At 31.5% G+C, this 56019-nt stretch carries 65 protein-coding genes and 2 tRNA genes (1 of these 67 only partly in view); 23 read left to right on the top strand and 44 right to left on the bottom strand.

Going from position 1 to position 56019, the window contains the following annotated elements; all coding sequences use genetic code 11:
• Together CQA57_RS02395 and CQA57_RS02400 are read right to left on the bottom strand one after the other, a co-directional pair.
• Positions 1–1332, bottom strand: a complete 1332-nt coding sequence (locus tag CQA57_RS02395; RefSeq protein WP_115578646.1) for a sodium-dependent transporter — start codon at positions 1330–1332, stop codon at positions 1–3.
• A 3-nt stretch (positions 1333–1335) separates the two neighbouring features.
• The gene (locus CQA57_RS02400) at positions 1336–2667 is read right to left on the bottom strand and encodes a sodium-dependent transporter (protein ID WP_115578647.1); all 1332 of its coding nucleotides are present in this window, start codon (positions 2665–2667) and stop codon (positions 1336–1338) included.
• Positions 2668–2838: 171 nt separating this feature from the next.
• On the opposite strand from CQA57_RS02400, the gene CQA57_RS02405 reads away from it, so the two are divergent.
• The 3 genes from CQA57_RS02405 to CQA57_RS02415 all read left to right on the top strand — a co-directional run bounded on the left by CQA57_RS02405 (position 2839) and on the right by CQA57_RS02415 (position 5044).
• A complete protein-coding gene (locus CQA57_RS02405; RefSeq protein ID WP_115578648.1) occupies positions 2839–3240 on the top strand; it encodes a YbgC/FadM family acyl-CoA thioesterase in 402 nt (133 codons plus the stop codon).
• Positions 3224–3466 (top strand): HP0495 family protein, encoded by a 243-nt coding sequence (locus tag CQA57_RS02410; RefSeq protein WP_115578649.1) that lies wholly within the window; start codon positions 3224–3226, stop codon positions 3464–3466. Before CQA57_RS02405 ends, CQA57_RS02410 begins: the two co-directional genes overlap by 17 nt.
• A 135-nt stretch (positions 3467–3601) precedes the next feature.
• Positions 3602–5044: an alanine/glycine:cation symporter family protein gene (locus tag CQA57_RS02415; RefSeq protein ID WP_115578650.1), complete on the top strand. Its 1443-nt coding sequence runs from the start codon at positions 3602–3604 to the stop codon at positions 5042–5044.
• 65 nt (positions 5045–5109) lie between these two features.
• On the opposite strand, the gene gatB is transcribed toward CQA57_RS02415, so the two are convergent.
• The 9 genes from gatB to CQA57_RS02460 form a co-directional block, all read right to left on the bottom strand.
• Entirely contained in the window at positions 5110–6540 is a 1431-nt protein-coding gene (gene gatB / locus CQA57_RS02420) for an Asp-tRNA(Asn)/Glu-tRNA(Gln) amidotransferase subunit GatB (RefSeq protein ID WP_115578651.1), read from the bottom strand.
• Complete coding sequence (locus CQA57_RS02425; protein ID WP_407918729.1) at positions 6533–7831, bottom strand: M16 family metallopeptidase; 1299 nt, start codon at positions 7829–7831, stop codon at positions 6533–6535. Before CQA57_RS02425 ends, gatB begins: the two co-directional genes overlap by 8 nt.
• A complete protein-coding gene (locus tag CQA57_RS02430) occupies positions 7828–8874 on the bottom strand; it encodes a dehypoxanthine futalosine cyclase (RefSeq protein WP_115578653.1) in 1047 nt (348 codons plus the stop codon). Before CQA57_RS02430 ends, CQA57_RS02425 begins: the two co-directional genes overlap by 4 nt.
• Before the next feature lies 1 nt (position 8875).
• A complete protein-coding gene (bamA, locus tag CQA57_RS02435; protein WP_245941839.1) occupies positions 8876–11281 on the bottom strand; it encodes an outer membrane protein assembly factor BamA in 2406 nt (801 codons plus the stop codon).
• A gap of 121 nt (positions 11282–11402) precedes the next feature.
• Positions 11403–12545: a glycosyltransferase gene (locus tag CQA57_RS02440; protein ID WP_170126806.1), complete on the bottom strand. Its 1143-nt coding sequence runs from the start codon at positions 12543–12545 to the stop codon at positions 11403–11405.
• Positions 12530–13234 carry a pilus assembly FimT family protein gene (locus tag CQA57_RS02445; protein WP_115578655.1) on the bottom strand — a complete coding sequence of 235 codons (705 nt, stop codon included), beginning with the start codon at positions 13232–13234 and terminating at the stop codon, positions 12530–12532. Before CQA57_RS02445 ends, CQA57_RS02440 begins: the two co-directional genes overlap by 16 nt.
• Entirely contained in the window at positions 13231–14472 is a 1242-nt protein-coding gene (locus CQA57_RS02450) for a hypothetical protein (protein ID WP_115578656.1), read from the bottom strand. Before CQA57_RS02450 ends, CQA57_RS02445 begins: the two co-directional genes overlap by 4 nt.
• Positions 14472–14876 (bottom strand): CoA-binding protein, encoded by a 405-nt coding sequence (locus CQA57_RS02455; RefSeq protein WP_115578657.1) that lies wholly within the window; start codon positions 14874–14876, stop codon positions 14472–14474. Before CQA57_RS02455 ends, CQA57_RS02450 begins: the two co-directional genes overlap by 1 nt.
• Entirely contained in the window at positions 14866–15768 is a 903-nt protein-coding gene (locus CQA57_RS02460) for a DMT family transporter (RefSeq protein WP_115578658.1), read from the bottom strand. The genes CQA57_RS02455 and CQA57_RS02460 overlap by 11 nt, the downstream gene beginning before the upstream one ends.
• A gap of 73 nt (positions 15769–15841) precedes the next feature.
• On the opposite strand from CQA57_RS02460, the gene hisH reads away from it, so the two are divergent.
• Positions 15842–16453, top strand: a complete 612-nt coding sequence (gene hisH / locus CQA57_RS02465; RefSeq protein WP_115578659.1) for an imidazole glycerol phosphate synthase subunit HisH — start codon at positions 15842–15844, stop codon at positions 16451–16453.
• Between the two features lie 34 nt (positions 16454–16487).
• On the opposite strand, the gene rplS is transcribed toward hisH, so the two are convergent.
• From rplS to ffh, 6 genes are all read right to left on the bottom strand, one after another.
• On the bottom strand, positions 16488–16844 hold the full coding sequence (gene rplS / locus CQA57_RS02470; RefSeq protein WP_115578660.1) for a 50S ribosomal protein L19: 357 nt from the start codon (positions 16842–16844) through the stop codon (positions 16488–16490).
• Positions 16841–17548, bottom strand: a complete 708-nt coding sequence (trmD, locus tag CQA57_RS02475) for a tRNA (guanosine(37)-N1)-methyltransferase TrmD (RefSeq protein ID WP_115578661.1) — start codon at positions 17546–17548, stop codon at positions 16841–16843. The genes rplS and trmD overlap by 4 nt, the downstream gene beginning before the upstream one ends.
• Positions 17548–18096, bottom strand: a complete 549-nt coding sequence (rimM, locus tag CQA57_RS02480; protein WP_115578662.1) for a ribosome maturation factor RimM — start codon at positions 18094–18096, stop codon at positions 17548–17550. Before rimM ends, trmD begins: the two co-directional genes overlap by 1 nt.
• Positions 18089–18331, bottom strand: a complete 243-nt coding sequence (locus CQA57_RS02485) for a KH domain-containing protein (protein ID WP_115578663.1) — start codon at positions 18329–18331, stop codon at positions 18089–18091. Before CQA57_RS02485 ends, rimM begins: the two co-directional genes overlap by 8 nt.
• Positions 18332–18345: 14 nt before the next feature.
• Positions 18346–18576, bottom strand: a complete 231-nt coding sequence (gene rpsP, locus CQA57_RS02490; protein ID WP_115578664.1) for a 30S ribosomal protein S16 — start codon at positions 18574–18576, stop codon at positions 18346–18348.
• A gap of 94 nt (positions 18577–18670) precedes the next feature.
• A complete protein-coding gene (ffh, locus tag CQA57_RS02495) occupies positions 18671–20005 on the bottom strand; it encodes a signal recognition particle protein (protein WP_115578665.1) in 1335 nt (444 codons plus the stop codon).
• Between the two features lie 144 nt (positions 20006–20149).
• Between ffh and CQA57_RS02500 the strand changes: the two genes are divergently transcribed.
• Positions 20150–20548: a Fur family transcriptional regulator gene (locus CQA57_RS02500; RefSeq protein ID WP_211305533.1), complete on the top strand. Its 399-nt coding sequence runs from the start codon at positions 20150–20152 to the stop codon at positions 20546–20548.
• A 6-nt stretch (positions 20549–20554) separates the two neighbouring features.
• On the opposite strand, the gene CQA57_RS02505 is transcribed toward CQA57_RS02500, so the two are convergent.
• From CQA57_RS02505 to accB, 11 genes are all read right to left on the bottom strand, one after another.
• On the bottom strand, positions 20555–21136 hold the full coding sequence (locus tag CQA57_RS02505; protein ID WP_115578667.1) for a phosphatase PAP2 family protein: 582 nt from the start codon (positions 21134–21136) through the stop codon (positions 20555–20557).
• A 35-nt stretch (positions 21137–21171) separates the two neighbouring features.
• Complete coding sequence (locus CQA57_RS02510) at positions 21172–22035, bottom strand: damage-control phosphatase ARMT1 family protein (protein ID WP_115578668.1); 864 nt, start codon at positions 22033–22035, stop codon at positions 21172–21174.
• The gene (locus CQA57_RS02515; RefSeq protein WP_115578669.1) at positions 22036–22497 is read right to left on the bottom strand and encodes a DUF3972 domain-containing protein; all 462 of its coding nucleotides are present in this window, start codon (positions 22495–22497) and stop codon (positions 22036–22038) included.
• Complete coding sequence (motB, locus tag CQA57_RS02520; protein ID WP_115578670.1) at positions 22497–23270, bottom strand: flagellar motor protein MotB; 774 nt, start codon at positions 23268–23270, stop codon at positions 22497–22499. The genes CQA57_RS02515 and motB overlap by 1 nt, the downstream gene beginning before the upstream one ends.
• Positions 23271–23278: 8 nt before the next feature.
• The gene (motA, locus tag CQA57_RS02525; RefSeq protein WP_115578671.1) at positions 23279–24049 is read right to left on the bottom strand and encodes a flagellar motor stator protein MotA; all 771 of its coding nucleotides are present in this window, start codon (positions 24047–24049) and stop codon (positions 23279–23281) included.
• A gap of 101 nt (positions 24050–24150) precedes the next feature.
• Positions 24151–24227 (bottom strand) — tRNA-Met (locus CQA57_RS02530).
• A 54-nt stretch (positions 24228–24281) separates the two neighbouring features.
• On the bottom strand, positions 24282–24686 hold the full coding sequence (locus CQA57_RS08325; protein WP_115578672.1) for a hypothetical protein: 405 nt from the start codon (positions 24684–24686) through the stop codon (positions 24282–24284).
• Positions 24687–24749: 63 nt separating this feature from the next.
• On the bottom strand, positions 24750–25853 hold the full coding sequence (gene pseC, locus CQA57_RS02540) for a UDP-4-amino-4,6-dideoxy-N-acetyl-beta-L-altrosamine transaminase (RefSeq protein WP_115578673.1): 1104 nt from the start codon (positions 25851–25853) through the stop codon (positions 24750–24752).
• Entirely contained in the window at positions 25853–26461 is a 609-nt protein-coding gene (locus tag CQA57_RS02545) for a hypothetical protein (RefSeq protein WP_115578674.1), read from the bottom strand. The genes pseC and CQA57_RS02545 overlap by 1 nt, the downstream gene beginning before the upstream one ends.
• Positions 26462–26506: 45 nt before the next feature.
• Positions 26507–27862 carry an acetyl-CoA carboxylase biotin carboxylase subunit gene (locus CQA57_RS02550; RefSeq protein WP_115578675.1) on the bottom strand — a complete coding sequence of 452 codons (1356 nt, stop codon included), beginning with the start codon at positions 27860–27862 and terminating at the stop codon, positions 26507–26509.
• A complete protein-coding gene (gene accB, locus CQA57_RS02555; RefSeq protein WP_115578676.1) occupies positions 27862–28317 on the bottom strand; it encodes an acetyl-CoA carboxylase biotin carboxyl carrier protein in 456 nt (151 codons plus the stop codon). Before accB ends, CQA57_RS02550 begins: the two co-directional genes overlap by 1 nt.
• Positions 28318–28416: 99 nt before the next feature.
• Here accB and dcd point away from each other — a divergent pair, with 99 nt between their 5' ends.
• Positions 28417–28986 carry a dCTP deaminase gene (gene dcd, locus CQA57_RS02560; RefSeq protein WP_115578677.1) on the top strand — a complete coding sequence of 190 codons (570 nt, stop codon included), beginning with the start codon at positions 28417–28419 and terminating at the stop codon, positions 28984–28986.
• 26 nt (positions 28987–29012) lie between these two features.
• On the opposite strand, the gene CQA57_RS02565 is transcribed toward dcd, so the two are convergent.
• Positions 29013–29612: a phosphatase PAP2 family protein gene (locus tag CQA57_RS02565; protein ID WP_115578678.1), complete on the bottom strand. Its 600-nt coding sequence runs from the start codon at positions 29610–29612 to the stop codon at positions 29013–29015.
• 61 nt (positions 29613–29673) lie between these two features.
• A tRNA-Arg gene (locus CQA57_RS02570) sits at positions 29674–29750 on the bottom strand.
• A 148-nt stretch (positions 29751–29898) separates the two neighbouring features.
• On the opposite strand from CQA57_RS02570, the gene rpsU reads away from it, so the two are divergent.
• Positions 29899–30111 (top strand): 30S ribosomal protein S21, encoded by a 213-nt coding sequence (gene rpsU / locus CQA57_RS02575; protein ID WP_104697766.1) that lies wholly within the window; start codon positions 29899–29901, stop codon positions 30109–30111.
• A gap of 127 nt (positions 30112–30238) precedes the next feature.
• Positions 30239–30982, top strand: coding sequence for a 3-oxoacyl-ACP reductase FabG (gene fabG / locus CQA57_RS02580; RefSeq protein WP_115578679.1), 744 nt, complete (start codon positions 30239–30241; stop codon positions 30980–30982).
• A 33-nt stretch (positions 30983–31015) separates the two neighbouring features.
• On the opposite strand, the gene CQA57_RS02585 is transcribed toward fabG, so the two are convergent.
• The 13 genes from CQA57_RS02585 to CQA57_RS02645 form a co-directional block, all read right to left on the bottom strand.
• Positions 31016–31726: a YebC/PmpR family DNA-binding transcriptional regulator gene (locus CQA57_RS02585; RefSeq protein WP_115578680.1), complete on the bottom strand. Its 711-nt coding sequence runs from the start codon at positions 31724–31726 to the stop codon at positions 31016–31018.
• 13 nt (positions 31727–31739) lie between these two features.
• Positions 31740–32711: a porphobilinogen synthase gene (gene hemB, locus CQA57_RS02590; protein ID WP_115578681.1), complete on the bottom strand. Its 972-nt coding sequence runs from the start codon at positions 32709–32711 to the stop codon at positions 31740–31742.
• A gap of 8 nt (positions 32712–32719) precedes the next feature.
• The gene (locus CQA57_RS02595) at positions 32720–33682 is read right to left on the bottom strand and encodes a TIGR01212 family radical SAM protein (protein WP_115578682.1); all 963 of its coding nucleotides are present in this window, start codon (positions 33680–33682) and stop codon (positions 32720–32722) included.
• Complete coding sequence (purF, locus tag CQA57_RS02600; protein WP_115578683.1) at positions 33679–35076, bottom strand: amidophosphoribosyltransferase; 1398 nt, start codon at positions 35074–35076, stop codon at positions 33679–33681. The genes CQA57_RS02595 and purF overlap by 4 nt, the downstream gene beginning before the upstream one ends.
• Positions 35060–36346 (bottom strand): ArsS family sensor histidine kinase, encoded by a 1287-nt coding sequence (locus CQA57_RS02605; RefSeq protein WP_115578684.1) that lies wholly within the window; start codon positions 36344–36346, stop codon positions 35060–35062. The genes purF and CQA57_RS02605 overlap by 17 nt, the downstream gene beginning before the upstream one ends.
• A 4-nt stretch (positions 36347–36350) precedes the next feature.
• Complete coding sequence (arsR, locus tag CQA57_RS02610; RefSeq protein WP_115578685.1) at positions 36351–37031, bottom strand: acid response regulator transcription factor ArsR; 681 nt, start codon at positions 37029–37031, stop codon at positions 36351–36353.
• A gap of 85 nt (positions 37032–37116) precedes the next feature.
• Entirely contained in the window at positions 37117–37407 is a 291-nt protein-coding gene (locus tag CQA57_RS02615) for a CiaD-like domain-containing protein (RefSeq protein ID WP_115578686.1), read from the bottom strand.
• Entirely contained in the window at positions 37398–37646 is a 249-nt protein-coding gene (locus tag CQA57_RS02620; protein ID WP_115578687.1) for a tetratricopeptide repeat protein, read from the bottom strand. The genes CQA57_RS02615 and CQA57_RS02620 overlap by 10 nt, the downstream gene beginning before the upstream one ends.
• A gap of 39 nt (positions 37647–37685) precedes the next feature.
• Positions 37686–39056, bottom strand: a complete 1371-nt coding sequence (locus CQA57_RS02625; protein ID WP_115578688.1) for an aldehyde dehydrogenase family protein — start codon at positions 39054–39056, stop codon at positions 37686–37688.
• Positions 39057–39063: 7 nt separating this feature from the next.
• Positions 39064–39975 (bottom strand): hypothetical protein, encoded by a 912-nt coding sequence (locus tag CQA57_RS02630; protein ID WP_147288341.1) that lies wholly within the window; start codon positions 39973–39975, stop codon positions 39064–39066.
• A gap of 2 nt (positions 39976–39977) precedes the next feature.
• Complete coding sequence (locus CQA57_RS02635) at positions 39978–41156, bottom strand: replication-associated recombination protein A (RefSeq protein ID WP_115578690.1); 1179 nt, start codon at positions 41154–41156, stop codon at positions 39978–39980.
• Positions 41153–41518, bottom strand: a complete 366-nt coding sequence (locus tag CQA57_RS02640) for a heat shock protein transcriptional repressor HspR (protein ID WP_115578691.1) — start codon at positions 41516–41518, stop codon at positions 41153–41155. Before CQA57_RS02640 ends, CQA57_RS02635 begins: the two co-directional genes overlap by 4 nt.
• Before the next feature lie 16 nt (positions 41519–41534).
• Positions 41535–42413 carry a DnaJ C-terminal domain-containing protein gene (locus CQA57_RS02645; protein ID WP_115578692.1) on the bottom strand — a complete coding sequence of 293 codons (879 nt, stop codon included), beginning with the start codon at positions 42411–42413 and terminating at the stop codon, positions 41535–41537.
• Positions 42414–42617: 204 nt separating this feature from the next.
• Between CQA57_RS02645 and CQA57_RS02650 the strand changes: the two genes are divergently transcribed.
• The 3 genes from CQA57_RS02650 (at position 42618) to CQA57_RS02660 (ending at position 46394) form a co-directional block, all read left to right on the top strand.
• The gene (locus CQA57_RS02650) at positions 42618–43757 is read left to right on the top strand and encodes an outer membrane family protein (RefSeq protein WP_170126807.1); all 1140 of its coding nucleotides are present in this window, start codon (positions 42618–42620) and stop codon (positions 43755–43757) included.
• A 103-nt stretch (positions 43758–43860) separates the two neighbouring features.
• Positions 43861–45075 (top strand): hypothetical protein, encoded by a 1215-nt coding sequence (locus CQA57_RS02655; RefSeq protein WP_115578694.1) that lies wholly within the window; start codon positions 43861–43863, stop codon positions 45073–45075.
• 107 nt (positions 45076–45182) lie between these two features.
• A complete protein-coding gene (locus CQA57_RS02660; protein ID WP_115578695.1) occupies positions 45183–46394 on the top strand; it encodes a hypothetical protein in 1212 nt (403 codons plus the stop codon).
• 16 nt (positions 46395–46410) lie between these two features.
• Here the strand turns inward: CQA57_RS02660 and ispG are convergent, their stop codons facing one another.
• On the bottom strand, positions 46411–47478 hold the full coding sequence (ispG, locus tag CQA57_RS02665) for a flavodoxin-dependent (E)-4-hydroxy-3-methylbut-2-enyl-diphosphate synthase (protein WP_115578696.1): 1068 nt from the start codon (positions 47476–47478) through the stop codon (positions 46411–46413).
• Positions 47479–47569: 91 nt separating this feature from the next.
• On the opposite strand from ispG, the gene CQA57_RS02670 reads away from it, so the two are divergent.
• The 12 genes in view from CQA57_RS02670 to CQA57_RS02725 are tightly spaced (at most 49 nt apart) and all read left to right on the top strand, a layout consistent with a single transcriptional unit that may run on beyond the window.
• Entirely contained in the window at positions 47570–49702 is a 2133-nt protein-coding gene (locus CQA57_RS02670; RefSeq protein WP_115578697.1) for a WD40 repeat domain-containing protein, read from the top strand.
• The gene (gene hypA, locus CQA57_RS02675; RefSeq protein ID WP_115578698.1) at positions 49695–50057 is read left to right on the top strand and encodes a hydrogenase/urease nickel incorporation protein HypA; all 363 of its coding nucleotides are present in this window, start codon (positions 49695–49697) and stop codon (positions 50055–50057) included. The genes CQA57_RS02670 and hypA overlap by 8 nt, the downstream gene beginning before the upstream one ends.
• Positions 50054–50635: a nickel-binding protein Mua gene (mua, locus tag CQA57_RS02680; RefSeq protein ID WP_115578699.1), complete on the top strand. Its 582-nt coding sequence runs from the start codon at positions 50054–50056 to the stop codon at positions 50633–50635. The genes hypA and mua overlap by 4 nt, the downstream gene beginning before the upstream one ends.
• Positions 50619–51683, top strand: a complete 1065-nt coding sequence (lpxB, locus tag CQA57_RS02685) for a lipid-A-disaccharide synthase (protein ID WP_115578700.1) — start codon at positions 50619–50621, stop codon at positions 51681–51683. The genes mua and lpxB overlap by 17 nt, the downstream gene beginning before the upstream one ends.
• 49 nt (positions 51684–51732) lie before the next feature.
• On the top strand, positions 51733–52218 hold the full coding sequence (gene greA, locus CQA57_RS02690; protein ID WP_115578701.1) for a transcription elongation factor GreA: 486 nt from the start codon (positions 51733–51735) through the stop codon (positions 52216–52218).
• A gap of 3 nt (positions 52219–52221) precedes the next feature.
• Positions 52222–52650 (top strand): dUTP diphosphatase, encoded by a 429-nt coding sequence (dut, locus tag CQA57_RS02695; protein ID WP_115578702.1) that lies wholly within the window; start codon positions 52222–52224, stop codon positions 52648–52650.
• A 16-nt stretch (positions 52651–52666) separates the two neighbouring features.
• The gene (locus tag CQA57_RS02700) at positions 52667–53260 is read left to right on the top strand and encodes a hypothetical protein (RefSeq protein WP_115578703.1); all 594 of its coding nucleotides are present in this window, start codon (positions 52667–52669) and stop codon (positions 53258–53260) included.
• Position 53261: 1 nt separating this feature from the next.
• Complete coding sequence (locus tag CQA57_RS02705; protein WP_147288342.1) at positions 53262–54293, top strand: hypothetical protein; 1032 nt, start codon at positions 53262–53264, stop codon at positions 54291–54293.
• Positions 54290–54925 (top strand): type III pantothenate kinase, encoded by a 636-nt coding sequence (locus CQA57_RS02710; RefSeq protein WP_115578705.1) that lies wholly within the window; start codon positions 54290–54292, stop codon positions 54923–54925. The genes CQA57_RS02705 and CQA57_RS02710 overlap by 4 nt, the downstream gene beginning before the upstream one ends.
• Positions 54922–55527, top strand: a complete 606-nt coding sequence (gene hisG, locus CQA57_RS02715) for an ATP phosphoribosyltransferase (protein ID WP_115578706.1) — start codon at positions 54922–54924, stop codon at positions 55525–55527. Before CQA57_RS02710 ends, hisG begins: the two co-directional genes overlap by 4 nt.
• Entirely contained in the window at positions 55524–55835 is a 312-nt protein-coding gene (locus tag CQA57_RS02720; protein WP_115578707.1) for a hypothetical protein, read from the top strand. Before hisG ends, CQA57_RS02720 begins: the two co-directional genes overlap by 4 nt.
• A gap of 1 nt (position 55836) precedes the next feature.
• On the top strand, positions 55837–56019 hold the 5' portion of the coding sequence (locus CQA57_RS02725) for a sulfite exporter TauE/SafE family protein (RefSeq protein ID WP_115578708.1). 606 nt of this gene lie beyond the right edge of the window; the window shows 183 of its 789 coding nt (coding positions 1–183); the start codon lies at positions 55837–55839; the stop codon falls past the right edge of the window.

Consider the following 56019-nt stretch of genomic DNA (forward strand, 5'->3'; position numbering starts at 1 on the left):
TTATCCCTTAATAAACAAATTATAAATTAGTATTGTAAGAATAGTAGCTGGTGCTAAATAACGCAATGAAAATAACCAAAGCTCAAATGCAGCATTATTGAAATAATGTTGAGTAAAGCTTCTTAATTTTTCTTTACCAATTACCCATCCTACAAATATGCAAGATGTTAAACCACCAAGTGTAAGTAAAATATTTGCACTTAACCAATCTGCACAATCAAATAAATTTTTGCCCATAATTTCTAGTTTGTTATTAGGATTGAGTGAAAAAATCAAAGCAACACCTACAACAAAAATTAAAAAGGATAAAAACCAAGTTGCACTAAAACGATTGAGTTTTGTTTTTTCTTCTAGCCACTTTACAGAAGGCTCTAATAATGAAACTGTGCTTGAGATTCCAGCAAATGCTAAGCCTATCATAAATAATAAACAAATGATATTGCCTGTTAATCCCATTTCTTTAAAAATCAATGGCAGTGTAATAAAAATAAGACCAGGACCACTTGCAGGTTCTGCATTATGTTCAAAAACAAAAGTAAAAATCATCACTCCAGCAATCAAAGAAATTAAAATCCCAGGAATCACAACCCACATTGCACTAGAAAAAAGATTCTGTTTTTCTTCAGTTGTAGCAGCATAGGTGATGATTGTCCCAGCACCTATGGATAAAGAGAAAAACACTTGCCCTAAAGCATCTATTAAGACCTTAGAGGTAATTTTACTAAAATCAAAATCAAACATAAAATGCACACCTTGTGAAAAAGAAGGTAGTGTCATTGAATAAATTAAAAGCCCAATAAAAATAATAAACAATAGAGGCATAAGAATAAAATTTAAAACCTCAATTCCAGCTTTTACTCCACGAGCAACAAAATATCCTGTAATAAAAACAATCGCAAAAAAACAAATAATTTGTGCCATAACACCTTCATTTAATAAATTTACAAAGATATCTTGAGATGTTTTTACATCAGAAGGTAGATTAAAACTTAGCATTACAAGATAATAAATCACCCAACCTAAAACTACACAATAAAAAGTTAAAACAAGAGGCCCGCCAATTAAAAAGATACCTCCCCATTTCCATTTTTTAGCTTTGGTAGTATCAAGAGCATTAAAAGAATCTTGCGTATTAGCTCTTCCCTTATTGCCAATAATCATTTCAGCCACGAGCATGGATACGCCTACTACTAGCGTTATGGTTAGGAATAATAAAACAAAAGCTCCACCACCATTGCTTCCAGCCATATAGGGGAAACGCCAAATATGTCCTAAACCTATAGAGCTACCTAATGTAGCCATTATAAAACCAAGTTTAGAAAAGTTGTTCATTCCTTATCCCTTAATAAACAAATTATAAATTAGTATTGTAAGAATAGTAGCTGGTGCTAAATAACGCAATGAAAATAACCAAAGCTCAAATGCAGCATTATTGAAATAATGTTGAGTAAAGCTTCTTAATTTTTCTTTACCAATTACCCATCCTACAAATATGCAAGATGTTAAACCACCAAGTGTAAGTAAAATATTTGCACTTAACCAATCTGCACAATCAAATAAATTTTTGCCCATAATTTCTAGTTTGTTATTAGGATTGAGTGAAAAAATCAAAGCAACACCTACAACAAAAATTAAAAAGGATAAAAACCAAGTTGCACTAAAACGATTGAGTTTTGTTTTTTCTTCTAGCCACTTTACAGAAGGCTCTAATAATGAAACTGTGCTTGAGATTCCAGCAAATGCTAAGCCTATCATAAATAATAAACAAATGATATTGCCTGTTAATCCCATTTCTTTAAAAATCAATGGCAGTGTAATAAAAATAAGACCAGGACCACTTGCAGGTTCTGCATTATGTTCAAAAACAAAAGTAAAAATCATCACTCCAGCAATCAAAGAAATTAAAATCCCAGGAATCACAACCCACATTGCACTAGAAAAAAGATTCTGTTTTTCTTCAGTTGTAGCAGCATAGGTGATAATAATACAAATACCTATAGATAGGGAGTAAAACACTTGCCCTAAAGCATCTATTAAGACCTTAGAGGTAATTTTACTAAAATCAAAATCAAACATAAAATGCACACCTTGTGAAAAAGAAGGTAGTGTCATTGAATAAATTAAAAGCCCAATAAAAATAATAAACAATAGAGGCATAAGAATAAAATTTAAAACCTCAATTCCAGCTTTTACTCCACGAGCAACAAAATATCCTGTAATAAAAACAATTGCAAAAAAACAAATAATTTGTGCCATAACACCTTCATTTAATAAATTTACAAAGATATCTTGAGATGTTTTTACATCAGAAGGTAGATTAAAACTTAGCATTACAAGATAATAAATCACCCAACCTAAAACTACACAATAGTAAGTGAGGATTATTGGCCCACCAATTAAAAAGATACCTCCCCATTTCCATTTTTTAGCTTTGGTAGTATCAAGAGCATTAAAAGAATCTTGTGCATTAGCTCTTCCCTTATTACCAATAATCATTTCAGCCACAAGCAAAGAAATTCCAATGATAAAAATAATTGCTAAATAAAGCAAAACAAAAGCTCCACCACCACTGCTTCCAGCCATATAGGGGAAACGCCAAATATGTCCTAAACCTATAGAGCTACCTAATGTAGCCATTATAAAACCAAGTTTAGAAAAGTTGTTCATAATAAAAAATCCTTGTTTCAAAGTATATAACATAGCTTAATCAAACTCTAGAAATTTGACTAAGCTATGAGCCTATCAAAAAAAAAATTAAAATTTTATTAAAAAAATCAATTTTATATTTTTGCAAGGTTTTGCTATTATTTCTAAGAAATATAGATATAGGGGATATAAGTGTATTTTAGGGTATATTATGAAGATACAGACTGCGGAGGAATTGTATATCATAGTAATTATTTAAAATTTTGTGAGCGTGCAAGGAGTGAACTCTTTTTTAAAAATAATAGCTTACCAGAAACAAAAGAAGGATTTTTTGTTGTTGCAAGCATAGAAGCAAAATTTTTGAGTAGTGCAAAGCTAGGAGATTTAATTAGAATCAAGACAGAAACTTTAGAGATAAAAAATACTTCTTTGGTTTTGCGACAAAGGATTTTTCTGCATGATGATTGTAATGGCATTGATGGGCAGGAGATTTTTTCAATGGATGTAAAATTAGCTTTTTTGGATCGTGCAATAAAAAAGCCAAGGAGAATACCACAATATATTTTGGAGATTATCAATGGAAGCAAAGATTGAATATCCCTGTAAATGGGAATATAGAATTATAGGAGAGGATGAAGATAAAATAAGGGAGTTTGTTTTTGAGCTTTTGGATAAGCAATACGAACTAGAAAGAAAAAATGCATCAAGTAATGGAAAGTATATTTCCTTGCATCTAATTGTAGAAGTTGATAATGAAGAAGAGCGAAATTTGATTTTTCAGAAGCTGTTGAATTTTGAGGCTATTAAAATGGTTATCTAGTGTTACAAAAAGTAATAGTGTATTTGTTGCTTAGAGATTCTATTTTGTTTCGCTTTAATGCGGTTGTTATAATTTTTTAGCATTGCAAATTTTTTGTATCTAAGTTAGCAATAAAGAAAATCGGAGGTGTTATAAATGAATATAGATTTTTTTGTAAATTTTTTAGGAGGGGTAAATAATTGGCTTTATACCTATTATTTAGTAGGCTTATTAGTGTTTGTGGGTATTTTTTATAGTTTGAGGCTTGGATTTGTTCAAATAGGACTTCTTGCTGAGAGTATCAAGGTTGTGACAGAAAAGCCAGAGACACAAAAGAAACATGCAGAGCACATTAGCCCTTTTCAGGCTTTAATGATTTCTACTGCTTCAAGAGTTGGTATTGGTAATATTGCTGGAATTGCTTTTGCTATTGTGGCGGGAGGTTCTGGAGCAATATTTTGGATGTGGGTTATGGCTTTTTTTGGTGGAGCGAGTGCTTTTGCTGAAAGCACATTGGCACAAATCTATAAGACAAAAGATGGTAAAGGCTTTAAAGGGGGACCAGCATATTATATGCAAAGAGCATTAAATATGAAATGGATGGGATCTTTATTTGCTATAGTGCTAATTTTAACTTATGCTTATGGATTTAATGGATTGCAATCTTATACGATGACTTCGGCTTTTGAGGTGTATTATAATAAAACTGCTAATGCAAATATTTTAAGTTTTGCAGATAGTAATTGGACACTTTATATTGGTTGTATTTTGGCTGGTTTTTCTGCGATAATGTTTTTTAGTAAAAGTCATTTTATTGGAAAGGTAAGTTCTGTAATTGTGCCTTATATGGCTTTGGCTTATATTTGTCTTGCTTTGATTGTTATGATATTAAATTTTGAAAAAATACCTGATGTTATGAAAGATATTTTGACAAATGCGTTTGATTTTAAGGCAATTTTTGGAGGTTTTGCAGGTAGTGCAATTGTTATAGGTATTAAAAGGGGGTTATTTTCTAATGAAGCAGGTATGGGTTCTGCGCCAAATGCCGCAGCAGCAGCTCATACAACTCACCCTGTTAAGCAAGGACTCGTGCAGTCTTTGAGTGTGTTTATTGATGTATTGGTTTGCTCTAGTTCTGCGTTTTTGGTACTTTTTTCTTCTTCCTTTGTTGCAAAGGGGCAAGAGCTTACGGCAATGCCTTTGGTGCAAAGTGCTATGACAGAGCATTTTGGTTCTTGGGGACTTTATTTTGTGACAATAGCAATTGTGCTTTTTGCAATTACTTCTTTGATAGGAAATTATTATTATGCTCAAGCTAATATCAAATATTTAACAAAATCTAAAATAATAATGGTGTTGTTTCAGATAAGTGCTGTTGCAATGGTGTTTATAGGTTCTCAAATGGATTTAAAATTAGCATGGGAGTTAGCTGATATTTTTATGGGGTTAATGGCAACTCTAAATATTATTGCTATTTTATTTTTATCAGATATTGTATTAAAAGCATTAAAGGATTATAAAAATCAAAGAAAACAAGGTTTAAATCCAAAATTTAGCGCAAAAAAGCTTGGAATTAAGAACACAGAATGTTGGGATTAAGTCCCTTTTCTTAGAAAAAAAGGGTGTAATATAAGATAAAAATAACCCTTGTGGAATTATAAGGGTTATTTTAATTTTTCTTTTAAAAGTTCATTTACTCTTGCTGGATTTGCACCTTTTATATTTTTCATAACTTGGCCAACAAAGAAACCAAATAGCTTTTCTTTCCCGCTTTTAAATTCTTCTACTTTGTCTTGATTGGCATTCAATACCGCTTCAATTGTGCTTAATAGTGCCCCATCGTCGTTTATTTGTGCTAACCCCATAGAATCTATCAACAAATCAATGTCTCCACCCTTTTCTTTTACAAGAACTTTTAAAACATCTTTAGCATCTCTACCGCTTACTTTATTATCTTCTATGCGTTTGATTAGAGTAGAGAGCAATTCTGGGGTGATACCACAAGTTTGCAATGTGTTTCCATCCTTTAGTAATCCTTGAAGCTCAACAATCAGCCAAGTTACACATGCTTTGGGATTGATGTTTTGAGCAAGCATTTTTTCAAAAAAAGTTGCGAGTTCTAGGCTTGAGGTAAGTGTTTGAGCATCCTCTTCTTTAATGCCTAAAGTGCTTACATATCTTGCACGTTTTTCATCAGGCATTTCTGGAATCTTCCTTCCTTCTTCCATAAGCTCTTCATCAATATATACAGGAAGTAAGTCTGGATCTGGAAAATATCTATAATCCGCAGCTTCTTCTTTTCCTCTCATAGATCTTGTAATGCCTTTTGAGGTATCAAATAATCTTGTTTCTTGAATAATCTCTAAATCATATTTTCCACTTTCCCAAGCATCAATTTGTCTTTGTGTTTCATATTCAATTGCTTTTTGGATAAATTTAAATGAGTTGAGATTTTTGATTTCTACTCTCGTATAAAGTTTTGTATCGCCTTTTGGTCGTATAGAAACATTGGCATCACATCGAAAACTACCCTCTTGCATATTTGCATCAGAAATTTCTAAAAATCTTACAATTGAATGTAATTTTTTCAGATAAGCAACAGCCTCATCACTACTTCTCATATCTGGTTCGCTTACAATTTCAAGCAATGGAGTGCAAGCACGATTTAAATCTACTTTTGAAACATTAGCATCGTGGATATTTTTTCCAGCGTCTTCTTCCATATGAGCACGAGTGATTCCGATAGTTTTTTTCTCACCATTGAGACTGATTTCAATATATCCTTTTCCAACTATAGGAATCTCAAATTGACTAATCTGATAAGCCTTAGGTAAGTCCGGATAAAAATAATTTTTTCTTGCAAAGATGGAGTTTTGATTGATTGTTGCGTTGATAGCAGTTCCAAAGGCAATTGCTTTTTTTACAACTTCTTTATTTAAAACAGGTAACGCACCAGGCAGACCTAAGCAAGTGGGGCACACATTTTTATTTGGTTCATCTCCAAAACTTGTCGCACAAGAGCAGAAAATTTTTGTATTAGTATTGAGTTGTACATGTACTTCAAGTCCTATGATAGTTTCAAATGCATTATTCATTATCTTTTTCCTCCATTGTTAAAATGCTAAAGGTTAAGTCATTTAATTCAACATGAGATTTAATATAACTATTGATTGTATCAAGGGAGATATCTTGGATTTGTTCAAGTTGTATTTGATCAAAATCAATAGGCAATCCTAAATAGAAATTTTGAAATTTTGTATTTAGCCTTTGAGAGAGTGTTTCTTTTTTTAGGGGTTCATTTCCCAATAAAAATTGTTTGGCACTATCCAATTCTTCTTGCGTGATTCCATTTTGGATAAATTCTTTTACAATTTCTTTAACAAGACTAATGGCTTCTTGTTGATTATCAAGCTTTGTTTGTAAATATCCTGATGCATAACTTATGATTTTGCCAGTATTTACTCTTAAATATGCAGAATAGGCAAGACCTCTTTTTACGCGAATTTCTTCCATTAATCTAGAGCCAAAACCACTTGCACCAAGCACAAAGGATAGAATTTTAGCCTTATAGGAATCTTCTTTAAGATTTGATATATAAAATGGTGCTCCAAAATAGATATAAGCTTGCTGAGTTTCTTTATATGTAGTAATTTCTTCCTTGTTTGGATTGGCTTCATATTTATGAGTTTGAGCTTTAATGCCTGTATTTAAATTTGATAAGATATTTTTTATTTCTTGAAGAGTTTGTTTTTCATCTATGTCTCCACCCATTGTAACAATCACTCTTGCAAGAGTAAGATTTTCTTGAATAAAATTTTTAATATCTTCAAGCGTGATATTTTCTAAACTTTCTTTTGTAGGGTTTTTGGCCAATGGAGTATCTTTAAAAAGAAGGGTTGAGAGGTTTTTATTTGCAATATAATCAAAATCATTCTCTTTTGCCAAAAGGGTATTGATGGCATTTTGTTTGATTTTTTCAAGGGTATTTTGAGTGTAATTAGGATCTAATAAAAGCTCTTGTAATAGTTTTAGTGCTTCTTTTTGCTGTTCTTTAAGGAAACCTAGTTCTATATTTAGAGTTTCAATACCAGCAGTGCTATGAAGAGATATTGCACGCTTGTCAAGTTCCTCAGAAAATTTAATAACTCCTAAAGATTTACTTCCTTCATTCAATAATTTTGCACTAAGTGATGAAAGTCCTGAAAGTTTTCCATCATTAATACTACCCCCTCCTAGAAAACTAAGACGTATAAAACCAGCAGGAATTACTTGAGAATACTCAAAAATTACAGGAATTTCTTGATGATTGATTTTGATATATTCAATTGCTTTTGTTTGCATGAAAACTCCTAGAAATAAAATTGCTGTAAAAAGAAATTTCATCAAAAATACTCCAAAATTTCATATGCTGTATTTCGTTTTGCAGGCTTATCCCCAATATCTTTAATAAGCTTTATCATCTCTTGTTGATTCATAGAATTGCTTGCACCAGCAGCAGAAACGACATTTTCTTCCATCATAGTGCTTCCCAAATCATTAGCCCCAAAAAGTAGGGCAAGTTGCCCAATATGAGAACCTTGAGTAACCCAAGAGCTTTGAATATTTTTAAAATTATCTAGATAAATTCTACTGCATGCAAGGAGTCTTAGATAGCGATTTGATGAGGCTTTTGTGAGATTAGGGAATCTTGCTTGTAGTGGAGTATTTTGTGGTTGAAAGCTCCAGAGTATAAAAGCCCTAAATCCATTTGTTTCATCTTGAAGTGATCGAATTCTATCCCAATGCTCTATAATATCTTCATCATTATCCACGCTACCAAACATCATAGTAGCAGTGCTTTTAATATCAAGTTTATGTGCCTGTCTATGCACATCAATCCATTCATCAGAATCTAGCTTTTTTGGAGCAATCATATCTCTTACTCTATCGCTTAGTATTTCTGCACCTGCACCAGGAATTGAGGATAAGCCAGCATCTTTAAGACACTGCAAAACTTCTGTTATGCTTAGGTTTGATACTTTTGCAATGTAGTGAATTTCTATAGCAGAAAATCCATGAATGGTGATTTCAGGGTATTTTTGATGGATATGAGCAACGAGGTTTTGATAGTAATCTATTTTGAGTTTTGGATGGACACCACCTTGAAAAAGTATTTGAGTTCCCCCAATTTCAAGTAATTCTTCTATTTTTTTATCAATTTCTTCAAAACTTAAGATATATCCATCTTCCTCACCAATTTTTCTTTTAAAAGCACAAAAATCACAATCTACCCAACATATATTTGTGTAATTGATATTGCGATCAACAATAAAAGTAGTAATTTTCTGTGGATGCAGTTGCGTTTTGATTTTATTTGCCATTACTCCCAAATCTTTTAATGATGCATTTTGCATGAGATCTAATATTTCTTTATTTGTAATTCGTGACATTTTAAAACCTTGTTCCAAGTGTGAATTCAAAACTTGAGGTGTAATCTCCAGCTTGTTCATTAAATACTTTGATAGGGAAGACTAGCACAATTGGTCCCATAGGTGATACCCATTCTAACGCTACGCCTGTAGCAGCTCTCCAAGTGATCATATTGTTTCCTGACCCTACAATACCAAAGTCTTTAAAGTTTGCAATATTTTTATCTGCAACTCCTGAGTAAGTGCGGTAATGCAACAACCCATAATCAAAATATGCGGATATGCGCATTTTTGCAGATTCTAAAAGACCATAGCTTAATTCAACAGAGTTTGTAAACATTCCATCACCACCAACCCAAAGTCCTAGTTCATCTCTTGGAGAAATAGAACCACTTCTAAAGCCACGGATAGTGGTTACACCACCCATATAAAAAGTATTATTGATGGGCAAAAAGCTTTCCTTATCATATCTAAAGAAATATCCTCCTTGTGCCTTATATCTACCAATAAGATCTAAACCAATATAATCTTTAAAATATGTATATGCTGCAAATTTTGCATATACTTTTGTGTTATACACATCTCCACCAATTCCATTAAACTGAGCATATGCAGATGCAATAAAACCTCTTTTAGGAAAGTAATAATCATCTGTATTATCAAAGCTAAGGCTAGGGGTAATGGAGCTTGTAATTGGGAGTGCATATTCTTTGTCCCAAAGTCCTGTAATTGAATAGTTTCCATATGTGCCCACAACTCTATCTTTTGAGGCATAGTAGCGTTCATATAGTGGTGAAGTAAAATTACTCGTCTTTAAAACATTGAAATCATAACCAATATTAGCTCTTAGAGTATTGGTCAGAAGTTTGCCCACAGAGATACCAAAACCACCACTTTGTTGTATATAGTTATAGCTTACGGAGTAGGTGGCATATAAATTTATAGAGGAGCTATAATAACTATCAAATAATCTAGGATTTGTTAAGGAAATGCTTCCAGAATAAGATTTACCTGCATTTTTTATCCCATAGTAGGTAAGTCCAGAACCAGTGGATATATTCGCATAGATGCTTCCACTTTGACCAGTTCCAAATAAATTTCTCTCACTAATTGTTCCATTGATCATTAAGCCACCATAGCTTCCATACCCCATTCCAAATTGTAGCTCACCAGTTCTCCCCTCAGAGACATTTACGACCAAATCCATAGTATTTTCAGAGAGTCTTTTTTGGTCAATTTTGACATTTTCAAAAAATCCTAATCTTCTTAGGGCATTTTCAGAAGCCATAATTTTTGTAAGCGAATAGGTATCATTTGGTGCAAGTAAGATTTCGCGGCGTATAATTCTATCTGCAGTTCTTGTATTCCCTGTAACAATAACATCATTGATTTTTACTTTTTGCCCTACTTGGATATGATAGATAATTTTCACGCTACCATTAGCCTCATCTTTGTCTAAATCCGGATTTACCATAGCAAAGGCATAGCCATAATCCGCAACAGCTTGTTTTAGAAGTTGCATATCCATTCGCAATTCTTCAATATTGATATACTTATTTTTTTTACTTTTTAGCAATTTTTTTAGTTTTGCTATAGATTCTACCTCGTTGTCAATTTGAATATCAATATCAGAGATTTTATATTGTATTCCCTCATCAATTTTAAAATAAAGATTTGCTGTGTAATTTGAAAAATTTGTATCTAGGTAGGGAGAGGATACATTGGCATCTAAGAAACCATGTCTCATATATACATCCTGGATTCTTTTGTTATCAAATTCAAGTTCTTGTAGTCTTAATTTACCATCATTTCTACCCCATAACCATCCCATAAATTGTTTTTCTTTATTGGCTGATAGAGATTCTACTTGTTTAACGCTTAGGCTTTTTCTACCATCATAAAATGCGCGTGTAATGTAGATATTATCTCCTCTATTTACATCAAGAGTGATTGCATAAACATTATCTCCAATTTCATCTTGGGTAGTTTGTATGGTTGTCCCATAATATCCTTGAATTTCTAGGATAGTTTGCAATGTTTCTTTTGCTTTTTGTAGTTTTTGTTCATCAAAAACATCACCCTTTTTGATAGCAAGTTGCTTATAGATAGTTTCTCTTTCTTGCTCTGTCCCATATCCTTTGATTTCTAAACTTGCTACACGAGGTTTTTCTATAAAATGGAAAACAAGATTCCCCTTGTCAAAAGTGGCATATACATCTTTAAAGTAGCCTTGATTATAAAGGGCAAGGATTGCGGAATCTATTTTTTTTTCTTCTAGGTTATCGCCTTTTTTAATGCCTGTTACTTCTTGTGCTAGAAGGTCTGACATATACACAAGACCATCATATTTAATAGATTTAATTTCTTCTGCATTAATGTTATAGCAAACAATAAAACCGATGGGAAAAATAAAACGCTTTAAAAACAAATATAGCCCTAATCTTAAGAATATTAAAATAATTTTTTATTCTACCTTAAACAAAACTTCTTTTGGTAAATACCTTGGGTTTATTGTGATGAGGTTTGAAGTGTCAATGATAAAAAGAAGATTATGTGAGTAGTTGATCAACCCAATGAAGTATTTTTTTTTGATTAGAAAGGAGATTTAATGTTTGTGATGCATAGTGTGCAGAGATTTTAAAGTTTTTTATCTCTTTGGTATCAAGAGTATTGATAGTATGCACCAGACTTTCTTTTGAAAAATCTTGACTCATCTTTCCAATATGATATTTTGAAATAAAAGAGCTTAATGAAGGCAATGGTGTGGTGATAATCCCTAATCTTGCTTGAATATATTCAAAAAATTTATTTGGCATTGCATTGGCATTATTAAAATTGTTTGGGGTTAAAGTAAGGATTCCTAGATCAAATTGTTGAGTAAAAGGTATGATGTCTTGCATTGCAACAGGAGGTAGAAAGCTTACATTGCTTGGGGCTTTTTGCTGTAGAGATTGCAGGAAATTTGCTTGGTTGCTTAATCCTAAGATGTAAATATGGAATCTTTGATCCAATTCTTGTGCAATATCAAGAAGCATGTGTGAATTTCTATCAGGACTTAAAAAACCATGATAGACAATTTTTATTTTTTGTTCTATTGGGCTTGGTGAGATATCAAAATAAGGAGGAAGGGAATAAAAAATCTCACATTTTAGCTGAAAGGTTTCTAGATATTTTTTTGCGATACCTTCTCCTACTGTTATTGCAAAATCAACTTGAGGCAAGTAGCGTTCGCAAATAAAATAAAAAAACATACCAAAACTTTCTAGCCATCTTTTATCATTTTCATATTCAAGAGGATAAAATTCTCTAAGATCTATTAAAATTTTTGTTTTTTTATTTTTTTGTTTATATTCAACTGCAAAAGGCAATAGGGTGATATCTTCGACTATGATAAGATCCAAGATTGGCAGAGAGCGTAAAATTGTTTTAATATAAAGTCTATTTTTGGTAAATATCAATGGGATAAAGTCTTTTTTGATACATTTTTGATAAATGGCATCATTTTCTTCCTGTGAGCGTTCTTTTGAAGTTTTATCTGCTGGATAACTAAAAGTTTTTATTCCATCTAAAATAGAGCAATTTTTTGCAATTACAAAAAGATGATAAGAGTTTTTAAGCATTTGTATCATTCTAAAAGGTCTTGGTCTTTGTGCAACATCAAAGTCACTAAGAATGGCTATATTTTTTTGCATATTTTTCCTTGCAAAATTGCTCCTGTGACGGGCAGAATGCATATACTTGATTGTAGATTATCTTTTGTTAGTGTAATAATAAAAGGTTGTGTGAGTGAGACAGGGGTAGTTCCACAATAAGGTTTTCCCGTGTTATCAAAATAAATTCTCCCAGTTTGTTTTTCTTTGCAAGTATTTTGCGTGGATATCTGAAGTTTGATTCCAAAAGATTCTAAAAGTCTTGTGTAGGTATCAGCATTATTTTTGCAGAAATCTGAAATATTGCTATTGTTATAACCACTTAAGCATTGCAAATTTACACCTTGTGTTGCAATAATGTCTCCAGCCATTGGCCTATTATCATAATGTGTTGTTTGTGCTTGTCTTGGTGTATCAAGATAAATACTAAAACTATTTTGCGTGTAGGTTCCACTTAAATGAAATTGAATTTGCCAAAAAGTTTGATTACTAAGAAGAATTTGAGGATAGACACTTGGAAAGGCATTTGTTATCCATTTTGTTTGGTTGAGATTTGTATATAGTGTATCTTGAGTAAGGGCAAGATTTTTTGTATAGAGAATATTTTGATAGAGATAGTTGGAGACCTTATAGATTTGATTGGTGTTGTTTGGTTTTGCAAAAAAAATAAGAATCCCAATAAGACTACAAACAAGGAGTAGTTCAAAAATACTAAAAGCAGATTGTTTCATTTTTTATAAATTTGGAAAAGATAGATAGGGGTATTGTTATAGGAAATAATAATATCAGATTTTTTTAGGGATTTACTCGGTAGCAAGATAAGATTCTTATTGTCTTTAATTCCATAAAATGCGAGTTGTTTTCTTAGTGATGGCGATGTGGTATGTATCGCATTGATATTTAATTTTTTAAGCTCCATGGCTATTTCTTTAGCAAAATAATAATTTGAAGCAAAGTTTGGCTTATTGGAAAATAGATATGTAATTTTATTGCCAAATATAACACTTGTCTGTAAAACTAAGAAAAGAAGAATTAAACTAGCAAAAACATAGTGGTTTTTTCTAAATTGTGGAAGTCTAACTTTTAAATCATTCATAAAACATTGAATCATGATAGGCAGTGCAACAAGACTTTGTGGAATAAGTATATAGAAATTGATATTTTGTCTTAGTGAAAGAATGATACAAAAAACTATACTAGTTGCTGCAATGTATGGTAGTATTGTGTTTTGATGTCTTAGACTCCAATAAATACTATAAGCATAATAAATAAAAAGTAGAGGAGAGTAGAGTATTGCAATTTGTGCAAGTGTTTCTAAGAAATAGGCTTGTGGTTTTCCTCCAATATCAAAATCATAAAGATACCAATTGATAGCTAGGCATGCGATACAGAAAATAAAAATCTTATTTTGTTTGTTTTTTAGTGAAAAAATTGCAATTGCTATAAGCAATATTGTTGCTCCAGAAGTTGCAATAGAAAGTATTGCTAATAATATAATTGGAATTTTTTGATACCTTGTATAGATATATCCCACAAAAAAAGTGAGAAAAATAATCCAAGAACACTCTATTAGTAAAATTGCACTGAGATTTACCCCTGGCAATAAAATATAAATCATAATGCAAATTAAACTATGGCTTTTATTTTTTAAAGTATGCCTACAAATACCATAAAGAAGCATAAGATTAAGAATGTGCAGAATTAATAAAGGTAGTTTTAAGACAAAAGCATTTGTTCCAAAAAATTTGATAAGAGTTCTTAAAAACTCAAAGAAAAAATGATTATTATAAAAAAGATTATTTAGTTCTTTCTCGCTCAATGAAAGTTGATGAAACATAGTAAGTATAATTACTGAGGAAAAAATGGTAATTAAAATAAAAAATAAGTCGATAATATCAAGCTTTCTTGAAGTTTTATGAGAAAGATTGATCCAAAGCCTTATGTAAAGTAAAATATCTTTAAATAGCATCAAGAGATTCCATTTTTTTGTAATTCAATTTTTATACAACGATTTTCTACAAAGATGATATTTTTATCTTCTAGTATTTTTTTGGCATAGATATTTGTGATACCAAGTTGCAACCAAACAATTTTTGGAAGAGGGGTTTGTGTAATAATTTCTTGAGCTATTTCAAAACATTTTTCACTTTTGCGGAAGATGACTACACAATCAATTTTATGATTATTGTGGGCTTGTGTATAGCTTCTAAAAACCTTTTTACCTAAAATAATATCTTCCTTTGGATAAATGGGAATAACTTCAAAGCCTTTTTGTATTAAGAAATTTGCTACTTTAAAACTATCTTTTTGTTGATTTGGACTTAAGCCTATAATTGCGATGGTGTGAATATTTTGAAATATTTTAGTATCCATTTTTTATCCTTTTATAATCCTTGATAAAAATCGGCAAAGCTATCAGGATTCCAGAGAATAATATAAGCAATATGCCACTCCAAGTCTCAATATTTGGAAGTGAATCTCCAAGATACACTCCCATAAAAATTCCCCATAGGATTTTAACATAATCAATAGGTGCAACAATTCCAGCAGGAGCAGCCATATATGCCTTTGTTAAGAAATGTTGCCCAATTGTGCCTGATAATCCCATTAGAATAATTATCCACCATTCAAAAGAATTTGGGGTATGCCAAGAGTTATCAATAAAAAATACAGGTAAAAGAATTATAATACCTCCAACAATACTCATACTAAGCCCAAAAAATAAGATAATAAAAGAGTTCTCAAAGTATTCTTTGAGACTTCTTAGAGTAATTAGTGCTAAGGCTGCTCCACCACCGCTAAAAATTCCCATTATAATATTTATGGGTGCTAGAGGTTGTCCAAATGGATTGCAGATAAAAATAATTCCAATAAACCCTATAATTCCAGCAATGATAATGGTAAATGGAATCCTTTCTTTTAAAAAAAGCAGAGAAAATAAAAGAACATATAAAGGTGTGCTTTGTGCAAATGTTGTTGCTATGCTCAGAGGGATTGTAGCAATGTTATAAAATAAAGCAAGCATACTCAATCCCCCTATAAAGGCACGAAAAAATAATTTATGCCAACCACCAGATTTTTTTATAATAGGTTTTTTTTGAATTGCTAAAAATAAAAGCATAAAAAAAGTCATAATAATAGAGCGAAAAAAAAGATTTTCTACAGGAGAAATTGTTTGCGAGAGGATTTTGATGAAAGCATTCATGATTGCAAAGAAGAAAGAAGCAATAAACATAAATACGATACCAAGAGACAAGTGATGCATTATTATACCTATTGAAACAATATTTACTTTGAGATAGAATTATACTTTATTACAATAAAGAGGTGTTAGTAGAATGAGAGTGGGTATTGTTGATTATGGTGCTGGAAATATTGGTAGTGTGATACAGGCTTTTGAAAAATCTGGTATGAGATTGGTAAAAATTAAATATCCAGAAGAGGTTAAAACTTGTGATAAATTGATTTTGCCAGGTGTTGGTGCTTTTGGAGATGCAATTAAAAATCTAAGAGAATCTAATATGGAGCAAGCATTACTAGATTTTATAGATAGTGGAAAATATTTTTTTGGAATTTGTGTTGGGATGCAACTTTTATTTCAACGAGGATTTGAATTTGGAGAACATAGAGGGCTTGGCGTATTTGATGGCGATGTGATACATTTTAAGAAAGATGCGATGTTGGGATTGAAGATTCCGCATATTGGTTGGAATCTATGTTGTAAAAAAAGAGATGCAAAAATACTAAATGGGCTAGATGATAACTTTTTTTTATATTTCGTTCATAGTTATCATTGTCAAATAAAAAAAGATTTTATAGTTGCTTCTTGTAAATATGGATATGAATTCCCAGCTATTATCAATAAGGACAATGTTTTTGGAATACAGCCACACCCAGAGAAATCAGATAGCAATGGACTGAGAATATTGGAAAATTTTTTAAAGCTTTGAAATAAAGATAAAATGAGATTTTAAGTTGAGAAAATTACTTTCTCAACTCTTTGATTCTAGCAGACTTACCTTTTCTATCTCTTAAGTAGTAAAGTTTTGCTCTTCTTACTCGACCTATTCTTAATACTTCAATAGTTTGTAGGCTTGCACTATATAGTGGGAAAGTTTTTTCAACACCAATGTTATTTGCTCCCATTTTTCTTACTGTAAAAGTTCTATCTACGCCATTTCCACGAATTGAAATACAGATACCCTCAAAATTTTGAATACGAGTTTTTTCACCTTCTTTGATTTGTATCCCTAATCTAATTGTATCTCCTGCTTTAAAGCTTGGAACTTTCTTGTCGCCAATCTGAGCTTTTTCAAAGCTTTCAATGTATCTATTTTTCATTTTTTACCCTTATTTTGAGATTTCCATAATAGAAATAAATCTGGCCTAAAGTACTTGGTCTTTAATACAGATAAATTATGTTTTAAATCGCTTATTATACTATGATTTCCTGTTGAATATATTAAAGGAGTATTAAAAAATTGATTTTTTTGCATTTTTGTTTTGGATTTTGAAAAAACAGGTGCTTCTAGAAGATTGTTTTCAAAGCTTTCTTCTAGCAATGAGTTTTCATTTCCTAAAACCATGGGAATTTGCCTAGCAACGCTATCGCAAACACATAAGGCACCAAGTTCTCCCCCAGTTAATATAAAATCACCAATACTTAAAATTTCATCAGCATATAATTCAATAGATCTTTCATCAAAACCCTCATAACGACCACAAACAAAAGTTATATCTTGTTTTTTTGCAAGTCTTTTAGCATCTAAGTTGTTAAAAGGTTTGCCACTAGGAGCAAGAAATATAATATAGCTTTTATTTGTTATTGTCTCTAAAGACTTTTGTAATACATCAAAATTGATTACTTGACCTGCTCCACCACCTACTTGTGTGTCATCAACTTTATTATATTTGTTATTGGCATAATCTCTTAAATTGATTGTTTCAATAGAGATAAGCTTTTTATCTATTGCTTTTTTTAAAATAGAATCTTCAAAGTATGGGAGAATAAGGTTTGGAAATAATGTTAAAAACCTAAAGTGCATTAACTTGCTTCTAGCAGATTTTTTGTATTTTTTGTATGGATTTTTTTATTTTGTATATCAACACTAATAATAAAGTGATCAAGATAGGGGATAAGAAATTCTTTTGCAAATAATGATGAAAGTTCCTTATGTGTTTGAATAATCAAATAATCTGTATTTGCAATACGCTGAATATCTTTTACACAACCTAGGAGAGTGGTATCTTCAAAAATGTTGCACCCAATAATATCAAACCAAAAAAACTCATTTTGTTGCAAATGACAATATTTTTTTGTATCTTCAATGGAGCTAAGAAGTAAAAAATTGGTAATTTTTTTTGCTTCTTCTAGAGAGTCTATTTCCTCAAAAGCAATAGTGGATTTTGAAAGATTAAAAGATTTCAGCGTTAATGGTTGCATTTGATTTTCAAGAATCGCATGATAGGGTTTGATAAAAAAAATATTACCTTTTTGGAAAATATTTGGAAAGTCTGTAAAAATAATGCACTTCATTAAACCTGAAGTGCCTATGCTTCTACCAAGTTTTGCGATTTCAATGAAGTCATTCATTGTTGACTTTTGCCATCACTTTATAATTTAAACCATCTTTAGCCTTGCAACCAGATATAAAAGCCTTGATGGATGCAATCATTTTACCATCTTTGCCTACAATCTTTCCTATGTCATTGGTATCGGCGTATATGATAAACTCATAGCCATCGATAATTTGATTTTTTTGTACAAAGACGCATTCGGGTTTTTTAACAATCTTTTTAATATAAGCTGTTAAAAAATCCTCAATCATATTTAACTAGTCTTTTATTTGCTAGTAAGCTTTTCCACACGCTCGCTCATCTTGGCTCCAACACTTTTCCAATAAGACAAGCGATCGTTATCAAACTTTACTTGCGCAGTTTCTGCTAGAGGATTGTAAAAACCAATAGATTCAATCCAACCACCATCTCTTCTTTTTCTAGAATCTGTGACTACTATACGATAAAAAGGTTTCTTTTTTCTTCCCATTCTTGTCAATCTGATTACTGTTGCCATTTATACTCCTTGTTTTAAAAACTTTGTTCTTTTGCTATTTGTAAATAAAAACCCTTATTATACATAAAAAAATCTGATATTTTTAATCATAATATTATCTTTTTAAGTGTTTCATTTGCCCCATCATATTCATTAATTCTTGCATACCATTTTTATTAGAAAATCTTTTTGCCATTTTTGCCGCATTATCAAACTGTTTAATAATGCGATTGATGTCACTAACATCAAGACCACAACCTTGAGCTATTCTTTTTCTTCTACTGCCATTTAAAATGTCTGGATTGTCTCTTTCTTTTGGCGTCATGGAATTTACCATTGCTTTAATATTTTTTATTTCTACTGAATTCTCCAAATCCACATTTTTTAAAGTATTAGCCATATTTCCGAGACCTGGTATCATGGAAACTATAGAACTCATTGATCCAAGTTTTTTCATATTTTCAAGCTGATTAATAAAGTCCATAAAACCAAATTGACCCTTTTTGATTTTTTTTGTAATATCTTTAGCTTCTTTTTGACTAAGTATGCCAGCGGTTTTTTCTGCCAAAGAGGCAATATCCCCAGCCCCCATTAGTCTTGAAACAATACGATCTGGAATGAAAATTTCAAAATCTGGTATTTTTTCACCAACTCCTATGAAACGCAGAGGTAATCCAATTTGATATGCAATAGAAAGAGCAATGCCTCCCTTTGTATCACTATCAAACTTGCTTAAAATAACCCCACTTATATCAAGTTTTTCATTAAAGCTGCTTGCGGTTCTAACTCCATCTTGACCACTTAGAGAATCGGCAACATAAAAGATTTCATCAGGTTGTATTGCTTGTTTGATGGCTTCTAATTCTTGCATGAGTTTTTCATCAATTGCTAAACGACCAGCGGTATCAATAATTAAAACATCATATTGAGAATCTATTGCTTTTTGTTTAGCCTGTTTGGCTACTTCTAATGCATCTTGATCCTGCAAGGAGAAAACTTCAACTTCTATCTGTTCTCCTAATTGTTGCAGTTGTTTAACTGCAGCCAATCTTTGTAAATCACAAGCAGCTAGCAAGACTTTTTTATTTTTTGTTTTAAGATAATTTGCTAGCTTTGCGCTACTTGTAGTTTTTCCACTTCCTTGTAATCCTGTCATAAGAATGGTTGTAGGAGGCTTATTTGAAAATACAAAGCCATAGGATTTACTAGAGTGAAGGATTGACAAGATGGCCTCTTCAAGAGATTTGAGAAAATTTTGTTTTCCAATACCCAAAGTTTTTGTTTTTTGTTCTACTTGTTGAATAATTTCTTTAGTTACCTTGTGATGAACATCATTTTTTAAAAGAGATTTTTTTAATTCTTCTAATGCTTTGTCTAATGCTTTTTCATCATCACTAAAGCGTATTTTATTGGCAATATTTCTAAAGCTTTCTCCTAATATATCAAACAAGACACCGCTCCTTTCTCTGTAAGTTTAAGGATTAAAATTTATTGTTTTTACTTTCATAGGAATGATTCTAACATAAACTTATATTTAATTTAATGAAATCTGTTAGAATTTCCCTAGCTTTGGTTGGAACAAATAAGGAATATGATGATATTTGAACAAAAATTGAGAGAAAAAAAACTAAAAGTTACACCACAGAGAATAGCAATTTTGCAGGAGATTAAAAAAGGAGGGCATATTGGTATTGAAGAGATTTATGAAAATATTAAAACAAGATATCCATCAATTTCTTTGGCTACAGTGTATAAAAATATTACCTCTTTATATGAGGCAAATCTTTTAAGAGAAATCAAGATTCCTCAGCATAAGCAAAAATATGAATTGGTTTGTGAGCATCATATTCATGTTGTATGTCAAAAATGTGGGAAATTGGAAGATGTGTTTTTAGATTCTAAAAATATTGTAAATTTATGTAGAGAAGCAACACATTATGAATTGATCAATGCAAATGTTATGTTAATAGGAATCTGCTCTCATTGTAAATAAAGTGCCTTAGAAGCTATAATTTAAGGTAGCAGTATATTGCATTCCTCCAAATTTATCTTGTTGTATATTTGGAAGAATGGTGAGTTTATTTTTAGGGTTTGTATATTTGCTTGAAAAAATCCATCCAAATCCCCAAGCAATAAAACCACCTGTCATAACTTGCCAAATAGTGTGTTTTTTTGCCTGAACTCTTGAGGCTGCTGTAACAAAAGCTAGTATAGTAACTGGAATAGCAGGTTTCCAGCCATATCTATAATAAACAAAAGCAGCGGCACTAAAACCACCACCAGAGTGCCCACTTGGCATTCCCTTCCAGTCTTCACAACAAGGTCGTTTTGAAAAAGATACATCATATCCCTTAGTATGAGCATATGCAAAACTCTTTTTTAAAATTTCAATAGTTGTCTGTGTTGCAAGGGTTCCTAACGCTAATTCACCAAAACCTCTGTAATCTTCCATGCCAAGAGAAACAACACCAACAAATAATGGCATTAGTGTTAAAACATCTCCTAATTGTTCAAATGCATTATCTCTTTGTGCGTAACTTAAATTCATTGTTAATATAAATGCAAGAAAAAGCTTTTTCATAAATCCTCAATATTTTATCTGCAGTATAGATGATTTTAGTATATATTTTGCTTAAATATCATTTTTCCAATAGGAATATTTAAGAAATTTGCTACGACTTGACATTTGATTTTAAATAATAAAAACAAACGAGAATCTTTTATATTTTCTAAACATTCAAAATTACCCATTCCTTTTGAAATAATCAAATCAGCTTCATTAAACATTTTTTGGATTTTTTTGGGTGCATCAGAATAGATAAAACCAGGACTTGCCATTCCGCTACTTAAGATTTTGCAAAATTTTTGTAGAGGATGACAGAGCGTATTTTGAGTAATATCTTCCAATGTGATATCATTGATAATAGGTTTATCCCTTGTGAGATAAAAAATTTGAATATTTGGATATTGTCTGTAAATTGTTTCAATTAGTATGGCATCAAATAAATTTTCCCCAGCATTATCTGCAAAATAAAGTATCTTTTTGCTTTTTTGAAGCATTTTTTCAAATATTTCAAAATCAAATATGGCAAAATCTGCAGCCGAAGAAAAATTTTCAAAAGAAAAGTGAGTCTGAGAGCCATAATCAATAATATTACCAAGAGCCGCTATTTTGATACTTTCTTTTAATGTTTCATAAGGATTGTTAAGCGGTAGATTTTGTTTTAGATTTTGTGTAATGTTGTGTGCTTTTTGAATGCCTGTTTCTTTGATTTGTTTATAAAAATCTTTTTGATTACTCATGGTGGATAGTTTTTTGTATATGGGAACTGCTATCTTTGGTGGAGGGGCTTTTGGAAGTTTTTTTAAATTTTTTCTGACTTCCTGTAAAATGTCATCATTATTTGTTTGGGGAAAAATATCTAAAATATTTTTAATTTGATTATATAGACACTCAAGACATTGTTTAGAAGCTAACATTTAGTCTTTGATACCACCGATATTGCTAACTTTGCCCCACATGAGCTTATATTTTCTTTGTAAAAATTCAATTTCTTCATTTTTTTTATCCACTTCTTTTTGAAGATTTTGAATCTGAAGCTGGTATGTTTGACATTCTTCTTGTAATGACACGAGTGTATTTTTTAGTAATTGATTTTCTTGAATAATATCAGTTGATGCTTCTGTTTTATTTTTTAATAGGGTTTCGTAAAAAAAAGTTATAGTTTGAATTGTTTTTTCTAGAAAAATAGGCTCAAGAATATTTCCGTTCATATCTATAGCAAGAAGTTGATTGTCAATTTTTTGCAAAAAAATATTGATGGCATCTATTGGGTGAATAAATTTTTCACCGCTATATTCGTGAATTAGTTTTGAATCTAATTCCTCTTTTGTAATATTTGTAAGAGCGCTAAAATGGTCAAGATTAATGAGTTGGTGCATTATTTTGTATATTTATCAAGAAGAGATTCTATATTTTTTACACTACTTGGATCTGCAGATAAAAAGATTTCTACACGGTTATTTTTTATTCTATTTTGAATGGTGTTATTTGGAGCTAACGGATTGTTTTTTCCATAAGAACTAAAAGAAAGCATATTAGGATTGATTCCATTTTCAATCAGTATATTCATAATAGCAGATGCTCTAGCTGCAGCTAAATCAAAATGATTTTTATAAGGCGACAAAGAGGAGAGTGGCGTATCGTCTGTGTAACCTCTAACATTAATTTTTACCTGTTGGGGGAGTTTTTTGATAATGTTGGCTATATCACGAATATATTTACGCATCTCTTCGCTTGTTATAGCGGCACTTTCTCTATCAAAGATTAGCTCTGATGGTAATTGTAGGGTAACTCCTTGTTCAATTTGTTCTAAAACACCACCTTCTTGCACTAGTTGTTCAATCTGAACAATATTTTCCACGGATTTAATAGCACTAGAAACTTGAGCTTGAAAAGATTTTTCACCATCTGTTGTTTCTTCGATATCTCCGGGGTTGGGTGGTATATTAGTTACAGGTTGCAATGTATCTGGTTTTGGAGGAGAATCAAAAATTTTGATAAATTCTAACTTTAGTGCTTCTACTTTAGCTTTATTTTGAGCAGAAATAGCATATAAGGCAATAAATAAGGCAAGCAGTAATGAGAGGAAATCAGCATATGGTACAGCCCATTTCTCTCCAGCAGGACATTCTTGTTGTTTTTTCTTTGCCATTTTATGCCTTATTCAAATTGTGATATTTTTGGATTCCCTGGAGTAATATAGCCAAGTAGCTTTGCTTCAAGATTTCTAGGATTATCACCATTGGCAATACCTACTACACCTTCTAAGATAACAATCTTCTCTTTGATGATATCGTGAGAATTTGCCTTAAGTTTATTTCCCCAAGGTCCAAATATAGCATATGCACACATGATCCCAGTAACAGTTGCGGTAAAAGCTCCAGCAATACCAGCTGCCATTTCAGCAGGGTTATCAAGTTTTTGAAGAGCGAGCATTAGTCCCATAACGGCTCCAACTAATCCAAATGTTGGAGCAGATTCTCCAGCAACCAACCAATAATGCGCAGCTCCATGATAATACTCTTCTAGCTGTTCAATTTGGATTTCCATCTCCTCTTTCACACTTTTCCCATCTTGCCCATCAATAATTTTAGATAAAGCCTCTCGCATAAAGTCATCCTCAATCTGAGCAACTTTTGCCTCAAGTGACAATACACCATCTCTCCTTGCAAGATTTGCAAATTCTACAATTTGATGGATAGTCTCATTGAGATTGACCTTGGAGCCTAAAAAAACAATCTTTACTTCTTTGAAACCTGCTTTGATATAGCTCATATGTGTTCCTGTCATAGCAGAAAACAGTGCAGTAGGGATAATAATAATAACAGAGCTTATGTGGATTAGATGTATAGGATTTCCACCTTCAAGTATGTCTCCAACAGACATAGAAGTAATTGCCAATATCATTCCTAAAAGACTTGATAAATCCATATTTTATACCCTATTTATATAATAAAGACTAAATTATATCATAAATTAAACTTCTTTTATTTGTGAGTTTTTGTATATTAAGATGGATAGGAATTATTTGATGGTGTCAAGAGAGAGACTTGAACTCTCGACCTCCGGCTTATGAGACCAGCGCTCTAACCAGCTGAGCTACCTTGACTTATGTATTAAAAAGTAAGAGTGTAATTCTACGAAAAAAAAAATAAAAAATAGCTTAAGTATTTAAATCAATTTGATTTTGTGATGCAAAAGCATTTTTATAGCGAGCAATAAAATCATGGTTTTTGAAATTATAAGAATTCTGAATCTTATTTTGAATTTTGCCACTATAAAAGCTTGTAAGAGAATAGAGAGATTGTGCAGCTAGCATTTTTTCACTCTCGCTCATTCCTGCTGTTGCTCTTTGGAAGGCTTTATACTCTGGATCGCTCATAAGTTCTAATACTAAAAGGCCATAGGTTTGTCTTTTTGAATCATTCGTATGGTATGACTCATTTTTTTGAGTATTTTCTATGGTGTTGTTGGTGTTAATTACTTGAGATTTAATAATGTCTTGTTTTGCATTAAATAATTCCTGAAGAGGATTTTTTTGTGCGCTAGCGTGAGAATGAATTTGCATAATCTTTTACTCCATTTTTATAGAGTAAAAAGCAAATGTTATGCCAACTTTTATAAAATTAGTTTATAGAGTTTCAAAAATTGTTAATAATTGTTCTGCAATTTGTTTAGCCATCTGTAGATTCATTTTTTGATGACATGGAATTGAGATTTCTGCATTGTAAAAATATTCAGCTTGAGGAAGAAACATTTGAGGATATCTATCTTTATAATAAGAGAATTGATAGATTGGTTTATAGTGAATTTGAATACCAATCTTTTCTTTTAAAGCTTTTTGAAAAATTTGCTCTTTTTTTTCAAAAAGATTGGGGTTAATTAAGATTGGATAGAGGTGATTGCTTGATTGATGGATATTGTTTTGGTGCAAGGTTGTAAAAAAAGGATTTTTAGCAAAAAAATTATCATAGAAGCAAGCAATTTCTTCACGAATTTGAATAAATTCTTCTAGTTTTTTCAGTTGAGAAATGCCCAATGCTGCTTGAATTTCATTCATTCTAAAATTAAAACCATTTGTTATAACATCATAGCACCATAAATGTTTCTTTAAAACACCATGAGATCTGATTAGTTTTGCTTTTTCATAAATATCTTTAGAATTTGTAAGCAGAGCACCACCTTCAATCGTTGTAATTGGCTTTACTGGATGAAAGCTAAAAATAGTTGCATCAGCTAGCGATCCAATACGTTTATTGTTAAATCTTCCACCTATTGAGTGAGAGCTATCTGAAATGAATACAAGTTTATTGTTTTTTGCTATTTGTTGTATCTTTTCAACCTCTACACTTTTTCCACCATAATCTATTGAGACAATTGCCTTTGTTTTTGGGGTTATGAGAGAGGAAATCTTATTTTCATCAATATTTCCATCAGATTTTATATCACAAAAAATAGGCATAGAATGATTTTGTAATAGCATATTGCTTGTTGCAACAAAACTAATAGGAGTTGTTATGGCTTCAAAACCTCCTAGGTTGCAGGCATTATATGCAGCATATAATGCTGAAGTAGCAGAATTAAAACCAAGAGCATATTTTACTTCGCAGAATTGACACAAATCCTCTTCAAATTTTTCAATTATATGTCCTTGTGTCAATAATGGGGATCTTAGTGTTTGAATTACACTAGCAATATCATCCTCTTGAATAAGTTGTGTGCTATAAGGTTGCATTATGCAAGAAGTTTTGATACTCTCTCAAGAGATAAATTATCAATATTGTGAGCATTTCTAAGAGCATCAGTTGACAGCATACTTGGATTAAGTTGATTATAATCTCTGTTGCCTATAGTGAGGGAATTGTTTAATTTATTTTGCAATATGCTAATAGTCTGTTTAATTTGGTTTTGCTGAATTTTGAGTGATTGTGTAAAGTGTTTAGCATCTTGAGAATTGTTAATGTTAGAACCCTCTTTTTTTAACGCATAAAAATCAATATTGATATGAGATGAGAAATTCTTATAGTTTGTGTCAAATACATTAGTTTTTCCAAGATTTGCATTTGTAAAAGCATTTGAGATTTCTTTTCTCATAGATGCAAATTCTTCATTTTTTAAGTTTGCTTGAATTTGCGTTTCAAGTTTTTGAAGGGTTTTTGAAGCAATTTGTAATCCACCAATAGCCTGATTAATCTCTTTTACATCTCCACCTAAAATATTTTGACTAATCTTTAATGCATCTTGTTGAATGGTTTTTGTTTTTTCCTGCGGATTTTTTCTTATTTCTTGTTCAATTTTATGTGAAATCTTTGTAGGCAAAGATGCATGAGATACTATTTTCATATGAGCTATTCCTTAAGTATATTTTAAAATAAATATAAGCATTTTTTATTCCATATTTTGCTCAAGATATTTTGTATGAATACTTGCATTTCTAAAATCTTGATTATCCATCATTTTTAGATGAAAAGGAATGGTCGTTTTTATGCCTTCAATGCAAAATTCTTTGAGTGCTCGTTTGGTTTTTGCGATAGCCTTATCTCGATTTTCACCCCAAATAATAAGTTTACCAATCATAGAATCATAATGCATAGGAACAGTATAGCCAGAGTATGCGTGGGTATCAATACGCACATTGGCTCCTCCAGGAGCTATCCATTTTGTAATTTTTCCAGGACAAGGATAAAATTTTACAGGATCTTCTGCTGTAATTCTACATTCAATGGAATGTCCATGGAATTTTATTGAATCTTGAGGAGGTAGTTTTTCTCCCTCAGCAATTTTAATCATCCATTCAACCATATCAAGACCACTAACCATTTCGCTAACCGTGTGTTCAACTTGCAATCTTGTATTCATTTCCATGAAATAAAAATCTTTGTTATTTGCATCTAGTAGAAATTCAAAAGTTCCAGCTCCGACATATCCAATATGTTTTGCAGCTTTTACCGCAGTTTCTAATAATCTTTTTCTTGTGCTTTCTTCTAAAATTACTGCTGGAGTTTCTTCAATGAGTTTCTGTTGTCTTCTTTGTGCAGAACAATCTCTTTCTCCTACATGAATTACGTTTCCATATTTATCTGCCAAAATTTGTACTTCAATGTGTTTTGGATTCAGGATGAATTTTTCCATATAGATTGTGCCATCACCAAAGGCACTTAGAGCTTCGCTTTCTGCAGCAAGATAAAGATTTTTTAATAGGGATTCGTTTTCTACAACACGCATACCCCTTCCTCCTCCTCCTGCAGCAGCTTTTATGATAACGGGATAACCAATTTTTTGTGCGACTTCTTGTGCTTCTTGATAGCTTTTTAATGCGCCATTACTTCCTAGAATTACAGGAACACCAGCTTCCTTCATTACATCTTTGGCTTTTGATTTATCACTCATTAATACCATTACTTCTGCACTAGGTCCAATAAACTCAATTCCATGATGTGAGCAAATCTCTACAAAATGTTGATTCTCGCTTAAAAAACCGTAACCAGGAAAAATTGCATCGGCATTAAAAAGCTCAGCTGCGCTCATAATAGCTGGTATATTAAGGTAGCTTTCGCTAGATTTTGGACCGCCTATACAAATCTTTGTATCAGCAACATCTAAATAATGTGCTTCTTTATCTGCAGTAGAATAAATGGCAATTGCTTCTTTTCCCATTTCTTGGATTGTTCGAATAGCTCTAAGGGCAATTTCTCCACGATTGGCAATTAAAATTCTTTTAATTTGTTTTTTTTCTACATTCATTATATTCTTTCTACCTTCACAAGTTTTGAGCCAAATTCTACGGGTTGTGCATCATTTGCTTCAATTGATAAAATCTTACAATCATATTCTGCTTCAATCTCATTCATAATTTTCATGGCCTCTACAATACCAATAGTTTGACCTTTTTTTACTACATCTCCAGCTTTGATATAAGGTGCTGCTCCAGGAGATGGACATTGATAAAAGGTTCCAACCATGGGAGAAAGTATAAAATCCCCACTAGCATTAGAGGATGAGGTATTAGATTCGGATATTGGCGTTGGAGTAGGTGAGGTTGTCGGTAAGTTTGTTGTTATGGGTGTTATTGTTGGAGAAACATTGAGGGAAGTATTTTTTTCAAGTTCGATTTCAAAATTATCCTGTTTAATTTTAATTTTAGAAGTTTCACTTTTATTAAAAGTTTCAATTAAATCTTTTATTTCCTTTAAATTCATACTATAACCCTTTTTGGTATTGAGATAGCCTTTTTAAGGCTTTGATTCTGGTATAATACCATAAAAATAATTAAAAATTAAAATCACTAGGAAAATACGATGGGCTTAAAATCAGACATTTGGATTAGAGAGATGAGTTTGAAACATGGAATGATAGAACCATTTTGTGAAAAACAGATTGGCAAAGGAGTGGTTAGTTTTGGTTTAAGTAGTTATGGTTATGATATTAGAGTAGGTAATGAATTTAAAATTTTTACAAATGTAAATACTACAATCGTAGATCCAAAATCTTTTGATGATCAAAATGTTGTGGATGTAGATGCAGCAAAAGATGGATATTGTATAGTTCCAGCAAATTCTTTTGCTTTGGCAAGAACAATAGAGTATTTTAGAATCCCTAGAGATGTCTTGGCTATATGTCTTGGAAAAAGCACATATGCTCGTTGTGGTATTATTGTAAATGTTACACCATTTGAGCCAGAGTTTGAGGGACAGATTACAATAGAGATTTCAAATACAACGCCTCTGCCTGCAAAAATTTATGCAAATGAGGGGATTGCTCAAGTTCTTTTTTTAAAAGGTGATGAAATTTGCGAAAATAGCTATAAGGACAAAAATGGAAAATATCAAGGACAAATAGGTATAACATTGCCTAGGATTTTGAAATAGTAAGCAATGTTATTATTTTGAGATATCTAAAATGAATGAGAGATAAGTAACGAGACTTGTTTATCTTCTACACCATTATCAAGTTTCTTAGTATCAATGTCAATTTGAATATTGGTATTTTTGTCTATATATTTACTAGAGACGATATATGACAATCCATATCCTAATATAGCTCCAGATATTACTTGAGTGATTGTGTGTCTCTTGGCAACAACTCTAGAGATTCCAACTAGTGTTGCTAAAACTGTTGTTGGAACTCCCCATTTCCATCCATATCGATGTTGCATAAATCCTGCAGCAGAAAAGGCTGAGGCAGTATGACCAGATGGAAATCCATCAAATGAACCACTATCTGGTCTTTTGCTTATAGATGCTGCATTTGGATGTGTCCTACCTATGGCAGAAAAAGTAAGTTTGCTTGCATAAGTAATTGCAAGTGTGCTACCTGAACCAATTGCAAGTTGTCCTAAACCCTCATAATCTTTTTTTACAAGAGTATAGGTTGCCGCTGCTAAGGGTAGAAATTGAAAAATATCACCATAAATTTGAAAAGCACTTTTAGCATGTATTTGCTGAAAAAGGCAAAAAAATACTAGAAGAGATAAGATACTTTTTTTGAAATACATGATGAGTTTTTAAAGTTCCTTTAAAATTTATAGTTATTTGAAGTTTTAAAAATTTTTTTCATGGTATGCCCAGAGGGATTCAAACCCCCGACCTACAGGACCGCAACCTGTTGCTCTATTCAGCTGAGCTATGGACACATCAAATTATTTTTAAAAATAAAGAGTGATTATATCTAATTTTTCCTTGTAGATATTTTAATGTTTGAAAAATTTTTAAAAATATATTAGAATTAGACATCAGGTTTCCTGATATTTATAATTTTTCTAAAGAAAGTGGGTGATAATCATGCCAGGAATCAAAGTCCGAGAAAATGAGAGCTTTGATGAAGCATATCGTAAGTTTAAAAAACAAACAGATCGCAATCTTGTTGTGACTGAATGTCGTGCAAGAAGATTTTTTGAATCTCAAACTGAAAAGAAAAAGAAGCAAAAAATCAATGCAAAGAAAAAAATGTTAAAAAGACTTTATATGCTTCGTAGATACGAATCTAGATTATAAGATTCTTTTAATCAGCCTCTATTTTGAGGCTAACTTCAAAAATACGCTACAATAACACTCTAAAATATTTTAAAAAGATAGTTAAGATTTTTATATATTTAGTAAATTTGGATTTTCGGAGGTTTTTATGCAGTTTTGTGGAAAAAATGCATTGATAACTGGTGCAAGCAAAAGTATAGGTGCAGATATTGCAAGAGTATTAGCAGGTTATGGATTAAAAGTTTGGATCAATTATAGAAGCAAACCAGAATTGGCAGAAGGTTTAAAAAATGAAATTGAAAGCCAAGGAGGCAAAGCAGCAATCATACAATTTGATGCTACAAATGAGGAAGCTTTTATAGAAGCTATTGCAACTATTGTAGAGAGTGATGGAGAATTAGGTCATTTGGTAAATAATGCCGGTATTACAAATGATAAATTAGCATTGCGTATGAAAACTGATGAGTTTATGAGTGTTATTGATGCTAATCTAAAATCAAGTTTTATTGGATGCAGAGAAGCCTTGAAAGTTATGAGTAAGCAGAGATTTGGCAGTGTGGTAAATATAGCTTCTATTATAGGTGAAAGAGGCAATGCGGGACAAACAAATTATGCAGCAAGTAAGGGGGGAATGATTGCTATGAGTAAATCTTTTGCCTATGAGGGTGCTGCGAGAAATATTAGATTTAATTGTATAACTCCAGGTTTTGTACAAACAGATATGACATCAGAGCTAAAAGAAGAGCTTAAAGAATATTATTTAAAAAATATTCCATTAGGGCGTTTTGCGACAGGGATGGAAATTGCACAGAGTACAGCATTTTTGTTAAGTGAGAGTGCAAGTTATATCACCGGAGAAGTTTTAAAAGTTAATGGTGGCTTATATATGTAATTTAGACGACTAGCATAAATGCTAGTCGTTTTTTTATTCTATATTTGTATAAACTGCTTGAACATCATCATCTTCTTCAATTTTATCAAGAAGTTTTTCTGCTTCAATGAGCTGTTCTTCCGTTAGAACAATTGGGTTATTTGCAATTCTCTGTAAAGAGGCTTTTGTAATAGGTATAGCTAATTTTTCAAAACCTTCACTTAATTTGCCAAAATCTGTATAGTCTCCATATGCAATCCACCTATCATCCTCCATTTGTGTTAGCTCTTCTAATCCATAGTCAATAAGCTCTAATTCAACCTCTTCCATATCAATTTGAGGCTTATGAAATTCAAATACGCTTTTTCTAGAAAACATAAACTCTAAAGATCCATTAGGGACAATACTTGCATTAGGAGTTTTATTAAAATAACTTTTAAGATTTGCAATTGTCCTTGTGGGATTGTCGGTTGTGCATTCAATAAAGATTAACACCCCATTATTTGCCTTGCCTTCATATGTAATCTCACTAAAAACACCATCTTTACCATTTGCACGTTTGATTGCAGCTTCTATGTTGTCTCTAGGCATATTCTGTGCCTTTGCATTTGCAATAGCGGTTCTGAGCTTTGCATTCATCATGGGATCAACACCACCTTCTTTTGCCGCTACTGTAATTGCTTTAGCTAATTTTGGAAAAATTTTACTCATCTTATCCCATCTTTTTTCTTTTGCTGCTCTTCTATATTCAAATGCTCTTCCCATTTTTTCTCCTTATTTAAATTTGTTGTAATAAAGCAAGTTCTTTTGTATGATAGCTAATAATAATATCAGCACCAGCTCTTTTAAAGCTTGTAAGTGTTTCTATCATTACTTTTTCATAATCAATAATGTCTGCTTTTCCAGCAAGTTTGAGCATTGCGTATTCTCCACTTACATTGTATATTGCAAGAGGTAGTAAGCTTCTTTCCCTGATATCTCTAATAATATCTAAATAGGCTAGAGCGGGTTTAACCATGAGAATATCTGCCCCTTGTGCTTCATCATTTAAGCTTTCTAATATAGCTTCTCTACGATTGTGATAATCTTCTTGATAGCTTTTTCTATCACCAAAACTAGGAGTAGATTCTGCTATATCTCTAAATGGTCCATAATACGCACTAGCAAATTTTGTAGAATAGCTCATAATAGGGGTATAAGAAAAATTTGCCTTATCAAGATATTTCCGTATAGTAAAAACCATACCATCCATCATTGTGCTAGGTGCAATAATATCTGCACCACTATTTGCAAGAATAATAGCCTGCTGTCCAAGCAATTCTAGTGTAGCATCATTATCTACTGTTTGCAATTTGGAATCTATAATGCCACAGTGACCATGATCGGTATATTCGCAAAAACAAAGATCAGCACTTATAACCATTTTTGGACAATGTTTCTTAATTGCTTGAATAGTCTGAGCCACAATTCCTTTATCACTAAGCGCATCGCTTCCACAGCTATCCTTATGTTTTGGGATTCCAAATAATAAAATATGATAAATACCTAAATCTTGCAAAATCTTGCATTCTTCTAAGATATTATCAAGACTCATCTGATAAATTTCTGGCATAGAGGCTATGGGATTTTTAATATTTTTGCCTTCTACAACAAAGAGGGGATAGATAAAATCTCTTAAATCAAGTCGTGTTTCACAGACAAGCTCTCTTATTTTTTCATTCATTCTTAATCTTCTAAGTCTTGCAAACATGATTTCTCCTAATATTGAATTCCTATATCTTTAAGTTTTTCTCTGAGATAACGCATTTGAATATTTTTGTCAAAGCACCATTTTGGCGCGATTAAGGTTTCATCATGAGCACCAGAGCTAATGCGTTGAATTATAATATCTTGAGGAATTATTTCCAAAGATTTTGCAATAAGTTCGCCATAAGTTTCTAGAGTAATAGGTTGGTAAAGACCCTGTTCATACATTTTTGCGAGTTTTGTTTGTGAAACGACATAAAGTGGGTGGATTTTGATGCCATCAATACCCCAAGATAGAACAGTTTGTAGAGATTCTAGCATCATTTCTGGTGTTTCATTGGGGAGGCCATAGATAAGATGTGCACATACTTTTATGCCTCTTTGTCTAGTTTTTTTGAATAATTCTGCAATACCTGCTATCCCATGTCCTCTATTTGTGGCTTTTAGCGTTTCTTCAAAAGTAGACTGAATGCCATATTCAAGCCATATTTCTTTTTGATTTAGGGTATATTCTTGCAATAAATCTAGAGTTTTGTCTTCAATACAATCTACACGAGTTCCAATACTCATACCTACAACATTAGGAAAACTTAAGGATTTATCATAAATTGCCTTTAGTGTTTCAAAAGGTGCATAAGTATTACTAAAAGATTGAAGATAAATCATATATTTTTGTATATCAAATTTGTCTTTATGAAAATTTGCGTGCCAACAAAATTGTTCTTCTAATTGCTGTAATTGAATTCCTAAAATAAGATTTTCTGTAATTTTAAAATTCATTTTTGTATGAATTGTCTTATCTAGTTTTATAAGACTTGGAGAAAAGCTTTCATTTCTGCAATAAATACAACCGCCTCTAGCAACACTACCATCAATATTTGGACAGGTAAAACCTTGAAGAGATATGGGAATCTTTCTAATCCTTTGGTGGAATTTTTTTTTAAAATATCTTCCAATTGTGAGTAATTCTCTCACTTTTTTCCTTTCGTATAATCATCAACATAATTTTTATCAAAACAGGCTTGACAAAAATTGTGATGTGTTGTGCCGATGCTTCTTTTTAATCCTTCTAGAGATAAGAAGCCTAAAGTATCAGCTTCAATAAATTTTCTTACTTCTTCTAAAGAATGTGTTGCGCAGATAAGTTCATTGCTATTTGGTGTATCTACACCATAATAACAGGGTGATATAGTTTGAGGAGAACTGATGAGTAGATGTACTTTTTTAGCACCGGCTATCTTTAGTATTTTAATAATTTGTTTACTAGTGGTGCCTCTTACTATAGAATCATCAATTACAATAATTTCTTTATCTTTTATCAATTCAGCAATAGGATTTAATTTTAAGCGGACTTTGAGTTCTCTTGCACTTTGTGTAGGTTCTATAAAAGTTCTTCCAACATAATGATTTCTAATAATGCCCAATTCAAAGTCTATTCCACTTTCTTTGGCAAATCCAATTGCCGCAGCAACACCACTGTCTGGAACAGGTATGACCATATCTGCAGGAATTTTATATTCTTTGGCTAATTCTTTGCCTAAATTTTTTCTTACTTCATAGACATTTTTACCAAAAACCTTGCTATCTGGTCTTGCAAAATAGATGAATTCAAAAACACAAGGATAGGGTCTTGGGGGTAATACTTGGAGTGATGTCAAAGTAACAATCTTTTCTCCAATGCCTTCAAATATAAGCATTTCCCCAGGATTAACTTCTCTAATATATTCTGCACCAACAAGATCAAAGGCACAACTTTCGCTTGCTGTAATATAGCCTATGCTTCCATCTTCATTAGTGATTTTTCCTAAACATAGTGGTCGTAATCCATAAGGATCTCTGATAGCAAACATTTTTCTGCGAGAGAGAAAAATAAGGGCATATGCCCCATCAATTACCTTAATTGAATCAATAATTCGATCTAGTAATTTTTCTTTTTTATTTTGTGCAATAAGGTGAATAAGATTCTCTGTATCAAGATAACTTTGAAAAATTGCTCCAGCTTCTATAAGTTGAGATCGAATGAAATCTGCATTTGTAAGATTTCCATTGTGGACAATAGAGATTTCTCCAAGATTATATCTTGCAAATAATGGTTGTGCATCATCCAAAGATTCTTTGCCTGCTGTTGAGTAGCGATTGTGACCTATACTTATTTTTCCTAAGAGTTTTTTTAGATTTTTCTCATTAAAAACTTTAGTGACTAATCCATTACCCTTATGTGTGTAGATTTTTTTTCCATCACTAGAGCTAATGCCACTTGCTTCTTGACCACGATGTTGCATTGCAAAAAGTGCATAATAACTTTTTAATGCAGCATTATCGACATTATAAGTCCCAACAACGGCACATTTTTCATTCCATTGCTTCATTTTTTACCTCTTTTTTTTGATTGGGAACCATACAAAAATTTTCAACAATACAGTTATGAATTGTAAAGTAATTGGTGCCATTTTTGTGTTGGTAGCTAATTTCAAACCCTTGCGCATCTAGGGTATTTTTGATGATATACATACCTAATCCAAACCCTTGATCAATATGTTTTTTGTCTCGATCTTTAAAATAGGGCTTAAAATATTCATTAAAATCTTTTTTTAAAGCTTTGCCTTTATTTGATATTACAAGATCAAAACATTTAGAATCTACAAAGACCTTTTTGTCTGGACTGTATTTAATTGCATTGTCTAATAGATTTTTTATTGCCATTGCAAAGAGTTCAAAATCTGCTTTAATAATGTCGTTTGGATCATTAAGAATAATTGGATCGGTATCTATATTGTCAATAAGTAGCATTTTTTTTGTATGACTGATAAGATCTTCAAGTAAAAATTCCTCTTTTGATACATGGAGATTCTTTGAGGTGAGTTGTTCAATTTTTGCAAATTCATCAATCAGAGTTTGCAGGCGCTTAAAAACAGAAATCAGACGTTCTTTGTAAAGAGTGTCTTCAATCATTTCAGCAGTAATTCTTCCTTTTGTAATGGGGGTTTTTAATTCGTGCATAATAGAGCGCAGAAAGAGTGTTCTAGATTGTCCTAATGCAGCAATTTTTTTTATTGCGTTATCAAACTCATTGGCTAGCTCTCCAATCTCATCAGATTGCTTTGTTTTGCATTCAACATTTAAATCACCATTTGCAAATCTTTTGATTTGTAAGCGTAGTTTTTTAAGAGGTAACAGACCCCTAATTACAAGAACAAATACAAACACCAATAAAAAAATACCTGTCAATGTAATAAAGTAGTAGGTTTGATAATGTGTGTTAAAGGTATCTTTATATAAAATTGCCTTACCTTGAGTTTCTAGTAGGATATAGATTTCATTATTTAATTGGATTGTTTTAGCAAAGAGACCATTAAATAACGGAGGAAGACGATTGTAATTTAAAAGAGCTTCTTTAATATTCAAGTCTTCAGTAATTTCAAAACCAAGTTCTTGTAAAAATTTCTCGACAGTTTGCAAATCACCATTATTGGTAATAATCTGATTTATTGTTGCAGTAAACTGCTTGTACTTAACCATAGATTGCTTGGATTCATTATCTATTTGAAACTTGATAAAATAAAATGAAAAAGCAAAGAAACTAATAAGTGCAAATACAAATAACAGAGTAATTTTTAAAAAAATAGAATTCTTAATCATTTTTTTATGCTTCTAATTTATATCCAACACCTCTTACTGAAATGATATATTGGGGTTTTTTAGGATCATCTTCTATTTTTGCTCTCAAACGACCAATGATTACATCAATGCTTTTATTTGAGCTTTCTGGGTTAATAGATTCTGATTCAATGGCAATAGCCTCTCTAGAAAAAACATGCCCTTTTTTACTAATGAGTAGGGTTAAGATTTCATATTCTGCACGTGTTAGATCGATTTTTTTATCTTTAAAATATACATCTCTGCTTTCTTTGTCTATTCTAAAAATGGAGTCTTTGTCTTTTTGATCATTTTTTGCATCTTTTTTATTATATCTTCGCAAGAGTGAATGAATGCGTGCTAATAATTCTTGAGGGTCATAAGGTTTTGGTATATAGTCATCAGCTCCATATTCTAAAGCCTTGACTTTATCATCTAAATCACTTCTTGCAGAAGAAATTATAATTGGAATATTTTTTTGTTTGGCTACTCTTTTGCAAACCTCTAAACCATCTAAATTTGGAAGAGTAAGATCTAATAATAAAAGATCGTAAGTATGCGTGGCTAAAGCACTCATTCCTGTGTATGGTTCATCGTAATTTGTTACTTTTACATCATGTTTTTCTAAAAATTCACTTAGAATTTCTGCTAATTCTAGATCATCTTCAATCATTAAAATACTTAACATTTAATACTCCAAAATCAAGCTTAATTTGTTTGGTATAGCTTTTAGTAATATTAGCTTAAAAAGATTTAAAAACTTATTAAATAAACTATTTTTCTAAAGCCTCATCAATTAGAGAGAGTTGATATTCCAAATAATTTATCACCAAATCCAGCTTATCTGATAGGTTTTTAGTTTGACTTGATTGCAATCCTTCAAACAATACCAATGTTTTTTCTCTCATTAGCTCCAAAAAGCGCGCATCAATTTGTATTTCAATTTTTTGTTTATTTTCAGACATATCTAAATTTTGTTTTGTAGGGAAATGTGTTTGATCATTTTCTGTGTAGTCTGAATCAAATTCATCAATTGTTTGTAATATTAGGTCTTTTAATTCCATTGCATTAGCCACCTTTCAAAGGTTTTTAAATCATCACTATTTTGTGCATTGATAAAAAAATTTTTTGCCTTTTGATTAACTTTCCTAGAATAAGAATCATTTTTTTTAAGTCTTAAAAGTGCTTGTTTGGCTTCAAAGTTATTGGGTTCTTTTTTTATTATTTCTTCATAAATAACTAAGGCTTCTTCTTTGAAGCCTTGGAGTTCATAGATGCTTGCTAGAGTAAGTGTTTTAAACAAGAAAACCCCTTTGATTTTTGCAGGTATTCTAACAAAAAGTTATAAAAATTTATTTAACCATCTTAGAAATTTTAAGTTATTTTTATGGGGGGGATATCTCAATGGAGTATCAAGAAAATTAGAAGCTTTTATAATACTTTTTTGATGTAAAAAAGTTTCAAGGGTATATTTTCCATGATAGCGACCCATACCACTTTCTCCGATACCACCAAATGGAAGATTAGGATTTGCAATTTGTGCAATACAATCATTAACACATCCTCCACCAAAACTTTGAGATTGCAAAATTTTTTCGCTAAATGCTCTATCTTCTGTGAAGATGTAAAGAGCTAATGATTTTTGAAAATTATCTAATATATCTTGCAATTCTTCATTTGTTTGATAGATGATAATGGGTAAAAGAGGCCCAAAAATTTCTTCTTGCATAATTGGTGCTTGATTATAATTTTCAGAATCTAACAAAATTACAGTAGGTTCGATTTTTAATTTTTCTTGATTGCTAGTTCCGCCTATAATAATATTTTCTTGAATAAGTTTTTGTAGCCTGTTAAAGTGATTGAGATTGATGATTTTTCCAAAATTCTTTGATTCAATAGGATTTTCTCCAAAAAATATTTTTAGATTCTGTTTTATTGCTTCAATAAATTCATCTTTAACGCAAGAATGTAATAATAGAAAGTCTGGTGCAATGCAAGTTTGTCCGGCATTTATAAATTTAGCCCAAGTAACTTTTTTTGCAGCTGGTGCAATTTTGGCATCTTTATGAATGATGCAAGGATTTTTTCCACCCAATTCCAGTGTTGTAGGAGTAAGGTGTTTTGCAGCTTCTTGCATGATAATTTTTCCTACTTGTGTGCTACCGGTAAAAAAGATGTAATCAAATTTTTCTTGTAATAATTCTTGTGCAATCTTATAATCGCCACACACAGTTTTTACAAAATCTGGATGCAAGCTATTTTTTATAATTTTTTGTAGGATTTGTGCTGTTACTGGTGCATATTCTGAAGGCTTTAAAATGACACAATTTCCTGTTGCTATTGCACCAATTAGCGGATTAAGGCTTAAGGATATAGGGTAGTTCCAAGGAGAAATTACAAGAACAACTCCGTAGGGTTCGTAATAAATATAGCTCTTAGACCCAAAAATTGTAAGAGGTGTGGATACTTTTTTTCTTCCATGAAAATCTTTTAGATGTCTTAGGGCGTGATTTATTTCTTGATATACAAGCATTAGTTCGCTAATATATCCTTCATAGTAATGTTTCCCTAAATCCATTTGCAGTGCTTCTAAAATTTTTTCTTCATTTTTTTGTAATTCTGCTTTAAGATTAAGTAATTGTTGTTTTTTAAAAAACAAGTCCTTTGTTTTTTGTGTTTTGAAAAATGCTCTTAGATTTCCTGTGTATTTCATTGATTTTTTACTCCTCTTGTTTTTGTGCTTTAGAATCTATGAAAGTTTGTCCATAAATAAGTGATATGCCTAGCATAATATTAGTTGCTGGTTTTTCAAAATATTTACCCTTAAGAAGGTAGAAGCTAAAGAATGGAGCAATGCTAAAATGCTTAAAAATTGCACTTTCAGCTCGTATATTCCACTCTAGCTCTAATTCTGGACTTAATTGTAGTGGATAATTGTTGAGAAAGTATTGTTTAAAGTTTAAGTAATTAACAAGTTTGACATTTGGATTGAAGTTGTATTGCAAGTTGATTCCTGTGTTAAAACCAAAACTTTGTCTCGGATTTTTATATGTAAAATCTTCTTCTCCAAATAAACTGATGTAAAAATTTTTGAGATATTTGCCATCAAAAAGTTTTAATCCTGTGTTAAAACGTAGAATTTGTGTGCGGTTAAAACCTGATTGTTTGATAAATTGTGTTTGATAGGATATTTGGGCATATGGCCCCATGTCAAAGCCTCCCCACAAATGCTGAAAGTCCCATATTTTCTGCGTATAGTCAGAAGAAATAATTATTCTATCAAGAGTTGTATTGTCAATTTTTTTTCCATCTGTTGGATAAATAATATTACGTCCATATTCGCTAAATATTGTGTTAAAAATAACAAAATGTTTTGCGTAATAGTTACTATGGAATAATAATGATGATTCTGCAACTATCTGAGAATCCCCTTTAAAATGAGTATTAGAAAACTTCTCATAGTTTGTTTGATTTTGAATACTCGTCGAGGAGAGATTGAGTGAAATTCTATCAATAGCAATATCCCACCCACTCCTAGTTGTATCAATATCTAAATCTGCTACATCCTTTTTTATTTTTATGGAAGCATTAAGAAATAGAGGAATTAATAGTAAAAAAAGTAGAAAGCGCATATTTAGTGTTTTTGCCTGATTTTTTCTAACCAATCATTAAGTGTTTTTTCAAAACCTTTTTGAGAATTTTCAACAAATTTGATGGGCTGTGTTAAATAGCTTTGCTGCACCCATCCTCCAAAATCATGAGGATAGAGATAGTCTTTTGATTTTGGGAGGATGTTTTTTGGTATAGAATTATTATGAGAGGCAACATAATCTAATGCAGAATTGATGGCTTTATATGCAGTATTTGATTTTGGAGAGCTAGCAAGATAGATAACGCATTGTGCAAGCAAAATGCGTGCTTCTGGGTAACCGATTTTTGAAACACTATTGAGGGTTGCAGTAGCAATATTGATTGCATTGGGATTTGCATTTCCAATATCTTCACTAGCGAGAATAACAAGGCGTCTTGCTATAAATTCTGCGCTTTCTCCACCGGCAATGAGGCAGGCAAGATAATATATTCCAGCATCAGGATCGCTACCTCTTATGGATTTAATCATCGCAGAAATGAAGTTGTAATGAGTATTATCTTCACTACTACCATCACCAAGATAAAATGGTCTTATTGATTTAATGTTTTGTAATGTAATGGGATTGTTTTTAGAAGCCAGCTCAAAACAATGCAGCATAGCTCTTGCATCACCATTGCTTGATTCTATAAGATATTTTTTTGCCTCACTATCCATTTGACAAGGGTGGAGTTGCAAGGCTTTTTCTAAAATAGTTTCAAGATGTTGATGAGAAAGAGGGTGGAGCTCAAAAAGAAAACTTCGTGATCTAATAGCTTGCGTGAGAGTATAAAAGGGATTTTCTGTGCTTGCTCCTAATATAATAGCTTGATAATCTTCCATAATGGGGAGTAAAAATTCTTGCTGAGTTTTGTTTAGTCGATGAATTTCATCAATAAATACTACTGGTTTAAAAAGAGTATGGGTAGTATTTTTTAACTCATTTCTAAGATTCTCTAATTTAAAATCTACACCATTAAAGTGTAAGAATGGAGAACCTAATTCTTTGGCTATGATTTTTGCAAGCGTAGTTTTTCCGCAACCTGGGGATCCATAGAAAAAACTATGAGGAAAATTTTTATCTTTGATAGCAAGTATTAGTGGTGAGGTTTTGGAGAATAAATGCTCTTGACCTATGAAATTTTCAAGATTTTCAGGGCGCAATAAATTTGCAAGATTCTTCATTGTTTTTTATGAAACAAGATGACCTCATAGGAATTTTGTTTGATTTTGATATTTTGATTCCCTTGAGATTTTTTTTGGAGATTATTGCGTAACTCTTCATTGATGCTATCAAGTTCATCTAGTTTTTCTTTAAGTCTTAAGATGATATCTACGCCAGCAAGATTTACCCCCATATCCCTAGTTAAGCGCAATATAGTTTTGATTTTATCAATATCTCTTTGTGAATAAAGGCGCATTTTACCATCAGTCCTTCCTGGTTCAATTAATCCTTCTTTTTCATATTGTCTTAAGGTTTGCGGATGAATTTCTAGGATTTTTGCAACTACGCTAATGAGATAGACGGGTTCGTCGTAGCTATACATAAATGGTCTCCTTTGATTATTGCACAGGCAATTCTTTTTGTAGTTGATTTTGTAGATCCTCTGAGAGATCTTGTATTTTTGGTATTATAATATTTATTTTGAGATACAAATTCCCCATTTGACCATTTTTTCTATTTTTTACCCCCAATTCTTTAAGACGAAATTTTTGATTATTCTTAGTATTTGCAGGAATCTTGAGTTTTACATCTTTATAAAGAGTTGTTACATTGATAGTGCCTCCAAACATTGCAGTTTTTAGTGAAATATCGCATTGCTTGATTAGATCATCTTCATCTCTAGTGTATTCTTCATCACTTAAAACATGAATTTTAAGTAAAAGATCGCCACGCATATTCCCCTGCGCCTTTCCCTTTCCTTTTGCTCGAATTGTATCCCCTTCTTTTATACCAGCAGGAATTTTGATATCAAAATTATCATGTTGCATATTGACATGTTGCTTGCCCCCAAGAATTGCTATTTTAAATGGAATATTGATAGTGCTGTGGATATCTAAATTTGGTGAAAAGTGATTAAAGCCATCAAAATTATTAAAACCACCAAAATTAAAACTTCTGCTTCCTGCGCCAAAACCACCACTATTCCCAAATATACTTTCAAGAATATCATCAAGATTGATATTTCCCTGATTTCTAGCAAAATCACTAAAATTTTGTCCCCCAAACATATTATCCCCAAATTGATCATATTGAGCTTTTTTATTTGCATCACTTAAAATTTCATACGCAGCATTGATCTCTTTGAATTTTTCTTCAGCATCCTTATCTTTATTGACATCTGGGTGGTATTTTCTAGCTAATTTTCTATAAGCTTTTTTTATTTCTTCTGGAGTGGCATTTTCAGATACTTCTAAGGTTTCATAAAGACTCTTTTTCATTGTTATATACCTCATTGAATTGTAAAATTTAAGTGTGATTGTATTATAAAACTTTAGTGTAATTAAATCAAGTTTGTGTGTGATATTTTGCAAAATAAAATTTCAAAAACTAACTAAAATTAAGATTATGGAATCAAAATTGCTTTTTGCTTCGTAGTTATATTTTGGAAATTAGACTTTATGATGAAAGTAGCAAGGATGTTGATGTTGAGATTTTTTACATTAGGGATATTATTTTTATTTTGGGGTTATTATGCTATTGCCCAAGAAACTAGTGCAAGAACAGTTGAAGAAGCCTTTAAGGAAGGATATTTAAATGGTCATTTTGGCACTTATGCTCAACAAGCATCACATAAAGAACCTACTTTTGTGGATTTAAATATGTCTTTAGCATATCAAACACTGAGATACAAGGGATATAAAATTGGTGCAGAGGCTTGGTTAAATGCTAAGATTTTTGAGCAAAATTTTGGAGGATTTGATAGAAATAAGGATATTTTTATTCTTACTAATCTTTACGGTGATTTTTATAATCAATATGAGAAATTTGGTATTAGGGTGGGACGTTATCATATTAATGAAGAGTGGATTACACATAATACTGAAGGGTTTAGTGTTGATTATGATGGATTGCAAAATATCTCTTTGCATTTTACTTGGGCATTTAGAAATGCTTATACGGAGACTTATTATAATAGTGGTTTTAGGAGCATGTATCGTGTTGTGGGGTCTATGCTTGTAAGAGGTGAGTTAGATGTGCCTAATTTTCCACTAAAGATTACTCCCTATTTTTACTTTGCACCTGGTGTATTTTTTGCATCAGCTCTTAAAACTTCTTTGGATTTGCCTTTATTAGAAACTCTTAATTTGAGATCAAATGCACAGTTTCTTTCTTACATTCAAGATAAGGGTTGGTATGGACCTGATGCCGGAGCTGGTTTTCTTTTAATGATGGATAGTTCAGTTTATTGGAATGGATTAGAAGGAGGCGTAGGACTTAGTGTAACAGATTCTGCCGGTGCTTCACGAATTGATGCTTTTGGACAGCACACAGTTTTTGAAAGGCCTGTTGGAATGTTTTGGGGGGATGCTGTAACAATTTATGGATTTGTGCGATATGATATTGGTTTTATTCAAACACAAGGAGCAGTGAGAAATACTTTTATTGAGGGAAAAAATATTTTTAACTGGGAAGCAAAGCTTTCTGGGAATCCACTTCAAAATTTCAAAGGTTTAGAGTTGGGTATTGCGGCTATAGGAATGGATAATCAAAGTAATGCTGTTGATTATTTTGGTGGAAATAAATATATACTTGTTCGAGGTTATGTTCAATATAAATTTTAAACCTCATTTTGTTTTTTGATTTTTATATTATATTGTTAGTTTATTTAGCTTAGAATTGCTCATAATTTTAATTATTTTTTTAATTTTTAAAGGGATTGTTTTTATGAAAAAAAGAATTTGGTTTTTATTTATATCTTTATTATTTGCAGATGAGATGCAAGTTAAGTCTTTTGGTGCTTTAGGTGGGTTGTATAATCAAGGTGTTGGTTCTTCTCATAGTTATGGAAATTTGATGGCTCATGTTGGTGCGGAATTTATTTTAGAAAATGGCTGGAGCTTTGGATTGGGTGCCATTGGAGGATGGAATGTTTTTAATGCAACAAAGACTACATACGGTGATTTAAATTATAGTGGTATTGGTGATGGGGGGGATATTTCAGATGCATTTGCACACTATAAAAATTCAAGACTAGAATTTGCTCTAGGGAGATTTAATACAAATTTTGTAGATTTTGATTATATTTCTGGGAATATTCAAGGTGGTTCTGCAAAGGTTATTATGGATAATGTCACCTACTGGGGGATTTTTATGGATTCAATGTTGCTTACAGGATCGCATAAAAATACTACATTTGGACTTTATGGCACTAATATTATAGGCGGTTATTATCCTACAAGCAAGAAAAATATTTTAGGTATTTGGGGAGAGGTATTTGCATTGGGATTGAAATATCAAAATAGTGGTTTTGATATTTCTGCTTTTAGTCTTTTGGATACACAATTGCCAGTAAATGTATTGCCAGATAGAAATACTATTCTTTTTCAAATAGGTGGAGAGGTTTCTTATACTGGAGCTGTGAATGATAATTGGGGAAGTGAAACGAAGCTTAGAGGCATTTTTCAGCTTGGTAACACTTCAAAATTAGATGGAAAATTGCTTGATGCAAAAGATGCTGTTGCAGGATTGATTTGGTTGGATCAAAATTTTACTTATAAAATTTTTAATATGGGTGCTGGAGTGTATGGAGTATTAAGCTCTTCTAAGAATGGAGGAATTTATACTTTTAGCGACCCTTCGAGATTTTATGGGAAGATTATCAATCAACCTCTAGATTTCCCAAGTCCTTATTTTAGTGAGCAGGTGGTAAGTGGCTATCTTTTTGGGGGTATTGATTTAAAAAAGAGTCAAAATATGCCAATCAAGATTGATGGAATCATAAGCTTTGGAAACTATACAGAATATTCTTTAATTGTGGATTATAATGTATGGAAAAAGCAAAATATGCAATTTGATTTTGGTATGGGGTATGTGTATTCTCAATTGCGACAAGCAAGTGCTTCAAATAGCTTGTTATTTTTTGGTAAATTTTATTATTGATTTTTAATAATTTTTACCGATATAGAGAATGTTAGGAATATAAGCAAGAAAGAATATCTTGCTAGATTCTAATCTTAAAAATCTTTTCATAAATAAGGAGAGAAAATATGAAAAAGAAAATTTTTGGTTCGCTTGTTTTATCTGGATTGATGGCAACTAGTGCTTATGCTGTTGATGTTAATTTCTTTGGTCATATCGGTGGTGCGTATAATCAAGGGTTAAGTGGTGGCAATAAGTCTGGAGTTGATAATGATAAAGCTTCTTATGGAGGTGTCACAGGTCATCTAGGTGTGGATTTTGGTTTTAATACATTGCATCTTGGTGTTGGTGCATACGGTTCTTTTCCAATCTATGGGACTAAAATCTTTAATGAGGGCTATTATGAAAATCAAGCAGATGTAGCTTATTCTAAAAAGTATGCAGATCTTTCGGATTTATATATTAAGTATGATGGTGGAGATCTAACAATAGCTGTTGGAAGATTTAATAATGAGTTTTTAGATTCTCCATGGATTAATGCTTATATGCAGGGTGTTGCTGCTAAGTGGAAAATAAGATCATTTGGTGCTTGGGCTACTTGGATGAATGATTACACTACTTATGGTTATGCTTTTAATCGCATTGCTTCGGAATTGATGAGCTATCACCGCTTTCCATCGAGTTTTAATGGTTTTGGCATAGGAAATGAAGTATTTGCTGGAGGATTGAATTTTGATTTTAAATTTTTAAAGTTTGATCCCTATGTTAATTACTTTTTCAACAAGGGAAGTGTAGATGATAGTATTCAAGCTGGAGCAAGGCTTGCGTTAGTATTTGGTGATAATGGGCCTGTGCAATCAACAACAAGTATTGACTTTATGTGGGAGAATACTTTTGGCATCAGTAACGACGATACAATGCTTTTACTAACTGATGAAGAATTGCTATTTGGTGGAGTATTTAAACTTGGTGGAGGTTTTTTAGCAACTACTGGTGGAAATGGTATTGTTACTATAAATAATCCAACTAGATTTTATGGTGCAAAATTTTTAACTCCAAATTACAATTATGGAAGTTCAGGTTACTTTTTTGCAAAAAATAATACTTGGTATGTATTTACAGGTGTTAAAAGCCAATATTTTGATTTAGATGTATTGTATGCGAATGGTGATTATAATGAGTTTTCAGCAATCGCATCTTTTACTGTATTTGATAAACAAGTTAAGGGTAGTCTCAATGGTATTGCTTTGAAAGTTGGTGGTGGATATGTTAATAATGGATTTAAATCCAATGCTTTCCAACATAGCAACGTGGTAGGTTTTGCTAAACTTTCTTTCTAAAAAATAAAGAGAAGGATTATTTGCCTTCTCTTTTTGTTGCCATTTCTTCGACTTCCTTGATAAAAGCTTCTAATAGTTGTTCTTCTGGTAATTTATAAAGTATTTTTCCTTCTTTTATGATTAAACCACTTTTGTTTCCAAAAGCTATTGCTATATCTGCATGTTTTGCCTCACCAAGTGCATTAACAGCACAACCCATTACACTAACTTGAAGAGGGGTTTTGATATGAGATATTCTTTTTTCCACCTCTTTGACCATTGTTACAAGATCTGCTTCAAGTCTTCCGCAGGTTGGGCAAGAAATAAGCGTAATACCAGATTTTTGTCTTCCGCTATATTGCAAAATGGCTTTAGCAACTCTGATTTCTTCTTCTAGTTCTCCTGTAATAGAAACCCTCATAGTATCTCCTATTCCATCAAGCAAGAGATTCCCTAATGCCATTGCACTTTTAATACTTGAATGAAATAGCGTTCCAGCTTCTGTAACCCCTAAGTGAAAAGGATAATCTACCAAAGGTCTTAGCATCTTATATGCTTCAATGGTGCGTTGAACATCACTAGCTTTTAGTGATACTTTAAGATCATAAAAACCAAAATCTTCTAAAAGTTTAATGTTGTATAAAGCCGATTCCACCATTCCCTTTGGAGTGGCTCCATATTTATTCTCAAATTCTTTTTCTAAACTTCCACCATTTACACCTATCCTAATAGGAATGTTTCTATCCTTGCACGCGTTAGCAACTGCTTTAATTCTATCTTTATTCCCAATATTACCAGGATTGATTCTGATAGCATCTACACTTTCAGCAGCTATAAGTGCAAGTTTGTAGCGAAAATGAATATCAGCAATGATTGGTAATGGGGAATGTTTTTTTAACTCTGCAAGTGCCTTGGCATCTTGCTCATCACTCACAGCTACGCGTACAAGGTCTGCGCCAGCAAAATATAAGCGATTGATTTGCTCTAATGTAGCTTGTATGTCTTTTGTTTTGCTAAAAGTCATGCTTTGTATGCTAATTGGAGAATCTCCTCCTATTTTTATATTACCAATTTGAATAGTTTTAGTTTTATATCTTGCTTTCATTTTTAAATTCCTGCATTTTAGTGTAAGCATAATTCTAATATATTTTTATTATTAGAGAGTATAATAGAAGAACCTTGAATGAGGAAAAAGTATGGAAGATATGGTTTTTAAAATCTACAAAAGCCTAAAATTTTTAAACCCAATACTAAGCGCAGATATAGATGATAATAGATTGATATTGAGTGATAATGCCTATGGTATTTTTTGTTATTGTATTAACGATGAGAAACTTATTTTTGGAAAAAGAGTTCTTAAGAATAGTTTAATTCATCACATTTATTCAAAGGCAGTTTGCATATCAGATAAAAAAGTTTTATTATCAGAAGTCAATGGCTTTCATCTTGGAATCTATGAGATTGTTGATGATAAAGTGGCAATGAGTGAGCGTATTAAATGGCACAAGGCCAATATTAGCTGTGTAGCATTCTCTCCAGATTCTAGTCTTTTTGCCACTGGGGGAGAGGATGGTAGAGTTTTTATTCATACAACTAAAGATAGGAAATTGTATGCTTTATGTCCCATTCAACCAGATTATATTGCGTGTATGTGTTTTGATGCGACAAATTCTTTTTTAGTTTTAAGCGTTTATAATCATAAAATTTTGATTTATGATTTGAAAGCTTGTGAGTTTATATGGGATGTGCAAACCCCAAGTGTGTGTATAGATATGCATTTTTTTGAGAAAAATAAGAAACTCTTTTATATTTGTAAAGATGGAGAAAGTGGAATTATAGATTTTATATCCAAGGAAAACCATATTAAAAAAACTTATGGTGCTTGGTTAAATTGTTGTGTAATTTCAAATCATAAAAATTATGCTTATATTGTTGGCAGGGATAATATTTTTAGAATCCATTGTCTTAGAGACAATGAAAATCTCTTTGAACTTCAATTGCCTGATAGCGGGGTGAGTTTTATTGGTGTTTTTGGACATTATATTTGCGTTTGCTTTATTAGTGGGAAAGTGATTTTCATTGATGAGGATCATGGAAAGCAGGAGATGTATAAATTTTTGCACAATAAAAATTTTGAGGAAGCAAAAATATTTGCAGAGGAAAATAATATTTTTTTAAAACTTGATGAAAGATATATTAGCGTAAGAAGTGAGAATTGGAGAGAGGTTTTAGAGGATAGTATTAAGTTATTTGCTAATAATCAAATTGAAAATGCATTGCATATCACACAACCTTATTTAGAGGATTCAAAAATCAATAGAGAATTTAAAAGGTATTTGAATCAAAAACAAATATTGTTGGATTTTTTGGGAGCAATTGAAAATAAATTGTATTGCAAGGCTTATCAAATTGCAGAAAGGCAAAAAGGTTTGAAGGATTTAAGGGTTTTTGATGAGCTTGAAAATTATTTTGAGAAAATTCTTGAGGCATCAAAAAAGATGTTAGAGCAAGATTATGGGAATCAGATTCTAAGGGTAAAGAAAATATTAGAACCTTTTATGCTAATTCCACAGAAAAAAGAAAGAATTGAAATACTGTTTAATCATTTTGATCGGTATATGGATATGGTTAATTGCTTAAAAAATCATTCTTATAAAAAAGCCTATGAGGTTGCAAAAAAATATCCTTATCTGCAAGCAACAAGAGCATATGCAAAGATTTTTAATCGCTATAAAGAAATATTAGTTTCTTTGCAAAATCAAGTTTTGCAAGAAATAGATAAGAATGCTATGGTAGAGCAATTGATGATTTTAGAGGAAGTAGATCTTTTTGCTTTAGAAGTAAAGATGCTTAAGGATTTCTTTGATGCCCAACAAGCAATGCAAAAAGCCTTTGAATGTAAAAACTACATTGAGTGTTATCAGATTTTGCAAGATCACCCACAGCTGCTCACTTGTAAATGTTATCTTGAAATTGAAAGTAGTTTTTTAGTCCTTTTTAAAAAAGCAACAGACTATGCTCAATGTGGTAAAACATCAGAGGTTTATGAAATATTAAAAGATTTTTTTGTTTTAGGGAAATGGAAAAATAGACTTGATATTATTTTTCAAATTGCCTATTTTTATGAAATAAAAAATGCAACTATGGATAGTAATATTGATTGGAAAAAGACTTTGCAGAATTATATTAGTTATTTTGATGAGAGTAATGAATTCAAAGAATTGTGTATGCAAAAAAATCTTGATAAAATTTTAGAAGATATTGTTGATATAAAAAAACAAGCAATTGAATACAAAAAAACCATTATAGAGAGGCTTGAAAATGCATGAGTATTCTGTAGTTGCTTCTTTGATTGATTTGTGTGAAGAAAATGCCAAGAAGCACAATGCAAAGGAAGTGCAAAAGGTTGTTGTGGCTATAGGAGAGCGTAGCGGAATGGATAAGAGTTTATTTATCAGTGCATTTGAAACTTTTCGTGAGGAAAGTATTTTTTGTAAAAATAGCATCTTAGAGATTTTAGATGAGAAGGTTGAGTTAGAGTGCAAGGATTGTGGTGTTGTTTTTTATCCTAAAGAGCTTTTATATGGTGAATGTATAAAGTGCGGTAGTAGTCGTTTAGAAATTATAAAGGGTAAAGAAATGCATCTAATGAGTTTAGAATTATTGCAGGAAGAGGATTTATGAAAAATTTTGATTTATTTTTTCAAAAACTTATAGATATTAAAGAAACTTGGGAGATTTATAAGATTTTTGAAAATGAGCGTGAAAGATTTGTTCAAGAAAGAGAGGAATATCAAATTGAAATACAAAAAGATCAGGAAAAATTACGCCAATATAGAAATGAAATTATAGAGCTAAAAAATGAGATACAAAGTTTAAAAAAACAAAAAGAAGTTTATGAAAAATCTCTTGAGCTCTTGCAAGAAAAAAAAATTAAACAAAGAATCAAAAATGATATCAATAAATTATCACAAGAAAAAAAACAATTAAAGGAGAAAAAACAAGAAGTATTGCCTGATGCGCTTTTAGATGTTGAGGTATTTTTAGATAATGGAGAGATTAAAAAATTAAAAACAGCACGCAGAATTTATGATGAAAGTTTATTTGCTATGTATCGTATTGCATTAAAGGAGGGAAGAGAGTTTAGAAACAAAATTGCTGAGTTGGAGCTAGAAAATTCGCAGTTAAAAATTGAATTAAGAGACTTTCATACAGAAATTGTTTTAAAAGAGAGGATGAGTAAAGATGAAAATCTTGGTTAGTGCCTTAGAATCTAGCTCAAATGAACATTTAAAATTTTTATTAAAGGAATTTGCTCAAGATGAAATTGAGCTTTTTGGTATTTTTGATACAAGTTTAGGGAATCCATTATATAGTCCAAAAGATTTTTCTGTTATGGGATTTGTTGATATTTTTAAGAAGATTCCTTTTTTTTTAAAGGTGCAAAAACAAATGCTTGAATTGGCAAAAGATGTGGATAAGATATTACTTTTAGATTCTTCTTCTTTTCATATCCCCTTAGCAAAAAAAATTAAAAAAAAATATCCAGATAAACAGATTATTTATTACATTCTCCCTCAAGTTTGGGCTTGGAAACCATGGCGTGCAAAAGTTGTTGAAAAATTTTGTGATAGACTTGGTGCAATCTTGCCATTTGAAGTTGAGTTTTATCAAAAAAAGGCAAAGTATGTAGGACACCCTTTGCTAGATTCTATAAGAAATTTTAAAGAGACTATAGGTGGAGAAGGGATAGTTTTTATGCCTGGAAGTAGATTGAGTGAGATTAGAACAACTTTTCCTATTTTTTCTCAGCTTGCAAGGATGTATTTTAGTGATAAGAAAAAAATTTTAGTAGTCCCAAAGATTTATATGCATATGGATTTAATAGAGCTTTATGGTGATGCAATTAGGGAATTTGAAATTAGCTATGATGCAAATACAAGCTTGCTAAATGCAGAATTTGCATTTATATGTAGTGGTACAGCTACATTAGAATCTGCTCTAATAGGCACCCCATTTGTTTTGGCATATAAGACAAAATGGATAGATTATTTTATTTATAAAAGCTTAATTAAATTGAAATATATTGGTTTGGCAAATATATTTTTTAATGCTATCTGCAAAGAGAAAGCTGGTCTTGGAAAGAGTTGGATGCATTTTGAGCTTATACAAAAAGATTTTAATGTAGAGCAACTTTTTTTGGCTTATCAAAATACAAACCGTAATGATTTTTTTGCAAAAAGTAAGAAGATTAGAGAGTATTTAAAATTTGGCAGTGCAAAAACAATTGCTCAATGGATTAGGGATTGATTTTATTAAATTGCTTTTTGTATTATATGTTTTTGATTAAGGAGAAGAAATGGCAAAAGAACCTATCACTCAATATGGTTATGAAAAACTTTGTGCTGAACTTAAAGATTTAAAAGAAAATCAGCGTCCAAATATTGTAAAAGAAATAGATATCGCAAGGGGTCATGGGGATTTAAAGGAGAATGCAGAATATCATGCTGCTAAGGAAAAACAACTTTTTATTGAAGCAAGAATCAATGACCTGTCTTCATTGTTGGCAAATGCACAAATTATTGATCCTTCGGTATTGAATCACGATAAAGTGAGTTTTGGAAGCAGCGTAAAAATCCTAAATCTTGATAGTGAGAAGACTTTTTCTTATACAATTGTAGGTAGTATAGAAAGTGATCCTTCTAAAGGTTTGATTTCTTTTGGTTCTCCTATTGCAAAAAGTCTTATTGGAAAGAGTGTTGGTGATGAGGTTAGTATTGTTTTGCCAAATGGAGAGAATGATTTTGAGATTTTAGAAATTTATTATAAGCCCATAGAGTTTTGAAGCATGAAGGTTAAAATTAAAAAATTACATAAAGATGCAATAGTTCCACAATATCAGACACAAGGGTCGGCTGGATTTGATTTGCATGCAATTGAAAAATGTGTGCTAAAGGCAGGTAGTATTGCTTTGATAAAAACAGGTCTTGCTATGGAGATTGATAGTGGTTTTGAGTTACAAATAAGACCTAGAAGTGGCTTAGCATTGAAGAATCAAATTACAGTTTTAAATTCCCCAGGAACTATTGATAGTGATTATCGTGGAGAGATTATGGTTATTTTGTGTAATTATTCAAATCAAGACTTTGATATTAAGGAGGGTGATAGAATTGCTCAAGGAGTAATAGCAAAATATGAGAGAGCAGATTTTGAAGTATGTGCACAGCTTTCTGATACCCAAAGAGGAAGTGGTGGTTTTGGAAGTAGTGGAGTTTAGATAGAAGGATATTAGGATGAATTTGAAGCAAAATTTAGATGTTGTAAAAAATGAATTTAAATCTGATGAGAAGATTTTTGAGAGTGCTTTTAGAATCGAGCGTTTTATTAAAAAGTATAAATATTTATTGTTAGGTGTGCTTTTGGTATGCATAGGAATTTTTATATTTTTTCAAATAGATTCCAAAATACAGGAAAATAGGGCATTGAGAGCTACAGAAGTATTTGATAAACTTTTGATAGAACCTAATAATCAAGCTTTGATTGATGTACTAAAGCAAGAATCTCCGCAACTTTATGAAATGTTTAGTTTGTCTCAAGCTATGAAAACATCAGATGAGAAATCTTTGAAAGATTTAAGTAAATCTAAGAATGATTTAGTAAAAAATTTTGCAAGCTATCAATTAGCTTCTTTGCAAAAAGATGAAGATGCTCTTGGTAGAATCAATACAGATGGTTTTGGTGATTTGGCAAAAATGCAACAAGCTTTTTTAAAATTGCAGACAAATGACTACAAAGAGGCAGCTGAGATTTTACAATCCATAGGGCAGGATTCTGTATTAAAAGAAATGGTAAAACTCTTGTTGCACTATCAATATGGAGCAAAATAATATGCGAATAAACAATCTTTTTTTTATCGGATTGGTTATTTTTATTTATTTTAGTGGCTGTGCCCAAAGAAAAAATTTTGAACCTAAGCAAGTTGATGGTTCTGTTATCTTTAATCATTTTTTAAAAAGTGAGCTTGAATGGACAAGTCGTAGTGGTGCAATGCTAAAAAATGGTGAGGTGATTACGCAAAATGGCAAGACATTATTGCGCTTAAAAAATAAAGCAAAAATTGTTAATGAAACCAATGAATTTTATATAATTGCCAAGGATTGTCAGCATATTGAAATTATCAATAAAAACACTCAAGAAACAAAAAAATTTGATATTCCTGCTTGTCTAGTTGCAGCAAATATTAGAGATAATTTTCTAGCTTTTGTATTGAGGGATAATTCTTATGGAATTATTGATATTATGGAAAAAAAGAGTGTATTTAATGACAAGGGTGCTTCTATCATAGCAGTAAATTCCCTTATCGCAAATCCAGTTTTTTTGGATACAAATGTAGTTTTCCCTATGCTAGATGGACAGCTTGTTGTTACTTCATTAAAGGATATGAAAGTTCAAAGAGTTGTGATTGTTAATTCAGATCAGTTTTTTAGTAATGTTATTTTTTTGCAATCCCAAGATTCTAAAATATTAACCGCAACACAAAAAAAAGTAATGACTTTAGCAGATGGAAAAACATTCTCGTATGAAGCAAATATCAAAGATGTAAAATTTTATCAAGGGCATTATTATGTTTTAACTTTGGAGGGAAAGATTGTTGAGTTGGATACTACAATGCGTGTTTTAAATGAAGTAGAGTTACCATTTGCTTTATTGAGTGGCATTGTAATTGCAGAAGATAAGCTTTTTACAATGGAAAGGCAGGGTTATCTTATCGAACTTGACTTAAAAGATTTTTCTTATAAGACTTATTTCTTGCAAAATATTTTAGGTAAAGTTTTGGGAAATGGTATTGTTTTTTATGATAATAAAAGAATTTATTATGACAAATATTATTTGGATTTTTCACGAGATTGGAAAAAATGATATTTTGCGATATTGGTAATACTTACTTTCATTTTTATGATACAAAAAGCATTTGGAAAGTTGCGCCTGAAAATCTTGATAAAAAGTTTTTAACTTCCCAAGTTTATTATATTAGTGTTTGTAAAGAGCATGAGCAAAAGTTGCTAAAATTACAGCATCATGCGCGCAATATTGCAGAATATATTGAAATTGATACATTATATGTTGGAATGGGAATTGATAGAAAAGCTGCTTGTTTGAGTATTTTTGATGGGGTAGTTGTGGATGCTGGAAGTGCAATTACTATTGATGTTATGCATGAAGGGATGCATTTGGGCGGTTGTATTTTGCCAGGATTGTTTGCTTACATGCATGGTTATGCTAGTATTTCACCCGTTTTAAAAAAATCTTTTAATTTTAATTTAAATCTTGATGATCTGCCTCAAAATACCCAAGATGCGATAAGTTTTGGAGTTTTTAAAAGTTTGAAGGGAATAATTGAATCTATGGCAAAAAATAAAAAGATTTTTTTTACAGGGGGAGATGGAAAATTTTTATCAAAATTTTTTAATAACAGCATTTATGATGAAATGCTCATATTTAGAGGAATGGAAAAAACTTTCAAAGACATTTGTAGTAAGGAAATAAAATGACAATCGCATTGCCAAAAGGAAGAATAGCTGATGATACTTTGAGGATATTTTCATCTATATTGGGGGAAGAATTTTTATTTGATGATAGAAAATTGATTTTACAAAAAGGAAATTTTTCTTTTTTGTTGGTAAGAAATCAAGATGTGCCAACTTATGTTTATCATCAAGCTGCTGATATTGGTGTTGTGGGTCTTGATGTTTTGGAAGAAAGCAAGATTGATGTTTTAAAAATATTGGATATGCGTATTGGAAGATGTAAAATAGTTGTAGGTTCAGAAATTGGAAAGCCCATAGATTATACAAAATCGCATATTAAGATAGCTACAAAAATGCCGCGTATTACTCAAGAATATTTTTCTAAAAAAGCAATCGCAGTAGATGTAATCAAACTTTATGGTTCTATAGAATTAGCGCCGTTAGTGGGGTTAAGTGACGGGATTGTTGATATTGTAGAAACAGGAACTACGATGAGGCAAAATAATCTAGAAATTGATTCAGTTATTATGGAATCTAGCGTTTTTTTAATAGCTAATAAAAATAGTTTTTTTTCTAAGAAAAGGGAAATATTACAATTGCAAGAGAAGATTAAAGGTTTTTTATGAAATTTTTAGCTTTGAGTTTTTTACTTTTGACAAGTCTTTTTGCTCAATGGCAAATGTTTGCAGACAAACAAGATACCTATCTTTATAATACTCAGACAGGAGAGGTATATGTAAAACATAAAAGGGGAGGTGAGAATTATAAAGATGTATTTATCAAGATGCCAAAAGGAATTGTCTCTATTGAAGAGCTTGGCAGTGAATTATCTCCATCTAATGCTTCAAAAAATTCTCAAAAAGATTTGCAATTAGAGAGCATAAAAAAGGCACAAGAAATGTTGCAAAAATCAATTGATACTGGAGAAATGTGATATGGAAAATCTAGTAGTTGTTTTCTTAACCGCGCTATCTATGGCTTTTGCACATTGTATAGGAATGTGCGGAGGGATTGTCATTGCTTATTCTAGTGCAAAAATTTCTAAAGATATGCATTTATTTTCTCAAGGTTTTGCACACTTACTTTATAGTCTTGGCAGAATTACAGGATATATAGTT

Origin of the sequence: Helicobacter anseris (assembly GCF_003364335.1) — a bacterium.
Classification (GTDB): domain Bacteria; phylum Campylobacterota; class Campylobacteria; order Campylobacterales; family Helicobacteraceae; genus Helicobacter_H; species Helicobacter_H anseris.

What these genes read in the sequence shown, in the direction of transcription:
- CQA57_RS02395 (WP_115578646.1), bottom strand. Translation starts at nt 1,332, where the DNA reads ATGAACAACTTTTCTAAACTTGGTTTTATAATGGCTACATTAGGTAGC.
- CQA57_RS02400 (WP_115578647.1), bottom strand. Translation starts at nt 2,667, where the DNA reads ATGAACAACTTTTCTAAACTTGGTTTTATAATGGCTACATTAGGTAGC.
- CQA57_RS02410 (WP_115578649.1), top strand. Translation starts at nt 3,224, where the DNA reads ATGGAAGCAAAGATTGAATATCCCTGTAAATGGGAATATAGAATTATA.
- CQA57_RS02415 (WP_115578650.1), top strand. Translation starts at nt 3,602, where the DNA reads ATGAATATAGATTTTTTTGTAAATTTTTTAGGAGGGGTAAATAATTGG.
- gatB (WP_115578651.1), bottom strand. Translation starts at nt 6,540, where the DNA reads ATGAATAATGCATTTGAAACTATCATAGGACTTGAAGTACATGTACAA.
- CQA57_RS02430 (WP_115578653.1), bottom strand. Translation starts at nt 8,874, where the DNA reads ATGTCACGAATTACAAATAAAGAAATATTAGATCTCATGCAAAATGCA.
- CQA57_RS02440 (WP_170126806.1), bottom strand. Translation starts at nt 12,545, where the DNA reads ATGCAAAAAAATATAGCCATTCTTAGTGACTTTGATGTTGCACAAAGA.
- CQA57_RS02445 (WP_115578655.1), bottom strand. Translation starts at nt 13,234, where the DNA reads ATGAAACAATCTGCTTTTAGTATTTTTGAACTACTCCTTGTTTGTAGT.
- CQA57_RS02450 (WP_115578656.1), bottom strand. Translation starts at nt 14,472, where the DNA reads ATGCTATTTAAAGATATTTTACTTTACATAAGGCTTTGGATCAATCTT.
- CQA57_RS02455 (WP_115578657.1), bottom strand. Translation starts at nt 14,876, where the DNA reads ATGGATACTAAAATATTTCAAAATATTCACACCATCGCAATTATAGGC.
- CQA57_RS02460 (WP_115578658.1), bottom strand. Translation starts at nt 15,768, where the DNA reads ATGCATCACTTGTCTCTTGGTATCGTATTTATGTTTATTGCTTCTTTC.
- hisH (WP_115578659.1), top strand. Translation starts at nt 15,842, where the DNA reads ATGAGAGTGGGTATTGTTGATTATGGTGCTGGAAATATTGGTAGTGTG.
- rplS (WP_115578660.1), bottom strand. Translation starts at nt 16,844, where the DNA reads ATGAAAAATAGATACATTGAAAGCTTTGAAAAAGCTCAGATTGGCGAC.
- trmD (WP_115578661.1), bottom strand. Translation starts at nt 17,548, where the DNA reads ATGCACTTTAGGTTTTTAACATTATTTCCAAACCTTATTCTCCCATAC.
- rimM (WP_115578662.1), bottom strand. Translation starts at nt 18,096, where the DNA reads ATGAATGACTTCATTGAAATCGCAAAACTTGGTAGAAGCATAGGCACT.
- CQA57_RS02485 (WP_115578663.1), bottom strand. Translation starts at nt 18,331, where the DNA reads ATGATTGAGGATTTTTTAACAGCTTATATTAAAAAGATTGTTAAAAAA.
- rpsP (WP_115578664.1), bottom strand. Translation starts at nt 18,576, where the DNA reads ATGGCAACAGTAATCAGATTGACAAGAATGGGAAGAAAAAAGAAACCT.
- CQA57_RS02500 (WP_211305533.1), top strand. Translation starts at nt 20,150, where the DNA reads ATGATATTTGAACAAAAATTGAGAGAAAAAAAACTAAAAGTTACACCA.
- CQA57_RS02505 (WP_115578667.1), bottom strand. Translation starts at nt 21,136, where the DNA reads ATGAAAAAGCTTTTTCTTGCATTTATATTAACAATGAATTTAAGTTAC.
- CQA57_RS02510 (WP_115578668.1), bottom strand. Translation starts at nt 22,035, where the DNA reads ATGTTAGCTTCTAAACAATGTCTTGAGTGTCTATATAATCAAATTAAA.
- CQA57_RS02515 (WP_115578669.1), bottom strand. Translation starts at nt 22,497, where the DNA reads ATGCACCAACTCATTAATCTTGACCATTTTAGCGCTCTTACAAATATT.
- motB (WP_115578670.1), bottom strand. Translation starts at nt 23,270, where the DNA reads ATGGCAAAGAAAAAACAACAAGAATGTCCTGCTGGAGAGAAATGGGCT.
- motA (WP_115578671.1), bottom strand. Translation starts at nt 24,049, where the DNA reads ATGGATTTATCAAGTCTTTTAGGAATGATATTGGCAATTACTTCTATG.
- CQA57_RS08325 (WP_115578672.1), bottom strand. Translation starts at nt 24,686, where the DNA reads ATGCAAATTCATTCTCACGCTAGCGCACAAAAAAATCCTCTTCAGGAA.
- pseC (WP_115578673.1), bottom strand. Translation starts at nt 25,853, where the DNA reads ATGCAACCTTATAGCACACAACTTATTCAAGAGGATGATATTGCTAGT.
- CQA57_RS02545 (WP_115578674.1), bottom strand. Translation starts at nt 26,461, where the DNA reads ATGAAAATAGTATCTCATGCATCTTTGCCTACAAAGATTTCACATAAA.
- CQA57_RS02550 (WP_115578675.1), bottom strand. Translation starts at nt 27,862, where the DNA reads ATGAATGTAGAAAAAAAACAAATTAAAAGAATTTTAATTGCCAATCGT.
- accB (WP_115578676.1), bottom strand. Translation starts at nt 28,317, where the DNA reads ATGAATTTAAAGGAAATAAAAGATTTAATTGAAACTTTTAATAAAAGT.
- dcd (WP_115578677.1), top strand. Translation starts at nt 28,417, where the DNA reads ATGGGCTTAAAATCAGACATTTGGATTAGAGAGATGAGTTTGAAACAT.
- CQA57_RS02565 (WP_115578678.1), bottom strand. Translation starts at nt 29,612, where the DNA reads ATGTATTTCAAAAAAAGTATCTTATCTCTTCTAGTATTTTTTTGCCTT.
- rpsU (WP_104697766.1), top strand. Translation starts at nt 29,899, where the DNA reads ATGCCAGGAATCAAAGTCCGAGAAAATGAGAGCTTTGATGAAGCATAT.
- fabG (WP_115578679.1), top strand. Translation starts at nt 30,239, where the DNA reads ATGCAGTTTTGTGGAAAAAATGCATTGATAACTGGTGCAAGCAAAAGT.
- CQA57_RS02585 (WP_115578680.1), bottom strand. Translation starts at nt 31,726, where the DNA reads ATGGGAAGAGCATTTGAATATAGAAGAGCAGCAAAAGAAAAAAGATGG.
- hemB (WP_115578681.1), bottom strand. Translation starts at nt 32,711, where the DNA reads ATGTTTGCAAGACTTAGAAGATTAAGAATGAATGAAAAAATAAGAGAG.
- purF (WP_115578683.1), bottom strand. Translation starts at nt 35,076, where the DNA reads ATGAAGCAATGGAATGAAAAATGTGCCGTTGTTGGGACTTATAATGTC.
- CQA57_RS02605 (WP_115578684.1), bottom strand. Translation starts at nt 36,346, where the DNA reads ATGATTAAGAATTCTATTTTTTTAAAAATTACTCTGTTATTTGTATTT.
- arsR (WP_115578685.1), bottom strand. Translation starts at nt 37,031, where the DNA reads ATGTTAAGTATTTTAATGATTGAAGATGATCTAGAATTAGCAGAAATT.
- CQA57_RS02615 (WP_115578686.1), bottom strand. Translation starts at nt 37,407, where the DNA reads ATGGAATTAAAAGACCTAATATTACAAACAATTGATGAATTTGATTCA.
- CQA57_RS02625 (WP_115578688.1), bottom strand. Translation starts at nt 39,056, where the DNA reads ATGAAATACACAGGAAATCTAAGAGCATTTTTCAAAACACAAAAAACA.
- CQA57_RS02630 (WP_147288341.1), bottom strand. Translation starts at nt 39,975, where the DNA reads ATGCGCTTTCTACTTTTTTTACTATTAATTCCTCTATTTCTTAATGCT.
- CQA57_RS02635 (WP_115578690.1), bottom strand. Translation starts at nt 41,156, where the DNA reads ATGAAGAATCTTGCAAATTTATTGCGCCCTGAAAATCTTGAAAATTTC.
- CQA57_RS02640 (WP_115578691.1), bottom strand. Translation starts at nt 41,518, where the DNA reads ATGTATAGCTACGACGAACCCGTCTATCTCATTAGCGTAGTTGCAAAA.
- CQA57_RS02645 (WP_115578692.1), bottom strand. Translation starts at nt 42,413, where the DNA reads ATGAAAAAGAGTCTTTATGAAACCTTAGAAGTATCTGAAAATGCCACT.
- CQA57_RS02650 (WP_170126807.1), top strand. Translation starts at nt 42,618, where the DNA reads ATGTTGAGATTTTTTACATTAGGGATATTATTTTTATTTTGGGGTTAT.
- CQA57_RS02655 (WP_115578694.1), top strand. Translation starts at nt 43,861, where the DNA reads ATGAAAAAAAGAATTTGGTTTTTATTTATATCTTTATTATTTGCAGAT.
- CQA57_RS02660 (WP_115578695.1), top strand. Translation starts at nt 45,183, where the DNA reads ATGAAAAAGAAAATTTTTGGTTCGCTTGTTTTATCTGGATTGATGGCA.
- ispG (WP_115578696.1), bottom strand. Translation starts at nt 47,478, where the DNA reads ATGAAAGCAAGATATAAAACTAAAACTATTCAAATTGGTAATATAAAA.
- CQA57_RS02670 (WP_115578697.1), top strand. Translation starts at nt 47,570, where the DNA reads ATGGAAGATATGGTTTTTAAAATCTACAAAAGCCTAAAATTTTTAAAC.
- hypA (WP_115578698.1), top strand. Translation starts at nt 49,695, where the DNA reads ATGCATGAGTATTCTGTAGTTGCTTCTTTGATTGATTTGTGTGAAGAA.
- mua (WP_115578699.1), top strand. Translation starts at nt 50,054, where the DNA reads ATGAAAAATTTTGATTTATTTTTTCAAAAACTTATAGATATTAAAGAA.
- lpxB (WP_115578700.1), top strand. Translation starts at nt 50,619, where the DNA reads ATGAAAATCTTGGTTAGTGCCTTAGAATCTAGCTCAAATGAACATTTA.
- greA (WP_115578701.1), top strand. Translation starts at nt 51,733, where the DNA reads ATGGCAAAAGAACCTATCACTCAATATGGTTATGAAAAACTTTGTGCT.
- dut (WP_115578702.1), top strand. Translation starts at nt 52,222, where the DNA reads ATGAAGGTTAAAATTAAAAAATTACATAAAGATGCAATAGTTCCACAA.
- CQA57_RS02700 (WP_115578703.1), top strand. Translation starts at nt 52,667, where the DNA reads ATGAATTTGAAGCAAAATTTAGATGTTGTAAAAAATGAATTTAAATCT.
- CQA57_RS02705 (WP_147288342.1), top strand. Translation starts at nt 53,262, where the DNA reads ATGCGAATAAACAATCTTTTTTTTATCGGATTGGTTATTTTTATTTAT.
- CQA57_RS02710 (WP_115578705.1), top strand. Translation starts at nt 54,290, where the DNA reads ATGATATTTTGCGATATTGGTAATACTTACTTTCATTTTTATGATACA.
- hisG (WP_115578706.1), top strand. Translation starts at nt 54,922, where the DNA reads ATGACAATCGCATTGCCAAAAGGAAGAATAGCTGATGATACTTTGAGG.
- CQA57_RS02720 (WP_115578707.1), top strand. Translation starts at nt 55,524, where the DNA reads ATGAAATTTTTAGCTTTGAGTTTTTTACTTTTGACAAGTCTTTTTGCT.